Origin of the sequence: Clostridium sp. MCC344 (assembly GCF_018785365.1) — a bacterium.
Lineage (GTDB): Bacteria > Bacillota > Clostridia > Lachnospirales > Lachnospiraceae > Pilosibacter.
This window is the reverse complement of the sequence record NZ_WQPQ01000020.1, coordinates 238029-295699: the sequence shown is the minus strand read 5'-3', so window position 1 is coordinate 295699 and position 57671 is coordinate 238029. Positions and strand designations below refer to the sequence as shown.

Below are 57671 nucleotides of genomic sequence, written 5' to 3'. Positions count from 1 at the left end.
GTACGGCTTCGCAAGCTCCACATAGACCGTGTATCCCACGATCACATCGCAGGTGTTAAGCGCCTTTACGGCACGGAGCGTCATGGATTCATATTCTCCGGGGCCCATGCCGACGACAGTCAGTTTTTTCATTGGTCCGTCCCCTTTCTGAATTCTGTGGAGAAGTCCGGCGCATAAAGTCTCGACTCCTCATAACCATTGTGATCTCTTGTCCCGAATACATCACCGATGAAGATCATCGCCGTCTTCCGGATCCCGTTTTCCTCTGCAGACCGTGCCAGCGTGGAGACGGTGCAGCGGACGATCTTCTCATCCGGCCATGTCGCCTTGTAGATGATCGCCGCAGGGGTATCCGGCTCATATCCGGCTTCCGCCAGCTCTTTTTCCATCTGCGCGAGCAGACCCGTGCTGAGAAAGACCGCCATCGTCGCATGGTGGGCTGCCAGGGAACGGAAATTTTCTTTTTCCGGGACATCCGTCCGCCCTGCCATCCGTGTGATGATCACGGACTGGGACACGCCAGGCAGCGTGAGTTCCGCATGGAGACTCGATGCAGCGCCGCAGAAGGAGCTGACGCCCGGGCATACATCGTAGGCGATCTTTTTCTCATCCAGCCGGTCCATCTGCTCCCGGATCGCGCCGTAGATCGCCGGGTCTCCGGTGTGGAGACGCACGGTCACCTTTCCGGCTTCTTCCGCTTTCTCCATGGCATCGATCACCTCGTCGAGCGTCATATAGGCGCTGTTTAAGATCTCACAGCCCGGCTTCGTCTCTTTCAACAGTTCCGGATTCACAAGGGATCCCGCATAGATCACGACATCCGCTTCCCGAAGGAATCTCTGTCCCCGGACCGTGATCAGATCCGGCGCCCCGCTTCCGGCTCCAACAAAATGTATCATGCACATCTTCCTCCCGATTTTTTATCGATATTTAACATTCTTCATGCCCTGTCATCACATGTCCACACACCGGGCTTACCTAAGATGATCTTCCTCTTCGCATAACGACTGCATTTTCAGCTCCGACAGTGCCTCTTTCAGGATCTCTGCCGCATCATCCGTCTCACCAAGGTACTCCCCTTTTGTTCCGAAGACGATCATTCCCGTCTTCAGCTCGTCCCGGGATCTGTGGGCGAGGTGCCAGGCGGCACGTTTTAGAAATACGCGGATCGTATCTTCCAGGATGCCTGCCTGTTTTAAGTGGTCCATCGCTTCGTCCGTCGTGTTGGATCCCTGGATCTTTCTTAATAGCTCCAGATCTTCGGTGCCCGCGGAAAGCGCGCAGGATAAGAGCGTGTCCATCCGCCCGTCGGCTTCCCTTGAATGTGTGTTCATGATCCCGTTTCCGATCTTCACGAGTTTTCCCATATGACCGGCGATCACGATCCCGGAAAAGCCGAGTTCTGCAGCGATGTCGATCGTCTTTCCGACGAAGTTGCTCATCGTAACGAGTGATTTTTCCAGACTTTTTTTCTGCTCATCCTGTTCGGAAGAATTCACCGAAGAGTTTCGATCGGAACAGTCCGAGGACTGACGATCCAACGGTTCCGTTTGATCGCAGATTCCTGAAGCCTCATCCTTGGATTTGTATTTTCCCGGACAGCTTTTTAAATATGTTTGCAGAAATCCCGCTCCCATATTTCCCGGTACAGCAATGACCCAGCGGCGCCCTTCCGCCTTTAAAACATTCAGATGCGTCCGGATCGTCTCCACGAGTGCTTCCTCGCTCATCGGCTCCACGATCCCGCTGGTTCCGAGCACCGAGATCCCGCCCTCGATCCCGAGGACCGGATTGAAGGTCTTTTTCGCAGCTTCCACACCAGCCGGGATCTTGATCGTAACGAGAACAGACCGGAGTTCCCCGGCCTCTTCGAGAAGTGCATCCACGGCGTCCCGGATCATCTTTCTCGGCACCGAGTTGATCGCCGCAGCGCCGACCGGCTGGTCGAGTCCCGGCTTTGTGACACGGCCGATCCCGATGCCGCCGTCGATCACGATCTGCGGAAGGAAACTGCCGACTGCATGGTCTGCAGCTCCCGTCTCTGCATCCGGAAATTCCGCCCGCGCGTACACGAGGATCCCGTTCGTCACATCATAGTCATCCCCGGCGTCCTTCCGGACTGCGCACTCCGCCCAGCCATCCCCGGAAGTTTTCTCCTCCAGCGCCACGCGAACCGGGATGCCTTTCGGGGTCATGAGTTCCTCTGTTTCTCTCCAGGAACCAGTGAGAAGGAAACGCACTGCCCCCTGGGCCGCAATCGCCGCGCAGGTTCCCGTTGTGTAGCCGCATCTTAACTTTTTATGGTCCTTATATACAAACGTCTCCATTGTTTTCCTCTGCCCCTGCAGGCCCCGCAACTTTTGTTATCTCGCGATCTCATTCCGGTCCGCCAGCAGCACCTCCAGGATCCCGTCCGCAGTGTAATCGGAGGCTGTCAGGGCATTTGTCACTCCATACTCCGCGAGGACCGCCGCTGTCACTTTTCCGATGCAGACCGGGCGCGCCGTCCCAAACAGAGCTGCCGCATCTTTCTCCCGTCCTGCGAAAAATCCGCGGACGCCGGAACCACTTTCAAATGTGATGTAGTCGGCATGTTTCAGCCGCGAAAGATCTGTCTGCTCCGCCCGCACATCATAGATCGGGATGTCATCAAACAGATATCCCTGTTCTTCCAGCCGATCCGTGAGGATCTTTGATCCCTGTTTTGCCCGTGGGATCAGAAGTTTTCCACTCTCGGAAATCCCGGAAATTTCTCCTGCTTCTTTCAGATGCGCCGCAAGTCCGTCTGCCAGCGCCTTCGTCGTGTATTCTTTCGGGATAAAGTCCGGCGTGATCCCGATATTTGCGAGATACTCCCCGGTCCCGCGCCCGACAGCGGCAAACTTTAAGGAGCCGAGTTTTCTGAGATCCACATGCTTTTCATGCATCCGCTCGAAGAAGATCTTCACCGCATTCCGGCTTGTGAAGATCACCCAGCTGTACTGTGCAAGATCCGTGAATGCCTGATCCAGGCGATCCATCGGTTCTCTCACTACGACCGACTCCCCGGCGCGGATCGTCTTCGCCCCTTCGACTGCCAGCCGGTCCATGATCCGTCCTCCGACGGCTTCCGTTCCGGTGACTCCGACTGTAATTCCGGTGAGCGCGCCCGGGACCATGGATGTAAAGTGGAATGCGCAGACCTCACCGACCGCGATGATCCCCGGCGGTGTGAGTCCCGATTTTCTCACGGCTTCCGGTAGGTCTTTCAAGGATGCCCTCACTACACGCATTCTCGAAAGTGTTCCGTCCGTCACAACGGCAGCGGGCGTCTCCCCGTCTTTTCCGCCGTCCATGAGACGTTTCACGATCTCCTCAAGGTTGGATAATCCCATCAGAAAGATCAGGGTTCCCGGGAGTTTCGCATACAGGCTGTAATCCCCGTGGAGTCCTTCGCCGTCCTCATGGGAGATATGTCCTGTAAAGACATGGAAATCTCTTGCGATATTCCGGTGTGTGACCGGGATCCCGGCCGCTTCCAGTGCTCCGATCGCGGATGTGACGCCCGGGACGACCTCATAGGAGATTCCTGCCTCCGTGAGTGCCTGGATCTCCTCGCCGCCTCGCCCAAAGACGAAGGGATCTCCACCTTTTAAGCGGACTACACGTTTCCCCTCCAGTGCTTTCTCCACAAGGATCCGGTTGATCTCCGACTGTTTTTTGATGTGGTGACCCGCCTCTTTCCCGACATAGATCCGCTCGCAGGATTCCGGCACTAAAGACAATAATTCCTCGGAGCCAAGCCGGTCATATACGAGAACTTCCGCCGCTTTTAAGATCTGCTGCCCCTTTACAGTGAGCAGACCGCCATTTCCCGGACCTGCTCCGACGAGAAATGCCTTTCCTGCCGGCACATCCCCATCGGTTCCCTGTCTGACAAGAAGCTCCGCGAGTCTCATGGAATCCTCCGCTGCTCCTGAAACCTGAGTGCGGGTTACTCCGTTCTTTGTTTCCCTCATCAGATCCATCCGGAAGCTTCCATTCTCTTCCTTCGCGTACACACCAACTGCCGCGGTACAGCCTGCCCCAAGAAGACGCAGGACCTTCCGCTCCGCAAACAGGGCGCGCTCCGCCTCTCTGTCATTCAGTTTTTCCAGGATCTTTAAAACCTCGCTGCCTTTTTTTGCCTCAACAGCGATGATCCCCTGCCCGCCCGCCGGGATAAAGATTTCCGGTTCCAGGAATTCAAATGAAAATCTCGGATCATCCAGAAGTCCGAGGCGGGAGAGACCAGCAGCAGCAAGAATGATCCCGTCATACTCTCCCGCATATAGTTTTTCCAGCCGTGTATCGACATTTCCGCGAAGAAGTCTGCACTCCACGTCCCCGCGCTCCATGATCTGAACCTGGCGTCTCGGGCTTCCCGTTCCGATGATCCGCGGCATCCGCTCCGAAGTCCGGCCTTTTACCGTTACAAAGACGTCTCTCGGATCTTCCCGTTTTAAAACTGCCCCAATGCAGAGCCCGTCGCTCAGATCCATCGGCATGTCCTTCGCGCTGTGGACCGCAAGGTCGATCTCCCCGTTTAACAGTCCCTGCTCAAACTCCTCGACAAACGCGCCTTTTCCGCCGAACGCCACGAGGGATGTCTTTAAGATCTTATCGCCTTTTGTCATCAGCGGCACCAGCTCGCACACGACCTCCGGACATACTGCCTGGATCGCCTCCGCAACCATCTTTGTCTGAACGAGCGCCAGTCTGCTCTTGCGCGTTCCGATCCGGATCGTCCGCCATTTTTTTGTCTCCATGCGCTACTGTTCCTCCCTGTCCTTCGCGATAATAAGGGAATAATATCCCGCGTCCTCCGCAATCTCCGAAGCGCTCTCAAAAAGCCGTTCGCCGTCCATTCCGCAGTTTTCCACCATCCAGGCCGGAAGCTCTCTTTCCATGAGTTCCCGCTTCACGTCCCCGATCTTTTTTCCTGACTTCATTAAGATCTTTGTTCCCGGGAGCTCCAGTCCGTCTGCGACCGGATAGGATCCCGGCAGAATGTGGATCGCCTCCGCCTTTTCCCCGAGGGAAATCCCGAGTTTTGCCGCCGCCGCGCAGAAGGACGGGACCCCGTTTACCAGGATCGACTCATATCCGAGACTCAAAAGTTTCTGATGGACATAGCCGTAGGTCGAATAGATCGTCACGTCCCCCAGCGTCAGAAACGCGATGGTCTTTCCCTGGTCCATAAGCGCCGTAAGGCTCTGAACCGCCGCCTCATGGCTCTCCCTTAACACAGTCTCATTTTTTGTCATCGGAAACACCACAGGGATGATCTCCTTATCTTTGATCTCCGGAACTGCCCCGCTGGCGATCTGATATGCGGTGCAGGACTCCCGGTCTTTTCCCGGGATCGCGATCACATCTGCTTCTCGGATCAGGCGGACCGCCTTCAATGTCATAAGCTCCGGGTCACCCGGTCCCACTCCGATTCCATAGATCTTTCCCCGCATGATGGTTCTCCTTTATTCTCCAAGTTTTTGTTTCTTTCCGCATTGTGTCTGCAAAAATTACGCCGGTGTCTCCCCGTTAAAGTTTCCGTAAAACAGTTCCGGCATCGGTCCCTTTCCTCTCAGGTATGTAAACAGGTCGCTGAGAAGCTCCGCCCCGACCGGGACTGCCTCATGGAATTCGCTCTCCAGATGGTCTGTGATCGACTCACATCCCGGTGTCGGCTGTTTTCTCATGAACATGCCGTGGATCACCCCGTAGCAGCCCGTAAAGCGAAGCAGGAAGCAGCAGAACCGCTTCGTCCATTCGCTGGAGTTGATGAACAGCCGGTTCATGGTCCTAAAGCTCATAATGGCCTTTGCGACCTTGATCGGGTCCTCATCGAAAAGTCTTGAGGAGGCGCGGACAGTCTGGGCAGTAATCTTTAAATGGCAGGTGAGGTTTGAGTGGAGCGGCCGCATGTGTTCGCGCTCCAGAAGCCGTCTCTCCAGCTCCGTCTCGATCTCCGCGTGGGTGATCCCGGTCCGTTTCTCCTCCGCGTTCACATAGGCATGGACCCGGTTATCCAGACAGAAATGGCAGGCAACGCCCATGAGGTATGCGATCATCTCATCCCGCTCGTCCCGCGTCTCCGCTTCATGGACCAGCATCTTTCCCCGCTCAAAAAGCTTTGCAGCCGGTTCCCCGTGCATTCTCACGCCTTTCTGGTTCACCTTGTTCTTTCCGAGCGCTTTGTAAAAAAACAGGACATCCGGTCCATGCGCGCCAAGAAGAAAGCAGTACCGCTCTTTCTTTATGATCCGCTTGATGACCGGATCTGCCTCCATATATACTTTTCTCCCGTAAAGATCATGTGCAAATGCTGCCGGCATGAAACTCATCTCCTTTGTAATATAAAAAACAGAGTAACTGTTCCGTAGATCTGCGCACTTGCTGCGCTGACCGTAATATAACATAGGTTTGAAGGCAAAAATCCCATCGGCGAAGCCGGTTTGGAATGGATGTCTGCCCGCAATCGTGAGGGTATTGAACAGTTACAAAACGGAAAAAAGCTGTGACAAAATGACTCGCCACAGCTTTATGAAATTCCTTATTTATTTGATTTCGGACTTGCCGCCCATATACGGTCTTAAAACTTCCGGAATTCTTACGGAACCATCTGCCTGTAAGTTGTTCTCCAGGAAAGCGATCAGCATTCTCGGCGGAGCTACAACCGTGTTGTTTAAGGTGTGGGCGAAATATTTCTTTCCGTCCGCTCCGTTTACACGGATTCTTAAACGTCTTGCTTGAGCGTCGCCAAGGTTGGAGCAGCTTCCTACCTCGAAGTACTTCTTCTGTCTCGGGGACCATGCCTCAACATCGACAGATTTTACCTTCAGGTCAGCGAGGTCACCGGAGCAGCACTCTAAGGTACGAACCGGGATGTCCATGGAACGGAACAGGTCTACGGTGTTCTGCCATAACTTGTCGAACCACATCTTGGATTCTTCTGGCTTGCAGACAACGATCATCTCCTGTTTCTCGAACTGGTGGATACGATATACACCGCGCTCCTCGATGCCGTGTGCGCCTTTCTCTTTACGGAAGCACGGAGAATAGCTTGTTAAGGTCTTCGGAAGTTCCTCCTCCGGGATGATCTGGTCGATGAATTTACCGATCATGGAGTGCTCACTTGTACCGATGAGGTAGAGGTCCTCGCCCTCGATCTTGTACATCATAGCGTCCATCTCTGCGAAGCTCATAACGCCGGTAACAACATCGCTGCGGATCATGAACGGCGGTACGCAGTATGTGAATCCACGGTCGATCATGAAATCTCTTGCATATGCGATCACTGCAGAATGAAGTCTTGCGATATCGCCCATTAAGTAGTAGAAACCGTTTCCGGCAACTCTTCTTGCAGAGTCAAGGTCGATTCCGTTGAATCTCTCCATGATCTCTGTGTGGTACGGGATCTCGAAATCCGGAACGACCGGATCACCGAATTTCTGTACTTCCACGTTCTCGCTGTCATCTTTACCGATCGGAACGGACGGATCGATGATGTTCGGGATCGTCATCATGATCTTTTTGATGCGCTCCTCGAGGTCTTTTTCTTTCTCCTCAAGTTCAGCAAGGTGATCGGAAGCTGCGGTAACCTGTTTCTTTACCTCTTCTGCTTCTTCTCTCTTTCCCTGTCCCATTAACGCACCGATCTGTTTGGAGATCTTGTTTCTGTTTGCGCGGAGATCATCAGCCTCTTTCTTTACTTTTCTGTTCTCCTCGTCCAGCTCGATCACTTCGTCTACTAACGGAAGTTTCGCATCCTGGAATTTATTCCGGATGTTCTGCTTTACGACTTCCGGATTTTCTCTTACAAATCTTAAATCTAACATCGCTTTTCTCCTTATTTTTGCAGCAATTCCAACATTTCAGGATCAGGCCTGCTCATTTCCGGTCGATCTGCGGAAACGCCGCGTAAATTTTCTCTCTTCCGGCTTTATCAGATCCGGTGCCGTCCGTGGACCCGGAGTTTTCCTGATACACGTTCTCCGATATCTGACAGCTTTTCTACGTAAAACACGCTTTGGTAAAAATATATCATATTTCTTCGAGAAAAGGAAGGGGATTTCTCTTACTTTTTTATCAGTTTCCCCAGAATCTTCTCAAAGCAGACGCCGTTCGCGTGCGGGATCTGCTCCTCATCGGAGACTTTGATGCACTCTTTCACGAAACCTGCTGCCTGAGCGACTGCCTCGGGAAGGGACTTTCCATTTAGGAGCGCACCCGCCACAACGGAGGAGAAAACATCTCCGGTTCCCGGGCGCTCGCCGCCGGAAGATCTTGTCCTGATAAATTTTGCTTCCATCTGCCCGCGTTCCAGGACCACGTTCGTGTAATAGCTGCCTTCGCGGACTCCCGTGATGACCACTGACTTCGCACCCATGAGCCGAAGCATCATCGCCATATTTAAAAGCTCCCGCCGCGTCCAGTTTTCCTTTTTGTAGGGGGTATCCGTGAGGATGCAGCACTCCGTCACGTTCGGGAGGACGATATCCGCCATGCAGACGAGTTCCTTCATCTGCTCGCACATCTCCGGCGTGTAGGTCTCATAGGCATGTCCATGGTCTCCCATGACAGGATCGACGACGACAAACGTCTCCTCCGACTCCAGTTTCCGGATCATGTCCATGACGATCTCGATCTGTGCCTCCGAGCCGAGAAATCCTGTCGCCACCGCATCGAAGGAGAGACCGAGTTCCTTCCACTTGTCAGTGTAGGCTGTCATTTTTTCCGTGTAATCATCGAAGAAATACACCGGAAATTCCGTGTGGTTCGAGAGAATCGCTGTCGGTACCGGACAGCACTGATGGCCCATGACCGATAAAACAGGAATAGCCACTGTTAATGAACAGCGGCCATACCCGGAAAGATCATTGATCACAGCAATTTTTTTCTGCATAATTTTTCTTCCAGTCTTTCTGTGTTTCCGCAATCCCCCTCGTTTATACACTGCCGTTCCCGGGATTCCTATTCACACGGGCATCAGCACATAGACAAATAGAAATTCTGCGGAAAATAGTTTGATTCATATCTTTCAGTTATTTTCCCTGAATCCTGATCTTTTACACTCTCTCTGCAGCAATCAACCCCGCTTTTCTTAAAGCCGGGCGGAGCGCTGCGTAGAGGATCACGGCGATCACGGAATTGATCACTGCATTGATGATCGTCGTGTACGTTGTGATCGCAAGGAGCGCCTTGATCGCGGATGCGGCTTTGTCAGCATTCGGGAATAATAAGGTGTACCATACATACTTTAACGCCGGCTCGAAGAAGCAGTTGAAGCCGAGACCGCAGACTGCAGCGATCGCGGACCAGCGGATCACATACGCATGGTCATGTTCATCGGAAAGCTTCGCGATCTTATGAGCTACGAAGCCGACGATCAGGCCGATCACAAGCTTTGTGATAAAGGTTCTCGGTGCAGATGCCGCGTAACCGCCGACAATATCAGCGATCGATAAGCCGACCGCTCCGGAAAGACCTCCGTAGACACCTCCGAGGAGGTACGCGGAAAGGACGACGAACGCATTTCCGATGTGGATCTTGCTTCCGCTGGCTGAGATCGCCGGGAACACCGCATATCCGATATAGCAGAGCGCCGCCATCAGGCCCGCCTGCGCGATTTTCATTAACTGGTCATTCTTTTCTTTCATAATTAAGTCTCCCCTCGTGTGTTACTGACAGTCCATCCGGCAGTTCTCTTCAGATGTATGCCGTCCGGCATCAGGAATCGCTCTTCGTGAATATGAGCTTCCGAAGCCATTCCGACAGGTCATGCAGGAGCTGTCTCTTCTGTCTTGTCATCCATAGTAACACGCATGTGGATTGTGCAAAATGTCCAGTTTTGGTTTTTTTATGCAGTCCAGTAGATTCTTATTCCACTCTTCCGGTCCCGCCTTCTGCCTGTGTCCTGCGCTCAGTCTTTCATCTTTTTCATTCTGCAGCGTTTTCCTGATCCCGCATCTTAGTCTCCGGATTCCACACAGATCAGGATCCCCTCACGGAATGAGATCTTTGCAGACTCCCCGGGGACCTCGTTGCTGACGCAGAGACTCGGGTTTTCCAGGATCGAGATATCCTTATTATGGAGCGGATACTTAAATCCATCCAGCGTGATCCCGAGAACTTTCTCCGTGAGCGGCAGAAAGGAGACGTATTTTCCGTAGAGGTCTGTCTTTCGAAAGACGGAATGTTCTTCATCGTCCGGCGTCAGGAGAAAGATCCGGTTCTTTGCATCATAGATTTCCATAAAAAGTCCGGCGTCTTTCGCAGCTCTCATCAGGTGAATGTTGGAGAGCTCGTGGTCCAGTCTTCCGCCCGTAGCGCCGAGCACATGGGCTGTGCGGAAACCGGCGCGGAGAGCGGAGCGGACTGCGAGGTCTGTGTCCGTCTCATCCTTTTCCGGTTTGTGGACATCCGTTGCCCAGCCTTCCTTCTTCCTTAGCTCCTCCATCCGCTCCAGACCAAAGGTGTCAAAATCCCCCACCGCGAGATCCGGGACAAGTCCCAGGTCCTCACAGACAGCCAGTCCTGCGTCCACCGCGATCACATACGGGTACTTCCTCTCCTTCACAAATTTTGCCGCAAACTCCCGGTCTGTCGGCCCGCCGGACACGATCAGGCAAGTGTCCGCAGCTTCTTTCATATCTGAACTCATTTTCGTTGTCACACTCCTTTTGATCCGATCAGGTGGGATCTTATCTGACTGAGATAAAAATCCAGCCATGACGTTTCCTGTTCCATGATCTTCATGGCATACAGGAAACGCATGGCTGATGAAATGATTTCGTTACTCTTCGTATCCGGGAATTCTTGAAGCGGGAATTCCGTATGATACCACAGTGACCGCAGACTTTGCCGGTTCTATTTTGCAGAATACTCGTCAAAGATCTTTAAAAATTCCCGCGTATTCGCTGCCGCATCATTCTTAAATACCGCAGAACCGGCAACGATGACATTTGCACCGGCGTCGAGAACATCTCTCACATTTGCCGCATTGACGCCGCCGTCCACTTCGATATCCGTGGTAAGACCGGCCTCATTTAACATGGTGCGGAGCTTTTTGATCTTCTCTAAGGTGTACGGGATAAATTTCTGTCCGCCGAATCCCGGATTGACGGACATGATGAGGAACATATCGACCTCTTTTAAGATGCAGGAGAGAGTCTCCACAGGTGTCGCCGGGTTTAATGCGACAGCCGCTTTCGCGCCGGTCTCCTTGATCTGGTTGATCGTACGGTCAAGGTGAAGACAGGCTTCCTGGTGGACACAGATGAGGTCCGCGCCGGCCTTTCTCACATCATTTACATATCTTCCCGGCTCCTCCACCATCATGTGGACATCAAACACACGGTCTGTCGTCTTTCTGAGGGAAGAGATCACCGGCATACCGAAGGAAATGCTCGGAACAAACGCTCCGTCCATCACGTCGAGATGGATGTACTGCGCTCCGGCGTCGGAAACAGTCTTTACATCCTCTCCAAGTTTTGAAAAATCTGCTGAAAGAATCGATGGCGCTAAAATATACATGATCTTAATATCTCCTTTTATTCTTAAGTTCATCATAGATCAACCGGTAATTGTCATACCGGGATCCTGCGATCTTTCCTGCTTTTACGGCATCCTTGACACCGCATTCCCGCTCTCCTACATGGACGCAGCCAAGGAACCGGCATTCCGGCTCATAGGCTTCAAACTCCGGGAAATAGTCTTTTAATTCCTCCGGCTTCATATCGTCAACAAAGATCGAGCTGAATCCGGGCGTATCCATCACGAAGGTTTCCTTCTCGACGAAAAACAGCTCGGAATGTCTCGTTGTGTGGCGTCCTCTCCTGATCTTCTCGCTGACAGCACCCGTCTCCATCTCCGCCTCCGGCTGGATGCGGTTCGTCAGGGACGATTTCCCGACACCGGATGGACCGGCAAGAGCTGTCGTCTTTCCCCGGAGAAGATCGTGGATCGCCTCGATCCCATCTCCCTCAAGAGCGCAGGATAAGTGAACTTCATATCCTGCGTTCCGGTAGATTTCAGCGAGCCGGTCAGCCTCTCCCTCTTTTCCGAGGTCCGTCTTGTTAAAACAGATCACCACCGGCACATCCTGGGCTTCCATCGTGACAAGGAACCGGTCCAGAAGGTTTAAGTTCGGTTCCGGATCAGCGACCGCGAACACGATCATCGCCTGGTCAATGTTCGCGACGGCCGGGCGGATCAGGGAATTCTCTCTCGGGAGGATCTCCACGATGTTTCCGAGGCATTCCTCCTCTGAGAGTACATCGAATTCCACATTGTCACCCACAAGAGGTTTGATCTTCCTGTTCCGGAATACGCCCTTTGCCTTGCATTCATATACTTTGGAAACGCCGTCATGGACATAGTAAAATCCGGCGATCCCCTTAATGATTTTTCCAGTCATACACTCTCCCATATCTCATCCTGACTGCCCGTATGCTCCGCAGTCAGGTTTCGTATCCGCTCTCTGCCGCCTTTTATCAGCTGTCAACTTCCGTAAAGGTTACGTTGTACGAGGTCAGAACGACATTGTTCGTGAGATCCACGATCTCCACTTCACCGGTCTGCACGCCGTCTGCGCCGCGGATCTTGTCAAGCTTGATATTTAAGGTCGTGTCCGCGCTGTAGGACTTCGGCTCTGCAAGTTTCGTGTAGGTCACTTTTCCGTTTACCGTCTGTTTTAAACGGATCAGGATCTGGATCTCGGAGGACGCTGCCCCCGGTCCGTAGGAGACCTGAAGAGGATAACTTGCATCCAGGGAGGCGATAAACTGTTTTTTCGGTGCTTCCGGCCCGAGACTCACGGTATAATCCACGGTCTCTCCGGGTGCGACCTGGGTTCCTGCCTCAACGCCCTGGCTGATGACATGACCGGCCGAGATCGTACTGTCGTACTCTTTTGAGATCTCGCCCGCAACGAGTCCTGCCGCAGAAAGAAGTGCGGATGCCTCCGCGTCTGTCTTTCCGTAGAGATTCGGAACAGAGACAAATTCTTCCTCCGGCCCCGTGCTCACATACAGAGTCACAGTACTTCCGAGTGCCACTTTGTCCTCCGGCTCATAGCGGATGATGGTTCCGGACGGGACATCCTCGCTGGATTCTTCCTGCACATCTGCTTTCAGGTTCTTTCCCTCTAAGAGGCGCACTGCCGTCTCAAGAGTCATTCCGGAAAGTCCGAGTTCCGCGAGATCCACCTTGTCAGATCCGGCGCTGATGACGACAGTCACCTTGGAAAAGCGCGGGATCACGGTATCCGGTTCCTCTTTCTGGGAAATGACCATGCCTTTTTCCACACCGTCGGAATTTTCCTGCTCCACCTGCATGGAAAGGTCGAGTCCCTGCAGAATCTTCTCAGCTTCATCCTGTGAATGTCCCACAAGATTCGGCATGTAGACCTCTTTCTGGCTGATCGTTGTCTCCGATACCGCTGTGGTCTTTGCCTCCTCCGTGGTCGCCTCCTGGGAGACCTGCTCCGTCGGATCTTCCGGCGTGCTGCTCCTGAAGAGGCCGCCGAGTTTCAGGATAAATACGATCACGACCGCCACGATGATCACGGCTGCCGCAACACCCAGGCCGGTCAGGATCTTTTCCAGCCCGGTCGCTTCGTCGTTCTCTTTGCTCTTTTTCTGGTCTTTCTTTGCGCCCTCCGGCTGCTCATAACGTTTTTCCAGATCACGCCGTTCCCTGCGCTCACGGATCTCCTTCACCGGCTTTGACTCCCGGATCCGCTCTCCACTCCTGGTCTTGATCATATTCAGCTCATTCGGGCTGATCACGATCGTATCGGAGCTGTGGTCTTCCTCCTCGATCACACCGACATTCGGATCATCGTCGTTTAAGAGCGCTCTTCTCAGGTCGCTGATCACGGCTGCCGCGCTCGGATAGCGGCGTTCCGGTCTCTTTTCCGTACATTTTAAGATGATGCGGGCAAGACTCGGGGAAACCTCCGGATTCAGTGTTCTCGGATCCGGCATCGGATCTTCCAGATGTGCCAGCGCAACTGTCACGGTGTTGTCTCCCGCAAACGGGACATGACCGGTGACCATCTCGAACATCGTGATACCGAGAGAATACAGATCACTCCGCTCATCGCTGTATCCGCCCCGCGCCTGCTCCGGGGAAATGTAGTGGACGGATCCCACTACCGTTGCCGCATTCATGGTCTGGGAGGAGACGGCTCTCGCGATCCCGAAATCCGCGACCTTCACCTTGCCGTCCATGGAAATCAGCATATTTTGCGGTTTGATGTCCCGGTGGATGATATGCTGCTCGTGGGCAGCCTCGATCCCGGAGGCAACCTGGATCGCGATCCCGATCGCTTCTTTCACTTCAAGATGACCTTTTTTCGTGATATAGCTCTTTAAAGTAATTCCCTCTACGAGCTCCATAACGATGAAGTGGATGTCTCCTTCATCCACAACGTCGTAGATATTGACAATATTCGGGTGGGAAAGTCCGGCTGCCGCCTGGGCTTCCATCTTAAATTTGCTGACAAAAGTGGCGTCGGAAGTAAACTCCGATTTCAGAACCTTGATCGCGACAAGGCGGTTCAGCTTATGGCATTTTGCCTTATACACATCTGACATTCCGCCAGATCCGATCTTTTCCAGGATCTCATACCGATCCTGGAGCATCGTTCCAGGATATAGAATCATACATTCACCTCACTTATCTGAGGTTCTACAAGGACGATCGCAATGTTGTCCTTTCCTCCGTTCCGGTTTGCCTCATCGATCAGGGCGTCCGTCTTCTCTTTCAGTGTATCCGTCGTCTTTAAGACGCGGCTGATCTCTGCGTCATCCACCATGTTTGTCAGTCCGTCGGAGCAGAGCAGAACGCAGTCGCTTTCGAGAAGCGGCACCTCGAAGAAGTCCGCCTCCACACGCTTTCCGATCCCTACAGCACGCGTGATGATATTCTTCTGGTTCCGGTAGGATTCACTATCCCGCTCCATCTTCCCTCTCGCGACCATCTCCTCCACAAGGGAGTGATCCCGCGTGATCTGGGCCAGGCTGTCCCGCAGAAGGTAGAGTCTGCTGTCCCCCACGTTTGCCACATACATCATATCGTCCTCGATGGTGGCCGCCACCAGGGTGGATCCCATTCCTTCCCGCTCCGGATCTTCCATGGACTCCTCATAAAGGCCGAGATTCGTCTTTTCAAGCGCTTTTCTCAGGACCATCACTGGACTCACAGCGTCAGAATTTTCGATATTTTCTTTCATATGTTCCACGACATACCGGGATGCGAAATCCCCTGCTTTATGTCCGCCCATTCCGTCTGCAACGATGAACAGGTTCGGGAGCGGTCCCACCGGCTGATCCGATGCAAACAGGAAATCCTGATTGGATCTTCTCACGATTCCGGTATCTGTCTTCGCGTAAGAGATCATGACAGTCCCTCCTCACTCAGGTAACTCTTTCTAAGCTGCCCGCAGGCGCCGCCGATGTCGCGGCCCATCTCCCGGCGGATCGTAACGTTGATCCCGTGTTTTTCAAGGTAGCCTTTGAACGCGTCGATCGCGTCCCGGTTGGACTGTTTAAAGTCACGCTCCTTGATCGGGTTGACCGGGATCAGGTTCACATGACCCTGCATATCCTTTAAGAGCGCTGTCAGGCGCTTTGCCTCATCGAGGTTGTCGTTGACTCCCTGGACCAGGCTGTACTCAAAGGTCAGGCGTCTTCCTGTCTTTTTATAATATTCCTTACATGCCGGAAGCACCTCCGACAGGGAGTAGCTGTTGGCGATCGGCATCAGGGTCTTTCTCGTCTCATCGTCCGGCGCATGAAGAGAAAGTGCCAGGGTGATCGAAAGACCTTCATCCGCGAGCTTTAAGATCTTCGGGACGATCCCGCAGGTGGAGACCGTGATGTTTCTCTGGCTGATGTTCAGGCCGTTTTCGTCGGAGAGGAGCCGGATGAAGCGGACCAGGTTGTCATAATTGTCCATCGGCTCTCCGCTTCCCATGACCACCACATTGGAAACGCGCTCTCCCGTGGATCTCTGGATCCGGTAGATCTGATCCAGCATCTCTGAAGGACGTAAGTTTCTCGTAAGTCCGTCCAGAGTCGACGCACAGAACCGGCAGCCCATGCGGCAGCCGACCTGGGATGAGATGCATACGGAATTTCCGTGATGGTATTTCATCAGGACGCTCTCGATCACGTTTCCGTCATCGAGACCAAACAGATATTTTCTCGTCCCGTCGATCCCGGATTCCAGCATTTTTACGGTCCGTAAAGACGTATATGTACTGTTCTCCGCGAGTTTTTCCCTAAACGCTTTCGGCAGGTTTGTGCACTCGTCCAGGGATGCGGCCAATTTTTCATGCATCCACTGGTACAGCTGTTTCGCACGGAACGGCTTTTCGCCGAGTTCCTTCACAAACTCTGTCAGCTCCTCCAACGTCATTGATTTCAGGTCTTTCTTTTCCATTCTCCACTCTCCAAAACAGCAGTTCTGTTATTTTTTCTGTAACTGTCCGGTATATCTGCACAGTTATTTTCTTCTGAATGCCGAGATAAAGAATCCGTCGCACGGATGGACTCCCGGTAAAAGCTGGATCCTGTTCTCCTCGCAGGAAGCTTTTAACGCCTCTGGCAGAAGGTCACGGATCTCTTTTTTCTCAAACGGCAGATTTTTTTCAATCCAGTCCGCGTTCTCTGCATTCTCTTCTTTTGTGATCGTGCAGGTGCTGTAAACAAGCGTTCCACCCGGTTTCACATACTGGGACACCACAGAGAGGATCTCCCTCTGAAGTCCAGCCAGTTTCACGATCTCATCTTTCGTCATCCGCTCCTTGATATCCGGCTTTTTGCCGATGATCCCGAGCCCGGAGCACGGAAGATCCGCGAGGACAACATCTGCCTGTCCGATCATGGACGGATCCAGGAACGTCGCATCCCAGACCATTGTCCGGATATTGGGAAATCCGCAGCGCATGATATTTTCCTCGATGAGGTCCGTCTTTCTCTCACTCACATCCCGCGCTTCCACCATTCCAGTCCCCCTCAGGAGATCTGCCGCGTGCATGGCCTTTCCTCCGGGGGCGCTGCACACGTCAAGGACGAAGTCTCCCGGCTTGATGGATGCCATCCGGGCTGCCAGAGAGGAGCTCGGATCCTGGACCGTGATCTTTCCCTCCGCGAACGCGGTGACTCGGTCTAAGTAGTCAAATCCGCGGATCGAAGCGATCCCAGGGAATACATCTGACAGATCCACCGTGATGTTCTGGGCTCTCAGTTCTTCGACGGTCTCCGCCGCAGGGGCAATACTCTCGTTAAACCGCACCGTGAGCGGACGTTCCTCCAGGAACGATGCCGCGATCGTCTCCGCGGTCTCTTTTCCAAACATCTCCTCCCACATGGACAGCATCCACTGCGGGATCGAATACCGGATGGATGCATCCTTCCAGGACAGATTTTCTTTTTCTCTTGAGACGGTCCTCAGCACACCGTTTACAAAGCCGGAAAGTCCCTGGAATTTTCTCTTTTTTGCAAGCTTTACCGCCTCATTGCAGACAGCGGAATCCGGGACACGTTCCATATAGAGGATCTGGTAGACCGACATCCGGAGGATCTCGCGGATCACCGGTTTCATCTTCGCAGTCTTTACCTTTGAGAAGCGGTCGATCACCGCATCGATCTGGATCCTGTATTCCAGCGTTCCCTCCACGCATCTTGTGATAAATGCGCGGTCCTGGCGTTCCAGAAACAGGTACTTTTCCAGCGCCTGTTTTAAGACGAGGTGGCTTAAATTGTGGTTTTCAAGGACTTCCAGGAGGACGTCAAGGACGACCTCCCGGATATTTGTCGTATTAGTTGTCACGTCTGTTTCTTCCTCCAAAGAGAATAATGAGACGAAGAAGCTGCAGGATCGAGGTCGCCGCCGCTGCCACGTAAGTGAGGGCTGCCGCATTCAGAACTTTTCTCGTTCCGCTTACTTCCTCGCCCGCAAGGATCCCCTGGGAATCCAGGAGTCTCACTGCTCTGGCGGACGCATTGTACTCCACCGGAAGCGTCACGAGCTGGAACAGCACCGCAAGGGAGAACATCAGGATCCCGATCTCAACGAGCGGGGAGCCAAGTCCGCCGAACACAAGTCCTAAAAGGATCAGCGGCCAGGAAAGTTTAGAGCCGAAGTTTGCCGCCGGGACCAGAGCACTCCGGAAGCGCAGCGGAGCGTATCCTTCATTGTCCTGCATCGCGTGTCCGCACTCGTGGGCAGCGACACCGATCGCTGCGACGGAAGTTGCCCCGTATACGGACTGGGACAGATTTACGGTCTTCGTCCGCGGATCATAGTGGTCCGTCAGCTCTCCTGCGATCGGCTGGACCGTCACATCATAGATTCCCTGGGCATTCAGAAGGCGTCTCGCCGCCTCAGCACCCGTCATCCCGGTCATGCTGCGGACTCTCGAGTATCTGGAGAACGTGGAATTCACACGTCCCTGCGCCCAGAGTGAGAGGGCAACTCCGATCAGTACAAGGATGATCGTCGGGTCAAACCCGTATCCATAACCGTAACCATACATTCCGTACATAAACATCTCTCCTTTCGATGTCGTTTCTGCCGTTCCCGTGTTGACTTCACAGTCACTTTTCTGCCTGAGCGCTGCAGTGTGATCCTGCCACAGGCCTTATTCGCAGAAACTTCCGTCTTCCATCTGGAAGCCGCGCAGGAAGGAAGCCGTATCCATCCGCTTCTTTCCCTCAAGCTGAAGCTCTTTTACATCAAGGACGCCGTCACCGGTCTCCACAAAGAGCTGATTTTTTGTCACATGGATCTTTCCCGGAGTCCTCTCGCCCGGAAGGTCAGCCACATCCGCTGCCCAGATCTTCATGGTTTTTCCTGCGTAGGAAGTATAGGCACTCGGCCACGGATTCAAGCCGCGGACAAGGCGTTCGATGGACGCCGCATCCTTTGTCCAGTCGATATGTCCCATCTCTTTCGTGAGCATCTTCGCATAGGAAGTCTCCGATTCTCCCTGGGGAGTTCTCGTGATCGTTCCGTCCTCGAGTCCTTTTAACGTCGATAAGATCATTGATCCGCCAAGGGCAGAGAGCTTGTCAAACAGGCTTCCGCCCGTCTCTTTTTCATCGAGCGGGATCGCTTTCTGCTCGAGCATATCTCCGGTGTCGAGTCCCACATCCATCATCATCGTGGTCACACCGCTCTCCTTCTCGCCGTCGATGACTGCCCACTGGATCGGGGCAGCTCCGCGGTATTTCGGGAGCAGGGACGCATGAACATTCACACAGCCGTATTTCGGCAGATCCAGGATCACTTTCGGCAGGATCTGTCCGAAGGCAACAACGACGATCGCGTCCGGTGCCATCACTTTTAAGAGATCCACAAATTCCGGATCCCGCACTTTCACCGGCTGGTATACCGGAATCTGATACTCGATCGCTTTTTCCTTTACAGGCGTCATAAGAACGGATTTTCCGCGTCCTTTCGGTTTATCCGGCTGCGTCACCGCAGCGATCACTTCATGTCCGCCCTCCACAAGAGCGGTCAGCGTCGGAACTGCGAAGTCCGGCGTTCCCATAAATACGATACGCATATTATTCCTCTTCCTCTCCGACTGTGTCCTGAAGTTCGCCCTCTACAAGGTCCACATAAAGTTTTCCGTCCAGGTGGTCGCACTCATGGAGAATGCATCTGGCAAGAAGTCCGTCCGCCTCGATCTCGTATTCCTCCATATTTTCATTGAGCGCTTTTGCCTTTACATGCTCCGCGCGGGTCACCTGTCCGCATTTTCCCGGAACGCTTAAGCAACCTTCCTGTCCTGTCTGGCTGCCGCTCGTCTCAAGGATCTCCGGGTTGATCAGTACATACTGGTTTCCGTCATCCACATCGATGACCACGATGCGCTTGCGAACACCTACCTGCGGAGCCGCAAGACCGCAGCCGTTGCTCTCGTACATTGTCTCAAACATATCCTCAATGAGTTCGATCGTTCTCTCATTCATTTCTTTTACCGGTTTGCACGGTTTTGTAAGGATCTCATCTCCGATGGTTCTAATCTGTCTGATTGCCATTTTATCTTATTTCCTCTCATATTTATGATACCGGGGCCAGAAAGGCTCCCGCATTGTTTTTGCCGAAACATGATGTCACGTCAGATCGTACTGCACAAACACATTCCGGAAGAGATCCGGGATGGTCTCCCGTTTCCGGGCAGAATTTCTGATTTTTAATAGTATATCATAACTTTCATGTTTCATATATAAAATTTTTCTGTAATTATCATTAAGTTTATACGGGGAATCCTCCACAGGGCCGATGACTTTCAGCCCGTCCAGAGCGTATTCCCGCAGGATAACGCGTTTTAAGTCCTCCGACGCCCGGACAACATCTGCCTCCCTCTTTGAAGAAAGACCGATCGTCAGGAGTCCCACGAGCGGCGGATATCCCATCATCTTCCGGTAGAGAAGTTCCTGCCGGTAGAACTGCAGATAATCCTGTTCGGCTGCCGAGGAGACCGCATAGTGGTCAGGCGCGTAGGTCTGGATCACCACATCCCCCGAAAGATCCCCGCGGCCCGCACGGCCAGACGCCTGGGTCAGGAGTTCAAAGGTCCGCTCCGCGCTCTTAAAATCAGGCGCATAGAGGGAGAGGTCCGCCGCCATGACACCCACAAGCGTCACATTTTCGAAATCGTGTCCCTTTACGATCATCTGGGTCCCGATCAGGATGTCCGCGCCCCCCTCCGCGAAGGTGGCGAGGATCTCCTCATGAGCCCCTTTTTTTGCAGTCGTGTCCGCGTCCATCCGAAGCACGCGGGCAGTCGGGAACTCCCGCTTTGTGAACTCTTCCAGCTTCTGAGTCCCGGTCCCGAACGGCGCGATAAACGGGGATCCGCAGGACGGGCATCGATCCGGGAGCGGGCGTTCAAATCCGCAGTAGTGACACTTTAACCGGCCATTTCTGTGGTAGGTAAGACTCACGTCACAGTGCGGGCATTTCATCGCTTTTCCGCAGGAACGGCAGGACACAAAGCCCGCATATCCTCGCCGGTTCATGAACAGCATCACCTGCTGTTTTTTCTCCAGCCGGTCTTCGATCAGTTTCTTTAACTTCTGGCTGAAGATCGAGCGGTTTCCCTCTGCGAGTTCTTCCCTGAGATCCACGATGTGGACTCCCGCCAGGCGGCTGTTCTCCTTCGCTCTCTTTGTGAGTGTCAGAAGCCGGTACTCCCCCCGTTCCGCCCGGTAGTAGCTCTCCACGGACGGAGTCGCAGATCCGAGAACAAGGACCGCCCCGCTCATATCTGCCCGGACGCGCGCCACCTCTCTCGCATCGTACCTCGGCGCCGTCTCACTCTTATATGCGCCTTCATGTTCCTCATCGATGATGATGAGGCCGAGATCCGGGAACGGTGTAAAAAGAGCGGAACGAGGACCGATCATGATGTCGATCTCCCCGTTTGCCGCCCGTTCCGACTGTTCATAGCGCTCACCGGCCGAAAGCCTGGAATTCATGATCCCGACCCGGTTTCCGAATCTCCGGTAAAAGCGCATCACGGTCTGGTAAGTCAGGGAGATCTCCGGGATCAGAACGATCGCCTGTCTGCCCTCCCGCAGGACATGATCGATGAGTTCCATATAGACTTCCGTCTTTCCGCTTCCCGTGATCCCGTAGAGCAGATAGGTATTTCTCAGTCCGGAATCATAGTCCCGGATCACAGTCTCTGCTGCCCGTCTCTGTTCCTCATTCAGGGAAATATTCCGCGCGGATGAAAAGCTTCCCAGGTGTCCCGGTTCCTTCGGCGCCGCTTTTAATTCGACGATCTCTTTTTCCACCAGCGGTTTTAATGTAGCGGATGTGACGCCGAGTTTCTCCGATGTGAGCTTTAACGGCAGTTCATCGTTTTCCAGGAGCGCCCGGTAAAGCCGGACTCTTGCCCGGAATTTCTTCTTTTCCGCTTCTATGAGCAGCGTCTCGATCTCCTCCCGGGGTTTTAAGGAAACGATCACCCGCTCCTCCCTGGGCGTCACTTTCACCTTCACGGGGAGGACCGTCTTTAACGCCTGGTTCATCGTGGTCGCATAGCGGTCCTTCATCCAGAACGCCAGACAGATCATCTGGGTACGGATCGGGACCGCACCTTCCTCCACCGACATGAGCTCTTTCATCTTTTCCGGGTCGTAGTCCGTCTCCGTCGAGAGCCCGACGACGATGCCCTTCCGCACCGTGTCACCCTTTCCGAACGGGACATTTACCTGTACCCCCGGTTTTACAGCTTCTCTCAGATGGGCCGGGATCCGGTACTGGAAGATCCGGTCCACATTTTTTACAGAAAGATCAATGATAATGTCCGCGTACTGTTCCAATCCGGGTCCCTCCTTTCTTTGAGAAGCTTTATAGCAGTTTTTATGTTACTTCTCTTCCAGTTCCGCAAATTTGTCCGCGACAGCGGAAAGTCCCATGGAGTTGGATCCTTTAAAGAGGATACAGTCTCCGTCTTTTACTTCCTGCTCCAGATACTTCACCATCTCGTCGCGGTCTAAAAACTCCACGACCGGGATCTCCTTCACCGCACGGACGCCTTCCGCAAGACACTTGCTCGCCTCTCCGAGTGTCACAACGAGATCCACCCCGGAATTTGCCGCGTATTCACCGACCTCCCTGTGGTAGGCCAGATAATTTTCTCCGAGCTCCTTCATATCCGCAAGGACAGCGATGTGGCGCTTTCCGGTGAGTCCCTTAAATACATCGAGCGCCGCTTTCATGGATGCCGGGCTTGCATTATAGGAATCGTCCATCACCGTGAAGCGTCCGTCCGCATAGACCTGCTGGCGGTGTTTGAAGCCGTGGAACGTCAAAAGTCCCTCCGCTGCCTCCGCCATCGTCATGCCGCGCTCACAGCAGACCGCGATGGCCGCCATGGCATTCATCACATTGTGCATGCCCATGACATTCAGGCGGATCTTCTGTGTCTTTCCGCCGTGGAGCGCCGTAAATTCAGCTTTTCCGTCCGTGAGGACGAGATCCACCGCGCGGTAATCACAGTTTTCACCGGTTCCGTAGTAGACGGTCTTCACGCCGTCCTTTCCTTTTGTCTTCTGCAGCATATCGTCATCGCCGTTTAAGACGAGAACGCCGCCGTCGGAAAGTCCGTCCTGGATCGTCATCTTTTCTTTATAGATATTCTCGCGCGATCCAAGCTGCTCGATGTGGGTGATCCCGATATTTGTGATCACTGCGATATCCGGCTTTGCGATCTGCGCGATCACGGTGAGCTCGCCCGGCTCGCTCATTCCAAGCTCCAGGACACCGACTTCATCCGCCTTTGTGATCTCGGACACAGTGATCGGGACGCCGACCTGGCTGTTGCTGTTTCCCGGAGTCTTGTATACATGGTAACGGGCAGAGAGGGCCGCTGCGATCATCTCTCTCGTCGTAGTCTTTCCGACACTTCCTGTAACGCCGACGATTGGCAATGTCAGGCGCTTTCTGAGATAACGTCCCACTGCCTGGAGCGCTTTCTTCGTGTCATCCACAGCGATCCATGCGCAGGAAGTCTTTTCCATCTCCTCTGTCTTCGCGTTCTGTTCACTCGTGAGGACAGCGCCGGCGCCGTTTTCAGCCACCTGCGGTAAAAAACGGTGCGCATCGACCTTCTCACCGATGATCGGCACAAAGAGGTCTCCCGCCTCCACCTGTCTGGAATCCAGACGGATCTTATTTAACAGGGCATCGCTGTTTCCGGAGAGCAGCATGCCCCCGGTGGCACGAACGATATCCTGAACACTTACGTTCTCCATTACTTTCCAATCTCCTTTACTGCCTCTTCCACAACTTCCCGGTCAAGGAAATGGTGCTTTACTCCCTCGATCTCCTGGTAGTCTTCATGGCCTTTTCCGATGATCGCGATCATGTCGCCTTCCTCAGCGTTGTGGATCGCGTAAAAGATCGCTTCCCGTCTGTCCGGGATCACGATATACTTTCCGTCCGTCTTTGCAAGACCAACTTCGATATCTTTGATAATGTCCTCATTCTTCTCAAACCGCGGGTTGTCGGCTGTGATGATGCAGAGATCCGCCATCTTTCCGCCGATCTCGCCCATGGAATATCTGCGGTCCCTCGCACGGTTTCCGCCGCAGCCGAAGACGCAGACGAGACGCTTCGGATGATAATCCCGGAGTGTCGAGAGCAGGCTTTCCATGCTGACCGCATTGTGCGCGTAATCGACGATCACGCTGCACGTTTTTGACACATAGGCGATCTCCATGCGGCCGTCCACGCGGACATTTTCAAGGGAAGTAAGGACTGCTTTCTGCGTTTTTTCATCCAGGTTTCCGCTTCCGCCGGAGAGCGCAAGAGAGCACACTGCGAGAGCCGCAAGAGCGTTGTCCGCATTGAATTTTCCCGGCATTCCCACACGGACTCTGTCGTTGAGCGGTCCGTGGACGGAGAATTCGATCCCCACGAAATCATGGTCTGACGCATAGTGAATGTCATCACCTGTAAAATCTGCATTCCCGCCCAGCGCGTATGTCACCAGTCTGCAGGATGCATCACGGGTGATCTCCTCATAGTGGTCGGTCAGACGGTTCACGACACCTGTTTTGCAAGCAGTCAGAAGTCTTGATTTATAGAAAAGATATTCCTCGAAGCTCTTATGCTCCTTCGGCCCGATATGGTCCGGGGAAATATTTGTGAACAGGCCGTAATCAAACATGATCCCGCCGACTCTGTGCAGCATCAGTGCCTGGGAGGAAACCTCCATCACGCAGCACTCGCAGCCGGCCTCCACCATCTTGTGGAAATACTCCTGCACCACATAGGATTCCGGAGTCGTATTGGAGGTCGGGAATTTCTCATCCCCGATGACAGCTCCGTTCGTTCCGATAAGCCCGGTCTTCTTTCCGGCGGCTTCCAGGACCGCCTTGATCATGTAGCTCGTCGTGGTCTTTCCCTTTGTCCCGGTGATCCCGATCGTGATCAGCTTCTCCGCCGGATAGCCGAATCTCGCCGCGGAGAGTTCCGCCAGTGCAAGTCTTCCGTTTTCTACCCGGATCACCGTCACATCTGCCGGGACTTCCACTTCTTTTTCTATCACGAGGACCTTGCAGCCCGCCTTTAACACATCCGGGATAAACTCATGGGAATCCCTGGTGCTGCCCTGAATGCACACGAACACAGAATCCGGTCTCGCCTTTCTTGAATCATAGATCACTTCATCCACGTTCTGATCCAGACTGCCGGAAACCAGAACATATTTCATGCGTTTTAACCAATCTCCAATTACCACTGTCGTCATCCTTTCCCATAACCCGCACAGGCGGGAACAAAAAGCGCCCGCCTGCAAGTTTTCTTTCACTTTTATAATTTAGAACAGTCCTGTGATCTTTCCGTTCTCATCCACGTCGATATTGTCCGCCGCCGGTTTTTTCGGAAGTCCCGGCATTGTCATGATCGCACCTGTGAGCGCAACCACAAAGCCGGCACCCGCGCACACATAGACGTCGCGCACAGTCAGATCAAATCCCTCCGGACGTCCCAGCTTCTTCTGGTCGTCAGATAAGGAATACTGGGTCTTCGCCATGCAGACCGGAAGATCGCCGAATCCCATCTCTGTGATCTTTGCGATTGCCTTCTTCGCCGCCGGGGAATAGCTTACGCTTCCGGCTCCGTAGATCTCCTTCGCGATCGTCTCGATTTTGTTGGAGATTCCCATCTCATCCGGATATAACGGAGCGAAATCGCTCTTCTTTGTCTCCAGAGTATTTAATACCTTCTTTGCGAGCTCGATACCGCCGTCGCCGCCTTTTGCCCATACTTCGGACAGAGCGAACTCACATCCTCTCTCCTCGCAGAAATTCCGGATAAACTCGTACTCCGCCTCGGTGTCTGTGAGGAAGGAGTTCAAGGTAACTACGACCGGAACGTGGTATTTCTGGATATTCTCGATATGTTTCTCCAGGTTTACGATTCCCTTCTTTAACGCGTCAAGGTTCTCCTCGGAGAGCTGGTCCTTCGGAACACCGCCATTATACTTTAACGCGCGCACGGTCGCAACGAGAACGACTGCGTCCGGATGGATGCCGGCCTTGCGGCATTTGATATCGAAGAACTTCTCAGCTCCGAGATCCGCGCCGAATCCTGCCTCCGTGATCGCAACGTCAGCAAGTTTTAATGCGGTTCTTGTTGCCATAACGCTGTTGCATCCGTGGGCGATGTTCGCGAACGGTCCGCCATGTACAAGGGCGCCTGTGTGCTCCAGGGTCTGGACCATATTCGGCTTGATAGCGTCTTTTAAGAGCGCTGCCATGGAGCCGACTGCGTTGAGGTCCTTCGCTGTCACCGGTTCTCCCGCGAAATTATATGCTACGATGATCTTTCCGAGACGTTCCTTTAAGTCCTTCATATCCGTCGCCAGACAGAGGATCGCCATGATCTCGGAGGCAACCGTGATCACAAAGTGGTCTTCACGGACAAAGCCGTCCGCCTTTGCACCGAGGCCGACAACGATATTTCTGAGCACACGGTCATTCATGTCCAGGCATCTCTTCCAGAGGATCTGTCTCGGGTCGATCCCAAGTGCATTTCCCTGCTGGATGTGGTTGTCCAGGAGAGCAGCCAGAAGGTTGTTTGCCGTTGTGATCGCATGGAAATCACCGGTAAAATGAAGGTTTAAGTCCTCCATCGGAACAACCTGGGCATACCCGCCGCCGGCAGCTCCGCCTTTGATCCCAAAGCACGGTCCGAGGGACGGTTCACGGAGGGCAAGCATTGCTTTCTTTCCGCATTTTGCCATCGCCTGGGCAAGTCCGATACTGGTGGTCGTCTTTCCCTCTCCTGCCGGAGTCGGGTTGATCGCTGTCACCAGAACGAGTTTTCCGTCCGGTCTGTCTTTGATCTCCTGCCAGAGCTCATTGGAGATCTTTGCCTTGTACTTTCCATAAAGTTCCAGGTCATCCTCAGTGATTCCATACTGGGATGCAACGGTAGTGATCGGGAGCATCTTTGTCTCCTGTGCAATCTCGATATCGGTCTTCATAATCGGTATCCTCCTTTTGTAGTAGCATAACTTTTCAGTGGACCTGCGCAGTTCGCGTCCGGCAGCCGTCTGATATCCACACAGCTGCCGCAGTTCCTAGTATCCTGCTTCCAGGAATTCTTCGAACTCTTCCATGGACATTAAGATTTTCCTTGGCTTCGTTCCTTCTTCCTCACCTACAACACCGGCCTCGGCAAGCTGATCCATGATCCGGGCAGCGCGGTTAAAGCCGATCTTGAACATTCTCTGCAGCATACCGATCGACGCTTTATCCTTTTCGATAATGAACTTGCCCGCGTCCGTAAAGAGCGCGTCCCGTTCATTCTGTCCGCCCGCTCCTCCTCCGAAGGAGGACTGGCTCAGTTTCTTTTCGATTTCCGTGTTATATCCTGCATCCGTGTTCTGTTCTTTTAAGAACTCGGTTACATTTGATACCTCGCCGTCCGAGACGAAAGCGCCCTGAACACGGAGCGGTTTCGGATAGCCGGACGGGTAAAACAGCATATCGCCGTTTCCTAACAGTTTCTCCGCGCCATTCATATCGAGGATCGTTCTCGAATCCACGCCGGATGCGACAGAAAAGGCAATTCGTGACGGCACGTTCGCCTTGATCACGCCTGTGATGACGTTGACGGACGGACGCTGGGTCGCGATCACAAGATGGATCCCCGCAGCGCGGGCGAGCTGTGCCAGACGGCAGATCGCGTCCTCCACCTCATTGGAAGCGACCATCATAAGATCCGCCAGCTCATCGATAATGATGACGAGCTGCGGCAGTTTCTTCGGGATCTGATCAGCAGGGATATCCCCGCTCTCCGCCAGAGTCTGAACCTTCGCGTTATATCCCTTCAGATCACGGACATTTGAGGCCGCAAATTTGTTGTAGCGGTCCATCATCTCCGCAACTGCCCAGTTGAGCGCGCCGGCCGCCTTTTTCGGGTCGGTCACGACCGGGATCAGAAGATGCGGGATCCCGTTATATACAGAAAGTTCCACCACCTTCGGGTCGATCATGATGAGTTTTACGTCATCCGGTGACGACCGGTAGATGAGGCTCATGATCATTGTATTGATCCCCACGGATTTACCGGAACCTGTCTGTCCTGCGATCAGAAGATGCGGCATCTTCGCGAGATCCGCAACGACGACCTGGCCGCCGATATCCTTTCCGACGGCGAACGCCAGCGTTGACTTATGGTTTTTAAATTCCGGGCTCTCCAGAAGATCACGCAGATATACGATGCTGTTGACCTTGTTCGGGACCTCGATCCCGACGGCCGCCTTTCCTGGGATCGGCGCCTCGATACGGATATCCGCCGCCGCGAGATTCAGCTTGATATCGTCCGCTAAAGACAGGATCCTGCTCACCTTCACGCCCTGTTCCGGGTGAAGCTCATACCGGGTGACCGTCGGGCCGCAGCTGATATTCGTCACAGTGACCCCAACGCCGAAGTTCCGGAGTGTCTGCTGAAGTTTGATCGCGGTATCCTTAAATTCCTGCCCCGACTGTCCCGTCACAGGAACACCTTTCTTTAAGAGATCAAGCGGAGGGATCACATACGGTTTCTTCGGTTTTTCCTCCGTCTGTTTGATCTCCTTTAAGACTTCGTTTCCTGCCTCTTCTCTCTCGGCAGCTTCCCGCTTTCTCGCTTCCGCTTTTTTCTTTATGATCTCTTCTGTGTCCGTTTCGATCACCTTGCCGGAAGCGGTCACGACCCTGCGCCTGTCGTCTGCAGATTCGCGGGCTGCCGGACGGTCCGGTGAACGATCTTCCTGGTACGTCGGCTGTTCCATGTCTGACTGTCCGGATGCAGCCGGCGCCGGTTCCACGATCGGATCCGCCGGTCCTGGTCCGGGCTCCGGGATCTCCTGTACTTTTGACGGACTGGTTTCCTCAGCCCATTCGTCCGTTTCGCTGTCGTCATGGAACTCTGTCACAGGACCATCGTGCTCCGCACTCTCCGGATGGGCCGCTCTGTAAGCGCGGCTTCCCGGCTCCGCAGCCGCCTGGATCCAGTAATCGTCATTTTCCACATACGGCTCCGTATCGAGAAGTTCATCATCTGTCAGATCCATCACGGACTTTTCTTCTGAAATCCGGGACGTTTTCGGAGTTTCCGCGGTTTCAGATACGGATACAGGTTCGCTTTCAGCAGCGGCAGCGGTCATTTCCCCGCTCTTTGCTCCTGTCTCCGCTTCTATTTTCTGTCCGCCCTCTGCGGATACCGTCTCCGGCATCTCTGAAGGTTCCCGGTTCTCTGCGCTCTCATTCTGCTCCGGAGTCTCTGAGCGGAAGATCTTTGCTTTCCTCTCTGCGTCTCTTCTCATCGCGGCGAGGATCTCACCGTCCTCCCCAGACTCCCCGACAGGGATATCCGGAATGTTGGATAAGACAGACACCTTCGGTTTTCTCTCCCAGGCTTCCGTCTCCCTCTTCTTTTCATCCGGGAAAAGATCCGGATCATCAAAGGCATTCTCCCCATGACGGATAAACACGTCCTCGTCCTCACGGGTTCCGGCCGATGCCGGAGCTTCCGCAAACGGAACTCGTTCTGTATTCTTTGCAGTCTCTTCCGCCGGACGGGATTCCGCCGTTCTCTCTTCCCGGGAGACATCCGCCTCCTCAAGAGGACATCCGCCCATCGTGATCTTTCCTTTGAAGATATCGGCCGGATCCGGCTGCATCTGCTTCGCCTCTGATCTTTGACCCTGTTTTTCCTCATGATATGTACCGGAGGCTGCTTGTTTCTCCTCCGTCACGTCCGTTTCAGAAACCGCCTCGGCATCCACAACCCCCATATATCCGCCGGCGATCCCGCCGAAATCCGGATTTTTCGAGAAATCCGTCGCCGCAAGGTTTACACCCTGGACGCGCTGTTCTTCCCGCAGTCTGCGCTTTTCAGCCTGGCGCTCCTCATGGATCTCTTTTCTTCTGCTGTAATCTTCCTTCGCGTACTGGTAGGCTTTTCCGCTTCCGCTCTTCACCGCGGACACGAACGATCTCTCCGTGATGCATACCAGGGAGATGATCATGAACACGATGAGGACCACATAGGCTCCGATCGTTCCGACCGCTGTGTGAAGGATCATGACGAGGACGCCGCCGATCACACCGCCGCCGAGCCCGCTCGCGCCGGCAGACTGGTAGATATCGAGGATCGTCTGCCCTTCCTGGTATCCGCCTCCAAAGATCAGCTGCGCAAGTCCGCAGAGCACGATCAGCAGGACCTCCACCGCGATCATCTTGTAGACCGCGCGGATATTTCCCTTATTTGAGGCGTAAAATAACAGCTCCGCGAAAAGCAGGAGCGGTGCAAGATAGCCGATACAGCCAAATACACCCAGCATGATCTGGCTGAAGAAATTCCCGAGAAATCCGCAGATATGGAAGTTGCTTAAAAATAACAGCACACATACCGCGAATGTTCCGAGGATCACCGCTTCGGATTGTAAAAATCCAGTGTCCTCCTCGTACTCCGGTTCCGGCTCTCTCTTCTTTGCCGTGGATCTTGTCTGATTTTTTGCTGTCTTATTTTTAGACGCCTGTGCGGATCTTCCTGTTGTCTTCGCTGTTGATGATGATCTCGTTCTCGCGGACGTCTGTGATTGTTTTGTCGTTTCTTTTTGTTTCCTGGTTCCAGCCAAGTGCTTTTCCCCCTTTTATTTTACAGGTCAAGTACCCCAAAGTATAGTATACAAAAAAAATTTTCAAAATGCAACCGTAAGAAGTCACAAATCGAACATATTTTCGGTTTCGAAAATTCTACCTGCGAAAAGTAACAGTCTCTTCCATCATCCTGTTTAATTTCCCGATCGCGTCCCGGATCCCGCCTTCCCCGTCGATAAGGCCGCACTCCACCGCCTCTTTTCCGACAAGTACGGTCCCGAGATCCTTTGTCAGCATTTTTGTATTGTGCATGAGCTTTTTCAGTCTTTCCCTGTCGATCCGGCTGTGCTCCGACACAAAACTTATGATCCGCTCCTCGATCATCTCAAAATATTCATACGTCTGTGCCGTTCCGATCACCATCCCGCTCATGCGCACCGGATGCACCAGCATCGTTCCGGTCGGCACAATAAAAGAATAATCCGATGCCACTGCAAGCGGAACTCCGATCGAATGGCTGTCCCCGATGACAAGAGACACCGTCGGCTTGCTTAAGGAGGCGATCATCTCCGCCAGTGCCAGTCCGCAGCTCACATCCCCGCCGATCGTGTTGACAAGGATCAGGACACCGCCAATCGTCTCATCGCTCTCCACCTTGGCGAGCTCCGGCAGGATATGTTCATATTTCGTCGTCTTTGTGCTTCCCGACAGGTTCTCATGTCCCTCAATCTCCCCGATGATCGACAAAAGATGGATCCGCTTTCCGTTCTCCTCAAGCGTCGCCTGACCGTTCTCCCGGATCCGTTCCTCCTCCGCCTTTATCTCCTTCTGTTCCTTTTCATTCATATCAAAAAACTCCTTTCCGACATACCAGGTATCCCCAGTATGCACAGAAAGGAGTTTTCCTATCCATTCCATTTCAGGAAATCATATTCTGTTTTGAGTCATTCTCCGTTTTAAGAACGGTTTCCGATCACATCCACGATACAGATCGGTGTGCGGTAATTCCAGGTCGAGATCTTGATCCCGCTCCGGCGGCTCGCCGCATTGATGACCTGCCCGTTTCCGATATACATTGCAACATGATTGATCTTTCCACGGCTGTTTCCGTAGAATACCAGATCACCCGGACGCATCTCGCTCGACTTGATCCGTTTTCCGCTCTTTGCCTGGGATCCGGAATAATGCGGGAGGGAGATTCCGAAGTTCTTCATGACGGACATCGTAAATCCGGAGCAGTCCGCTCCCTTTGTGAGGCTCGTTCCGCCCCATACATACGGATTTCCAAGGAATTTCATCGCGTAGTTTACGATCCGGCTCCTTAAGGACGCGCTCTCCTCCGTCGGGGAGAACTTGATCGCCTCGGAAAGGGCGTACCGTACCTCCACGAACTCGGAAGATACATAGGCCGCCGAGATCTCATCATCTCCGTCTCCCTCGCCGCTCTCATCAAATTCGATCTTTACCCAGCCGTCAAGCTGTTCTGCGACATGGTAGCGCTCGTTCTCAGAGATCTGTGTCCAGATCTTCGCATCGGTGGACGGCTCCGTTCTCGCATTCAGTCGGTCCGCATGGACGATCGCCATTAACTCCGCATGGTTCATCGCCGCCTGCTTAGCCTCGTCTCCGGTGAGGATATAATCGCTCTTTACATATCCGGTGATCCCGCCCGAACTGATCTTGTACCAGCCGTTCGCATCCTCCAGGATCTCGCATCCGGCATAGCTCGGGAGTTTTCCGATGATCTTCTCATTTTCCCCGGCACCAGCACGGATATTCAGATAGTTTGAGACATTGGAAACACCGGGACGGTCATAGAAATTTAAGACCATCGCCTTCATATCCAGCTTGTTCGCCTCATTCATACAGAAGCGTTTCTCCGCATAATCCGCAGAGATGTAACCGCCGGAGATCTTATACCAGCCATTCTCTTCCCCGACGATCTCGTGAAGCTCTCCCTGCAGGCATTTTCCGACGATCTGTCCGTCTGTGGACGGAGTCTCACGGATATTCAGGTTATCCGCCGTAATATAGGCGCGCTCCTTCACGAGGTCCTTCGCAGCCTCTTTCGCCTCATCCCCGGTGAGGATGTATTCGGAGCTTGCATATCCCTCAACTTCCCCGGAGCTGATCTTTACCCAGCCATCCAGAGTCTCTAAAATCTCACAGGCACTTCCGTCCGAGAGCGTTCCGACGACATTCGCCGCTCCGTCCGGGTCTTTTCTGATATTCAGGTATCCTGTCACCTTCGCGATCCCGAGATTTGAATAGGAATCGATCACTTCCTGGATCTTCGCATCTCTCGCCTCAGACTCTGATTCGATCTCAGCGCGGCTCTCCTCTTCCGCCGCAAGGGAAGACTCCTCCGCACTCTCGCTCTCCGCCGCCGACTCGGAAGCCGCCTGTGCTGCCGCCATCTTTGAGCGGACCGCAGTCACAGCCTTTCCTCCGAACAATACCGCCAGAGCGATCACCGCAAGAACTGCTGCGCCGATCACCAGGATCCCGTAGCGTTCCCAGAAAGACGGTTTTCTTCTCCGCTTTCTGCTCGCTTTATTGATTGAATCCATATAGTTTACCGTATCTTTATCATCATTCATATGTTTCTCTCCATGCTGTTTCCGATTTCCGCTCCCCGTCTGTCACGTTCCGATCAGACGAAGCAGCGCGTTTTGTGGGCAGGGACAATTGTCCCTGTCATGCACATACAAACATTAGTGTAACATATCTGTAATCAAAAAGCAAAAAATTTTCTATTAAAAAATTGTGAACATGGCGTCACCCGGTGACTGTACACGGTGCTCCTTCCCCGGGCACTGTCGTCAGCCGGAAAACAGATCCTGTATTTTTTCTTGCACAAGCGACATTTATAATTGAAAACATTGCTAAATTTTTGTATAATATTCTTAATTATTTGTCCATATTGTCTAAAGTTACAAAAGTCATGACTTTTCCGGCATATGGAATCGGATCTTCTGAACGCTTTCACGTTGTATATAAGTCTGATGCTTTTTACCGGCCGGACGCAGCCGGGATCTTATCAGACTGAGATAAATTCACCCAGGAGGTACCCCACATGAAACATTACACCAGCCCACGGATCCAGCGGGCACAGCTTTTTCTCATGAAAGTCTCCTCTTATCTTGAGATCGCCTGTGCCCTGATCCTGATCGTCGCGATCTGTATCGCGTTCATACCGGTCCCGCAAAACCTGTACAGTCTGTATCTTGACAACGGCTTTGATCTCTCAGACTTTATGAAGAAAAGTTTTGATCTCGTCATCGGTGTCGAGCTTCTGAAGATGTTCTGCCGCCATGATATCGACTCTATCGTCGAAGTTCTTCTCTTCTCTGTCGCAAGACAGATGGTCATCGATCACCTTGCCATAAAAGAGGCGCTCATCGGCTGTATTGCCGTCGCGATCCTCTTTGCTGTCCGCAGATTTCTCTTTGTGCCGATCCTCGACAATCCGGACGAAGCGGAACGAAAACTAGAAAAGGATCAGTACATTAAAGAACGGATCGCTGAGGCCATCTCCGCTTACAAAAAAGAAAATGCCTCAGTAAGTCTCAGGGAACGCGCGGAAGCATCCGTCAATACAGCCTCTGCAGATCCGCTCAGTGATAAGAGCGGAAACGAATAACAGGGTCTTTTGCGTCACAGGATTTCAACAAGTGAAAACAAAATGGAGCAGATCTTCTCTGCTCCATTTTTTCGTCTGATTCTTTTTACATCAGCGGTGCAATGAGCCGCATCGCCTTTCCGCAGAATTTATGGAGTGTCGGAAGTGCATCCACACTCTCCTTCGTCATCCGGACACATTTCTTTAATGTCTCATCAAAATCATACCGGATATCCTTCACGACCGGATTCTCATAGATATAAACACCGCATTCAAAATTCAGGTACTGGCTCCTGAAGTCCATGTTTACAGATCCGACGACTGCCTTCTCCCCATCACTGACGAATGTCTTGGAATGGACAAAGCCCGGAAGATACTCATATACCTTTACACCGGCCTCAATCAGCTCCGTATAGTAGGAATGTGCCAGCATGAACGCCGATTTCTTGTCCGGGATATGCGGCATGATGATCACTGTATCCACACCGCGCTTTGCCGCATAGGTGAGCGCCGTGATCATATCGTCATCCAGAACCAGATACGGAGTCATGATGTACACATATTTTCTCGCCTGGTAGATGATGTCCAAGTAGAGCTGGTGTCCGACCGGCTCCCCGTCGATCGGGCTGTCGGAAAACGGAATGGAAAAGCCGTCCATGTTGAGCTCCGGGGCGTGGAAATAATCGCCGGTGTCCAGATATCTGCTGTAATCGAAATCGGAGTCCAGCTTTTTCACACAGACGTCCCACATCTGGAGAAACATCACGGTAAAATTATTCACCGCATCGCCCTTTAAGCGGATCGCATTGTCCTTCCAGTGTCCGAAGCGGACTTTCCGGTTGATATACTCATCCGCAAGATTCACTCCTCCGGTATATGCCGTATGGCCGTCGATCACGAGGATCTTTCTGTGATCGCGGTTATTCTGGCTTGTCGAGATCGCCGGGCGGATCGGATTAAAGATCTGGCAGTGGATCCCCTTTGCCTCCAGCTCCTTCGGATAGTCATGAGGCAGATTTGAGAAGGAGTTCATTCCGTCGTAGAGGATCCGCACCTCGACACCTTCCTTCACCTTCTGCTCCAGGATCTTCACGATGGAGTCCCACATAACTCCTTTTGCGATAATAAAATACTCGATAAAAATATAGCGCTTCGCCTTCTGAAGCTCCCGGAGAACATCTTCATAGAAGTCATCTCCCAGCGGGAAATACTTGAAATTCGTCCGGTCCCAGGTAGGATAGCCGCCGCTCTCCTTCATATAATGGCTGAGATTAGAATTGCTCCGGCTCCTGAGTTCCAGTCTCTTACAGACATCCGGGTCCTGATCAAGGTAATGATCCGTCTTCTTTTTCACCTGTTCGATCCGTCTCGCAAAGATCTTCGTCTCTGTCTGGAGCTGGACAAACACATAAAACAGGGTTCCGAATACCGGGAACAGGAGGACCGGGACCAGCCAGGCCATCTTAAAGCTCGCGTTCTGCTTTTCATTCAGGATATGGATCGTGAGGATCGCGCTGATCACAGCAAAGGAACCATATCCCCATGCCTGGTATCGCTTGTCCAGCCACACATAGACCCAGTACAGCACTGCCAGCTGCAGCGCGATAAATAAGAGGAAGAACGCAGTTCGTCCGAATACGACTCTCAAAAGTCCGCGTTTTCCCTTTCCCTTCATTTCATCCATTTCCATCATATATTATGCCTCAACTTATCTCGTCCATATCAGTCTCCGATCAGTCGGCTGATCTGCAAAACTGTTTTTAATCTTCCAGTGCCTGTCTTAAATCTTCGATAATGTCATCCACATCCTCGATCCCGACGCTCAAGCGGATCAGGGACGGATCAACTCCGGCCTCCACAAGCTGCTCATCGGTCAGCTGGCGGTGGGTATGGCTCGCCGGATGAAGGATGCACGTTCTCGCGTCAGCGACATGGGTAACGATCGCAACGAATTTCAGTTTGTCCATAAATTCGCCTGCTGCCTGTCTTCCGCCCTTTAAGCCGAAGGAGATCACGCCGCAGCTTCCGTTCGGCATATATTTCTCCGCGAGCGCATGGTACTTGTTGTCTTTGAGTCCCGGATAGTTGACCCAGGCAACATCCTCTCTCGCGAGCAGCCACTCTGCTACCTTCTGTGCATTCTCACAGTGTCTCGGCATTCTGAGGTGTAAAGTCTCCAGTCCGACATTTAAGAGGAAGGAATTCATCGGGGACGGAATCGATCCGAGGTCACGCATCAGCTGGGCTGTCGCCTTTGTGATGTACGCTTTCTTTCCAAAACGCTCTGTATACACGATTCCATGGTAAGACTCATCCGGTGTCGTAAGTCCCGGAAATTTGTCCGCATGGGCATTCCAGTCGAAGTTTCCGCTGTCAACGATACAGCCGCCGACAGTCATCGCATGGCCATCCATATATTTTGTCGTGGAGTGTGTCACGATATCTGCTCCCCACTCGAACGGGCGGCAGTTAATCGGAGTTGCGAACGTGTTGTCCACGATCAGCGGTACGCCGTGTTTATGCGCAAGGCGGGCAAACTTCTCGATATCGAGAACAACTAACGCCGGGTTTGCGATCGTCTCGCCGAATACCATCTTTGTGTTCGGGCGGAACGCCTTCTCGATCTCCTCCTCCGGTGCATCCGGATCAACGAGCGTCACATCGATCCCCTGTTTTTTCATCGTAACGGTAAACAGGTTGGAGGTTCCTCCGTAGATCGTTGCCGCGCTGATGATATGGTCACCTGCGTTGCAGATATTGAAGGCTGCGTAGTAGTTTGCAGCCTGTCCAGAGGAAGTCAGCATCGCAGCGACACCGCCTTCCAGCTCGCAGATCTTTTCTGCGACTGCGTCGTTCGTCGGGTTTGCGAGTCTTGTATAGAAATATCCGTCCTCTTCCAGATCGAACAAACGCCCCATCTGCTCGCTCGTCTCATATTTAAAGGTTGTGCTCTGATAGATCGGGAGAACTCTCGGCTCCCCGTTCTTCGGCTTCCAGCCGCTCTGGATACAGATCGTTGCTGGTTTTCTCTTCTCTCCCATAATAGTTCCTCTCTTTCCCCCGGACTGTGGTCCGATGTGTAAACTGACTATTATCATAGCACACTTTCTCTTCCGCTTCAACCTACCAAAGTCGTTACGCTGCCAGCATAATGATTGACTTCTCCCACAAAAAAGACTAAAATAAAGATAATATCCAGCGTCTGTTCTCACACAGCCGCTCACGATCCATATTCAGAAAGGAGTCTATTGCATATGGCATTTTTTACAGATATGAAGCGCAGTCTCACGGAGGCCGGAAAACAGGTCGCTCAGAAAACGAAGGAAGTTTCCGACACCGTTCAGTTAAAAACACAGATCTCCAGAGAAAAAGAGGCGGTGAACCGCCAGTACGCCCAGATCGGCAAGAGAGTCTTCGAAGCCGCAAACGCAGTCGACGAGGAAGCTTACTCTGCTGAGTTTGCCCTGATCCGTGAAAGCTTAAAGACGATCGACGAACTCCAGGACAAGCTCTCCACCCTGGAAGGATTCATCCACTGTCCGGAATGCGGTGCAAGGATCGAGAAGACCGCCGCTTTCTGCAGCAAGTGCGGTGCTAAGATCGCGGAAGTGATGCCGGAGGATGCTCCTGTCGACGTTGTCGATACTGCTGAAACAGCTGAGACAGCCGAAAACGAAACATCCGATGATACCTGCGCCTGCGAAGCGGTTCCGGATGAGAAATTCGAAGACGGATCCGCCGAGACTACGGCAAATGTGACCGAAGATCACGAATAAACCATCTGACAGAAAGAAAACCGGCGATGTCTGCAGGAATCCCTTTCCACGAATCCCAGCAGCAGCGCCGGTTTTCTTTTATTATTTTTCTCCCACAAACACCGTCACAAACGCACCCGCGCCCATGAGAACGATCCCGAATAAGATCTCCCAGATGGACAGGGAACCAAGCTTCGATACGAGACCCGTGTTGATAAAAATCGCGATCGGGGATGAGATCACAAGTCCCAGGATCGCACAGAATGTCTGAACCCCGTATTTTTCAAAGAGGAACGTGATCAGCTTTGCGATCAGGAAAATCCCGAGGATCACGCCGATCCCGAACGGAGCCAGAAGCAGGATCCCATCCTTCATTCCCATGAGATCAAACGCACGGAGATTGTCGAGGAATGTCTTGATCGTATTGATGATCGCGTAATAATATCCGAAGATCATGAGCATCATGGATCCGGATACGCCCGGGATCACCATCGTCGCAGAAGCCACAACTCCGAGAATAAATAAGATCACCATATTCACCGGAGTCACTGCGATCACGGTCAGAGCGTCCTTGCTCTCCTTTAAGAGCGGCATTCCACCGGAGATCACGAAGGCGATCACAAACGCCAGGATCCCGAACACGCCGATCCCGCCGGAAGTCATCTTTGACTTCATGGAGGAAATGATCGCAGGAAGTCCGCCGAGGATCAGACCCACGAACGCCATACATGTCACAAATGTGTGCTTGTCGAGCAGATATTCGATCGCATAGGTAAATCCCACGATCCCGATCCCGCAGCCGATGATGATCGGGATCAGGAATGCGATGTTCTTCTTAAACTCCTTAAACAGACCTGAAACCGCACCGATCAGCCGATCGTAGATGCCAAGGGAAACCGCCATCGTTCCTCCGGAAACGCCGGGAATGATGTTTGCGATCCCGATCATGACTCCCTTTATGATATTGCCAAAAAATTCCATGATAAACCTCCATAAATCTTTTGTCCGGATGATCCCATTCTCCATTTCCACACAGCGCAGCGATCTGCCGGGAACGTTCGGGTGTCTCATGCGCCCGACAGACCAGGCAGCTGCCGGTGTATCCGGCGTCTCTGCCTGGTCTGTGGTAAATCCTGTTTCATTCAGACGATCTGATTATACACGATACGTTCCATTCCATCAATCACTTTCGCTGACTCCGATCCCCTGGTTTACAGATTTATTCACGATCTGATCGTAATTTAACGTCTGATCCAGGAATTCCGGGATTGTCGTTCCAACGAACCGGTACAGGCGTTCTTCCGGAGTTCCGGTCAGAACCTCATCTCCCGACGGTTTCAGTTCCACATAGATCTCGATCCCGCTCTCATATGTGCAGAGGCGGTTTCTCTGGAGAAGGTTATCCGAGGCACTCGCCGAAAGGACCTCTCCGATCTTCTTTCTGTTTTCCTCCGCTCCATCGTTTACGATCGTGATCGCCCGGTAATTGTCATCGTACGTTCTCGTCGCGATCGCCATTTCTTCATCCGAAGAAGCTTCCGCCTGCACCGTGCTCTCGTCAGCCACCATATCTGCCGCTAAGACAGACTCTCCTGTCTGAGGATCTGTCCCGGTCTGCTCCGTCTCATAGTCCACCGGATACAGGATCTTTACAGCAGCCACTTCATCCACGGAGATTCTCTGCTCCACATCGAGACCCGCCTGTTTTAAAAGGGCGATCGTCTTTGTAAAGGACGGATAGACCGGGAAGAAGTTTACATTATTCATATCATCAAGGCGGAATCCAGAGGAAGTATTTCCGCGCTGTTTGCTGATCACGGTGAGGTATTCCTGCTCAGCCGTGGTGAGGAAGCGCAGCGCAGCCACCGGTGCATTTACCGCTCTCTCATTTAACGTCAGACCTGCAAGCTCATCCTGGTAGGCGGATAAGATCTCCGCCTTCATGGAATCGTCCGTCCTGAGCTCCGAGATGTCTCCATCCGTCATCCAGTAGATCCCCGTGATATTCTCCGGTGTGTAGGACATTACCGGATAAGTGCCCTCTTTGTACTCTCTCGATGCGTAGAGTTCATCGAGACTGCTTCCGAGTACCGAGCGCGGGATCATGTAGGAGCGGTAAACGGTTTTTCCGTTTTTCATATGGAAACCAACCTGCGCATAGATCATTCTCTCGCTGTCATCATAAATGGAAGTCGAATTTCCTTTGATCTTCGCCTCCCTCTGCAGCTTCGCCTCTTCCACACCGTGCTCCGCGAAGGCGAGGACTTTTGCGTAATCGGTAAGTTTCATGTTCTCATCCGCATAATTTCCGTAATCCAGATACTTCCATCCGTAGGAGGTTCCGTTCCGGTACGGAAGCCCATAATCGAGATCGTCGAGATAGGCATTGATCGATGCATAGTTAAAGTTCTTCTCGTTCGGAAGATACGAATCATAACTGATCGCATCCGTCCAGAAGATCCCGATCAGCAGAATGGCAAGGACTCCCCCTGCTGCTGTCTGGGCAGGATTCGAAAAGAGCTTCGAGAAATCGAAATGATAGATGATCTCGATCATGCAGCTCATGAGGACAAGTCCCAGGATAAAGCCGATAGCTGCCCAGGACAGGCTGTAGTAAATACTCCACAGCAGGATCGTCGCTGCCGTTGTGACCGGCACAAGGAGCAGGACTTTGATCGGGGCCTGCGTCTTTTTGAAGGCCATCGCTTTTCCGGCAGACTCTGAGGGGCGGAGCTTATAGAGAATTAGCGCCAGGACGGTGAGGAGCACTGCAGCAAGGAGGCCGATCACACAGAGCTTATAGAGTCCCATGCCCGTTCCCGTGCTTCCGATACTCATCTGGATCCTGGAATATCCATAATCGATATCATCAAAAAACTGATCTGAATGGAAGATCCGGAGTCCCGCTTCCATCAGTTTTGCATAATATCCGATCGGGGATCCGTACTCCGCAATCCATCCCATATCGCTGTTTCTTCCGGTCGTCACAAAGAAAAATTCCTTCAGGACACTGAGCAAAAGGGAAATGGCCGGAGCATAGCCGTACAGAACACCTGCACCGAGGATCGAGATGAACAGGTTTCCCGTGAGCAGGACCGCGATCACCATCACAGCATAGATCAGTAAAAATCCTACCATATGAGTGGCGAACGCAGAGAGCATCATCTTCACGATGCTGCCTCCCTGGATCCCGTTTCCGCAGAAGATCGCAAATGCAGCGATCATGTTGATCAAATATGCCGCAAAGAGGATCAGGAAGCCGTCCAAAAACTTCACAGCAAACAGCTGCTCTCTTTTGACCGGGAGACAGTTGTAAAAGTCAACCTGCTTTTTGGAATGCAGATACAGAAATCCGGTCAGCCCGAGGATCATAGCCGCTGCCGCCACTAAAACGCACAGGAACGCATTCTCAAATCCAAGAACTTCTCCGACGAGGCGCAGGATCTTCGTGTGTTTCAGGGCATCTGCCCCGATCTCCGCATATCCGGTCCCGTTCACGAGCCAGTTTTCATACTCTTTTCCGATGCTCGCGATCCCCATGGCCGCCGCCATCGGCATTGCAAAGAAGAATGTGAGCAGGGAAAAAGCGACCGCCCAGAGTCTTCGTTTCATGTCCTCTTTCATAAGTTTAAAAAATAAGCTTTTTGATGTCATATCCTGCCACCTCCGTTTCACTGATAAAGATCTCTTCCAGTGAGAGCGGGATCAGTTCAAAGAACAGCGGTTCACACGCCGCCATCTGCTGCTCCACATTCTCTCTCGTCCCGCGCACCGTGATCGTCGCCAGGCTGCCCCGGTACTCTGTCTTTAAGATATCGAGACTGGTAAGGTCCTCCACCTTCACTCCCGGTTTTAAGACGCACTGGATCTTATGGATATTCAGTTTCATGTCATCGAGATCCTTTGAGAGCAGGATCCCGCCCTTGTGGAGAAGTCCGACATGGTCACAGATATCTTCCAGCTCCCTCAGGTTGTGGGAAGCGATGATCGGTGTCAGGTTCCGCTCCGCCATATCGTTCGCGAACAGGCTCTTTACCGCCTGGCGCATCACCGGATCAAGACCGTCGAAGGTCTCGTCACAGAAAATATAGTCCGTTCCCGCGCAGATCCCGTAGATGATCGAGAGCTGCTTTTTCATCCCTTTTGAGAACGTGGAGATCTTTCTCTTCTTTCCAAGGTCGAAGGACTCCAGAAGATGGAAAAATCTCGGCTCATCAAACGCCGGGTAGATCGTCTTGTAGAACTTCATGAGTTCCACCGGGGTTCCGTTCGCGAAAAAATACTGGTCGTCGGAGATATAGAAAAACTTCGACTTTACCTTCGGATTCTCATAGACGTTCTCCCCGTCGATCAGAACGGTTCCCTCGTCCGGTTTTAAGATCCCGCTGACCATCCTGAGAAATGTGCTCTTTCCGGCGCCATTCGTCCCGATCAGCCCGAACACGCTGCCCTCTTTGATCTTCGCATCGATATGGTCCACCGCTGTGATGTCATCAAATCGTTTGGTCAGTCCGCTTGTCTCGATCATTCGTCTCCACCTCCGTTCTTTCTTGCCGCCTCATACTGGATCTCCACCATGTTTTTGATCTCCTCTCCCGGGATCCCGACACGGATCGCCTCATCGATCATATCGCTCACCTTCAGGAGAACCTCTTTCTTCTTATTCTCTTTCATTGCCTGATTGTCTACCACAAAACTTCCCTTTCCCTTCACTGTATAGATGTATCCCTGCCGTTCCAGCTCCACATACGCGCGCTGGATCGTATTCGGATTGATCGAAAGTTCCATCGCAAGGCTGCGCACGGACGGCAGCGGTTCATTCTCTTTCATCACGCCGAGCAGCATCAGCTCCTCGAGTTTCGCGACCACCTGTTCATAGATCGGCCGCCGGTCTTTGTAGTCTAACAGGATCATAAGCCTCCTCCTTTCCCGATTCTCTGCGTGATACACTCCTGATTTCCGGGCCCTGGGGCAGAAAAATTTCTGTCTGTTTATTCTTTCTAAGTGTATCAACACTCTTAATACAGTTAGTATAGAGAAAAAGACCTGTGAAATCAAGGAATATCACAGGTCTTTTTTCTTACGATTTATTTACGATGAAGCGGAAGCCGCTGCAAATGCAGCGCACTGCAAAAAGATCCCGGGAAACAGCCAAAGCTGTTCCCGGGATCTCAATACGATCTGATTCAATTTTGCAGATTACTGCTCGTTGCCATCGTAAAGCTTTACTAACTTCTCAAGGTAAGCGTACTTATCTTTCGCGTTCTGCTCAGCCTTAGCAAACAGCTTCTCAGCTCTTGCCGGGTTCTTAAGTGCGAGAGATGTGTAACGAACCTCACCCTTGATGAACTCCTGGTAGTCAACAGTAGCCGGCTTGCAGTCAAGGCTGAACTTCTTGCCCTCAGCTGCCGGGTTGAATCTGAAGAGATTCCAGTAACCGGACTGAACAGCAAGCTTCTCCTCTGTCTGAGCCTTTGCCATACCTTTCTTGATACCGTGGTTGATACACGGAGCGTAAGCGATGATCAGGGACGGTCCCGGATATGCCTCAGCCTCAGCGATTGCCTTGATGGTCTGGTTCATATCAGCACCCATGGAGATCTGTGCAACGTATACATAGCCGTAGCTCATAGCGATTGCAGCAAGGTCCTTCTGCTTAACTTCTTTACCACCTGCAGCGAACTGAGCAACAGCACCTGTCGGAGTAGCCTTGGAGGACTGTCCGCCTGTGTTGGAGTAAACCTCAGTGTTGAATACCATGATGTTGATATCCTTGCCGCTTGCAAGTACGTGGTCAACGCCGTTGAATCCGATATCGTAAGCCCAACCGTCACCACCGAAGATCCACTGGGACTTCTTAGCCAGGAAATCTTTGTTCTTGACGATGTCCTTGCATGTCGGGCAGTCAACGTTCTCAAGAGCAGCTACGAGTTTGTCAGTTGCAGCACCGTTTGTAGCACCAACACTGAATGTGTCTAACCACTCCTGGCATGCAGCTTTTACTTCTGCTGTTGCGTTCTCGTTTGCAGCAACTTCCTCAACTTTAGCCTTTAAGCCATCGCGGATTGCCTGCTGAGCGAGTAACATACCATAACCGAACTCAGCGTTATCCTCGAACAGGGAGTTAGACCAAGCCGGTCCTTTGCCTGCCTTGTTTGCTGTGTAAGGTGTGGACGGTGAAGAGTTACCCCAGATAGAAGTACATCCTGTTGCGTTTGCGATGTACATTCTGTCACCGAATAACTGTGTGATCAGTTTTGCGTACGGCGGCTCACCACAACCAGCACATGCGCCGGAGAACTCAAGGAGCGGCTGTTTGAACTGGCTGCCCTTTACAGTTGTCTCTTTGAATTTATCGATTACATCCTGCTTGATGTCAAGTTTCTGACCGTAGTTGAATACTTCCTGCTCTGCTGCGTTGCCTTCAAGCGGAACCATGGTAAGAGCCTTCTCACCCTTCTTGCCCGGGCAGACATTAGCACAGGAACCACAACCGGTACAGTCAAGTGCGGAGATCGTCATAGCGAACTTGTACTCCGGCATACCTGTCATCGGGATTGTCTTTGTACCAGCCGGTGCATTAGCAGCCTCAGCCTCTGTCATAGCTACCGGACGGATTACTGCGTGCGGGCAGACATAAGAACAGAAGTTACACTGGATACAGTTGTCCGGATTCCAAACCGGTACGTTTACTGCGATACCACGTTTCTCGTATGCAGCAGAACCGGACGGAGTTGTACCGTCAACATACTCTTTGAATGCGGATACCGGGAGGTTGTTACCTTCCTGAGCGTTTACAGCAGCCTGGATGTTGTTTACGAAGTTGATAACATCCTCGCGGCCCTCTGTAGCGTGAACCATGTCAAGGCCTTCGTCTTCACAGTTCTTCCAGCTCTCCGGAACCTGAACCTCTACGAGTCCCTTAGCGCCGGCATCGATCGCTGCCCAGTTCTTCATAACAACGTCTTCACCCTTACGGCCGTAAGTAGCTTTTGCAGCTGCTTTCATAAGCTCGTTAGCCTTATCAGCCGGGATGATCTTTGTTAACTCGAAGAATGCGGACTGAAGGATCGTGTTGATACGGGTCGGGCCCATGCCTGTCTCGATACCAAGTTTAACACCGTCGATGGTGTAGAATTTGATGTTGTGGTCAGCGATGAACTTCTTAACCTGTCCCGGTAAGTGTTTCTCAAGACCCTCAGCATCCCACGGGCAGTTGAGGAGGAATGTACCGCCGTCAACAAGCTCCTGAACCATGTTGTACTTGCGGATGTATGCCGGATTGTGGCATGCAACGAAGTTTGCTTTGTGGATCAGGTATGTGGACTTGATCGGAGTATGTCCGAAACGTAAGTGGGACATTGTAACACCGCCGGACTTCTTGGAGTCATAATCGAAGTAAGCCTGAGCGTACATGTCTGTGTTGTCGCCAATAATCTTGATGGAGTTCTTGTTGGCACCTACAGTACCGTCAGCGCCAAGACCCCAGAACTTACAGTTTGTTGTTCCTTCCGGAGTTGTAACGAGCGGAGCACCTAACTTTAAGGAAAGGTGTGTCACATCATCGTTGATACCGATCGTGAATCTCTGCTTCTCTGTGTTCTCGTATACAGCAACGATCTGTGCCGGTGTTGTATCCTTGGAACCGAGACCGTAACGGCCTGTGAATACCGGAACCTTATCGAACTTGGAGCCCTTTAATGCTGCAACAACATCAAGGTATAACGGCTCGCCGATGGAACCCGGCTCTTTTGTTCTGTCGAGTACGGAGATCTGCTTAACTGTATCCGGGATTGTGTTGATAAGAGCCTCTGTGCAGAACGGTCTGTACAGACGAACCTTAACAACACCGACCTTCTTGCCCTGTTTTGCAAGGTAGTCGATCGTCTCTTCGATTGTATCGTTTACGGAACCCATAGCGATGATAACGTGCTCAGCATCAGCAGCTCCGTAGTAGTTGAACAGTTTGTAATCTGTACCGATCTTAGCGTTTACTTTGTCCATGTACTCCTGTACGATTGCCGGAAGAGCATCGTAGTACGGGTTACATGCCTCTCTTGCCTGGAAGAAGATATCCGGGTTCTGAGCGGAACCTCTCTGTACCGGATGGTTCGGGTTCAGAGCGTTCTTACGGAATGCATCAATGGCGTCCATATCAGCCATTTCTTTTAAATCTTCGTAATCCCATGTCTCGATCTTCTGGATCTCGTGGGAAGTACGGAAACCGTCGAAGAAGTTGATGAACGGAACTTTACCCTTTAATGCTGCAAGGTGTGCAACCGGTGTTAAATCCATAACTTCCTGTACGCTGGATTCGCAGAGCATTGCGCATCCGGTCTGACGACAGGCATAAACGTCGGAGTGGTCACCGAAAATATTTAATGCGTGAGTTGCTACACAACGAGCGGATACGTTGAATACGCCCGGAAGCTGCTCACCAGCGATCTTATAGAGATCCGGGATCATAAGAAGAAGACCCTGAGAAGCTGTATAAGTTGTTGTTAATGCACCTGCTGCAAGGGAGCCATGTACGGCACCGGCAGCACCTGCCTCGGACTGCATCTCGGTGATCTGTACCGGCTGTCCGAACATGTTTGTTCTTCCATCGGTTGCCCATTCATCGGTAGCTTCCGCCATCGGAGAAGAAGGGGTAATCGGGTAGATGGCTGCTACATCCGTAAATGCATAGGAAGCATGAGCGGCTGCATGGTTACCATCCATGGTTTTCATTTTTCTTGCCATAGTTGATTTCCTCCTGTAAAGTGTATAAATATGTAAATATTTATTAAACTTATGTGTTCCGCGTTTATCAGAACATCTATAAATTATTATAGCAATTTTTCCCTAAAATGCAAATCAAAAACGGCAGAATCATGTACCAAATCATAAACAATATTAAAATTTTTGCATTATCTTTTCATATTATGGAATGTTATCCGCATTGTGAGAATGTGCATTTGGTTAGTTTTGACAAACTCCCGTTCCGGAGCACTTCTCTCTTTTACAGATAATGATTTCTTTTAAATAAAAAGCGGTGAGGCAGGAAATCATTTTGATTCCTGTTCACCGCTTTTTTATATAAAGTATTCTTTTTATTGGTCCGACCATTCCCCGCTCTCAGGCGGGACCTCCGCTACTGTCCGTTCGGAGCGATCAGCCCCATATCGGACGGAGCCTGGTTCGTCTCCGCAGGCGCTGCCGTTGTCTCCGGCGTATACCCCGGTCCGTAGTTGGATCCGGCGGACGGTGCTGCCGTTGTCGGTGCTGCCGTTGTCGGTGCTGCTGTTGTCTCTGCAGCCGTCGTCTCCGCCGCCGTTGACTCCGCAGCAGATTCAGACGGTGCTGCCGCTGACTCTGTGGACTGCGTTTCCGTCGCCGCAACCGTTCCGGAAGTATTTCTCTTGATCGTAGCCGCCTTTCCTTTATAAGTGCTGTTGTGGAGAAGGACATCGCTCACGACCTGCCCGTTCTTTTTCGTGATCAGGTTCGTCTGCCATCTGCTTCCCGGTGTTGCCGCCTTTGCGACAACTTCGGTACCCGGCTGGAGAGTCGGGTCTTCGACATAAGTCGGTGCCGGCGCGTCGAGTTCCTTGATCTTTTCGGAATGCATCGACACGGTCACGCCGTCCTCTAAGATCGGGTTTCCGTAAATGGAAACCGTCAGGGTCTGACCGGAGATGGACGCTTTGATGCCGATCGCTGTCTTTCCGTTATTCACAAACCGCAGATCCGGACCCGCATATCCGTCATAGCTTACCATCGCATCCTCGCCCGGTGTGACATAGGAAGGTTCATATGTGTGTGCATGGCGTTCCGTCGTCTTGAGTCCGGCAAATACGACCGCATTGTAGAGAGTTGAGGATACCTGGCAGACACCGCCGCCCGGCTCCTGAACCACAACGCCGTTGGAGTACGCACCCGCTGGTTTGTATCCTTTTTCTGTGGTACGGTTGCCTGTCATCTTATTAAAGGAGAATTCTTCTCCCGGCTGAAGGATCGTGCCGTTGATCGCCGCGCAGGCGAGACGGATATTTTCGTTTCTGTCCTTATTTGTTGTTGTCGTCGTCGTATATGTTCCGATCTTTTTGAAATTGTCGCGGGCCTGAGCTTCCGTGATCTCCGGCTGTACCTCGTTCGCCGTCGCCGTGATCGTCTTGTCGTACTCTCCCGCTTTCATCGCCGCCGTGATATCGGAGGCAAGTTTTTCCTGATCGATCTTCTTTCCGGTCTGGGCTCCTGCAAATGTAAATTTGCCGGTCGATTTATCATAGGAAGCGATCGAACCATTCTTCGGCTCAACATCCCACTTTGCGGCCAGCGCTTTTACCTCGACCTGGACCGCGTCATCAAGGTCATCCGTCTGAACAGTATAGTCGCCGGATTCCTTCTTTGCGAGTGCCTCTTCGATCACCGCATCTACATTTGCTTCCATAAGGTTCGGAAGTTCTTCCGTGCTGTCACCGAAGGTCACCCTCATCTTCCATCCCATATCTGCAAGGACCTTCTCCATCGCCTCGGATTTTGTGAGACCGTGGATCTGGATCCCGTTTACCGTGATCTCCGCTTCGATCTCTGTCTCCGGCTCCGTCGTTGTCTCCTCCGTGGATGTTTCGGATCCCGCGTCCTGTTTCCCGGACCTTGCACAGCTCTGGAGTCCGACTGCCACGCAGATCAGAAAGATCACGACGCCGATCGCGATCAGGACGATCTTTGCCATATCCGGTCCCTGACCTCTTCCTCTTCCCCGGCCCCGTCTTCTTCCGGAGCCTCCTCTTCTTGCCCCGGTTCCCTTATTCCGGGCATTCTGTACCGCCATGATGCGGTCTGCCGCGCTGGACTGGCGGGATCTTCCGCCCGCTCTGCCGTTTCTGAATGTGTCACTCATTGCTCTCACCTTTTATTTTTGTTTTCAGGACGGATCTTCTCTCTATCCATCCGTTTTTCTGAATCCGAATCCGCGCGAAGCTTCCGGCTCTTACAGGCAGCCGATCCCGGTACAGAAAATGTATCGGGACATCGTTTCCGCAAAACGCGCAGATATACAGGTAGTAGTATAGCATAATTTAAGAAAAATGGTATAACAGAAATCTTAAATTTTATTCACAATTTTGTCTCAGATATGTTAAAATAAGGTAACAGTCTGCTGTTCGTCATTGATGTACAGCATCGCAATTACAGATCAAGAAAGGAACTTCTGATATATGAAACTCATCGACCTTCACGTTCACTCTACCGCCTCCGACGGCTCCTTGACTCCCACCGAGGTCGTAAACCGTGCAGCCGGTCTCGGGCTCACCGCCATGGCTCTCACGGACCACGATACGGTCTCCGGGATCGACGAGGCGTTAAAAGCCGCAAAGGACCTCGATATGGAGGTCATTCCCGGGATCGAGGTCTCCTGTATCTATAAAGAAAAAGAGATCCATATCCTGGGTCTCTACATTGATCATACGAACCCGGAGCTTCTCTCCTTTTTAAAAGAAGCTTCCCGGAAACGATATGACCGCAATATGGAAATGCTCGCCGCCTTCAATAAAGATGGATTTGAGATCACTGTGGAAGATCTCCACTGCGGGAATCCGAAAACCGTGATCACTCGTGCCCACTTTGCGAGAGCGCTTTTAAAGCGGGGATATGTGTCCTCCGTCGATCAGGCGTTCCGGAAATACTTAAACCCGGACCGACCGTACTACCGCTCCAGAGAGCTCATCACGCCGGAGGAAGTCCTTAACGCTCTCCAGGCCGCAGGCGGTTTCCCGGTCCTCGCCCATCCGCTCCAGTATAAGCTCGGCTGGGCAGGCACAGAAGAGCTTGTCTCCATGTTAAAAGAGCATGGTCTTTGCGGTCTCGAATGTTTTCACTCCTCCAACAATCAGGATGAAAGCGGAAAGCTCCGGAAGCTTGCAAAAAAATACGCTCTTGCACCCACAGGCGGCTCCGACTTCCACGGTGCCGCAAAGCCCGATATCGAGATCGGATCCGGACGCGGCGGGCTGCGGGTCTCGGCGCTTTACCTGGACGACATCAAGCTTTCTATGTTTATGGCCGGAATCGGAAGATCTTAGACATGTAACACGTTCCGCACAGCCTGCGAGATCTTCGCCGCCAGCTTATGATCTCTCCCACCGGATGTGATTCCGATGACCGTGTCGCCATCCTTCGCAATCCCCGGAAAATAAAAATCACATTGATCCCGGTCCGACGCATTGTTGACCGGGATATTTTTTTTGCGGCATTCCCGGACGACCTGTGCGTTTACCTCCGGGGTGGCGGCGGCAAGAACGAATGTGAATTTATCTGTCTCCATGGGATCTGCTGAAATTGCTTCCGGCTCTTTGATCTCATACTTTTTCCTTTTCCAGATGATCCGGCAACTCCCCGGGGTCACCTTTCCTGATTTTCCTTCCTCTTCCGCATACACGGTCCCGGCATCCAGCTCCAGCATTTCCAGAAGCTCCTCACCCACCTCCGGTGCCACAACAGTGATCTCACATCCGAACTCCAACAGCGTCCGGATCCGCCTTGCAGCGATCTTTCCGCCGCCGACTACGAGGACACGACGCCCTTCCAGGTTCACAAACAATGGAAAATATGCCATTTTTCCTGATCCTTTCCCTGTTTTTGGTGCATTTTCGACAGTCCGTCCAGCTTCCGCCCGATGTTCCCCATAAATTCCATAAAAATCCAGTTTAGATTGTTAAATTTTTATCTATTCCGTCGATTGTTTTTTCCCTACTCATCTGGTAGAATTCAAATCGTTAAAAGAAAAACGAAGTGACAAAGTAAAACATGAGTAACTGTGGCAGTTACAAGCAACCTTTAAGGAGGTAATCATTATGAAATTAAAAATGAGAAATATTTCCAATCTTGATACATTTTTCAAAGTCATCAATCAGTGTGACGGTGCTGTTGAGTTAAGTCTTCCGGAAGGCGGAAGCGTAAACTTAAAGTCCAAACTCAGCCAGTACTTCTCCATGGCTACCGTTTTTTCCAACGGAAACATCAAGGAGTTAAGCCTTACCACACACAACGATGAGGATTCCAAGCGTCTGATCCAGTACATGGTTCAGGGCTGCTGATCCATTTAAGCCATAACAAACCCTTTACCGGCCAGATTGGAGAGCAGTTCTTCCTTCTTTGCGAAGAAGGTTCCCTGTGCCATCTGGCTGCTTCCCCCGCCTCTCCCGGAGAGTTCCCCATTTAATTCCTTCGAGAGAGCGCGCATGTCCTCGCTCTGGCTCCCCAGAACATAAGAGAATCCCCCATTCACACTTTCTGACAGGGCGAGGACAATTTCCCCCTTCTTTCCTTCGAGCGCGAAGTTCACAAAGTGACGGAGTTCCGTCATATCGAGATCATTTCCGAGGTAACAGATCTTCTCATTTCCCTCTTTTAACTGATCCGCCTGGAATTTCATAAGTTTTCTTGAAGTCTCAGACAATTTTGCCTGAGTCTGCATCAGCTCATTTTTCAGTTTTTCCACGGCATCCGCAGTCTTTCCGGCTTTTGCGGACAGGAATACAGAAATTTTCTGAAGTTCTTCCCTTTTCTTCTCATAATCCATCACAGCCTCTTCCCCGCAGAGCAGAGAGATCCTGACACCGCCCTTATAGTGGATCATGGTTAAAAATTTCACGAGCCCGATCTCACCGGTTTTCGCCACATGTGTCCCGCAGCAGGCGCAGGTATCACCGTTCGGGATGCTGACGATCCGGATGTCCCCGGTCAGCTCCTTTTTGCTCCGGTAGTCCATCTTTGCAAGCTCTTCCTGGGACGGAAATCCCGCGTAGATCTCCAGGTTCTCCCAGATCATCCGGTTCGCTTTCTTTTCGATCTCCAGAAGCTCGTCCCATGTGAGCGTTCCGTTCAGATCGATCGTGATCTCCTCCGATCCCATATGGAATCCCACATTGTCATATCCGTATTTCGCGTGGATCAGGCCGGAGACCAGATGTTCACCGGAATGTCCCTGCATGTTGCGGAAACGTCTGTCCCAGTCGATCTGGCCAGTCACGGTCTCGCCGACGGTAAGCGGTGCGTCCGTATAGTGGACGATCTCCCCTTTCACATCATGGACCGCCGTCACATGCGCTCCGCCGAGGATTCCCGTATCATACGGCTGTCCGCCGCCCTCCGGGTAAAATGCCGTCTGGTCAAGGACCACCTCGTATCCCTTTTTTCCCTCCGCACAGGAAAGGACTTTCGCCTCGAATGTGCGGATATATGCTGAATCATAATATAATTTTTTCATTACTGTCTTTCTCCTCTTTGTCTCTCAATTTCCCCGGATCTTCCGGAAATCATCAAGCCTGACTGACAGTTTTTTCCGTCCTGTCATATCCTGTCTCCTCTCCGGAGCCGTACTCCCGGAACCATCTGCTGCGATCCCTGCTGCCGGACGTCCCAGTGTATCTTGATTTTACCATCTCGCTTCCCATATGACAAGATGGGGATTTCGCCGATGTTTCTCACTCGAAATCGCCAAAATCCCCATCTATTACTGTGTCATATAAACTTTCAGTTCAAAAAATCTCTGTCTGCGAAAAGGGATGTTATGACACCCATGCACCGTCCCCGTTCACATGATACCCGTCCGGAGTAACTGTGTTGACATAGAGCGTGCCGGTCTTGTCTGCGCAGTACCAGGTCCCGCCGACCTCAAACCAGCCGGTCTTTGCATAACCGTCGGCATCCAGATAACTCCAGCTGCCATCGGTCTGTTTCCATTCGTTCGTATGCCACTTGCCGTCATCCTCAAGGTACCACCAGCCATTCGCATCCTGATACCAGCCGCTTGCGACAGAAGTATCGCGCAGCCGCTTTGCTTTCTTCTTTGACTTTTTCTCAAGCTCCGCTGCTTTCGCCTCGATCACCTCCTGTTTCGCCTTCGCACTTTCTCCCGGTGTACTGAATGCCGGGAATTTCAGATAGATCCGCACCCCCCGGACTCCGTCTTCTTCGAGATCATCTTTTCTCAGCCATTCGTACTTTTCGTAGGTGCACTCCAGACCGCGCAGCTGGATCTTCTCGACGGTCTCTTTCGAGAGCTTGTAACCGCTGTCATAATAAAGATCGATCCTGAGCTCCGGTGTGTCCATCCGGTCCCATCTGACCCGGTCATTTACATAATCATAAGAATGGATCGTATATTTTTCCGCAGACGTAGTGATCTCCGGAAGCGTATCATCCAGAAACTGTCCCGGCTTTGCCGCCTCCCCATCAAGATAAAGGGAAATTTTCTGGATCCGCCCGGCTGCCGATGCAGGGAAAACGTTGATCCCTGCGCAGAGGAGTATCCCCGCAATAAAACCTACCTGTCTGAGCTTTCGCTGATTCTTTTTCATACTGACCTGTTCCTCCTTAATTTTATCTCGATCAGATAAATCCCACAGCCCTTTAAGGCGGCGAGAATTCATATATTGTGAGTTCGATCCGGACCATGGTCCTGAATTTTCGCCGCATTCGGAAATGTCCCTTGCACGGCAATAGAAAATTTCTGCTGATATTCGTTAAATCCTGACATGCCCTCCTGCATATACTGAAAGTGTAAAGATATTTCCGGAGGAAATAACATGAGTGATTTAGCTGCTACAAACTGTGGATGTGGATGTGACAGCCCGGCACCGGGCTGCGGCGGATGCGGATGCGGAAACAACTCTCTTTGGATCATCCTGCTTCTCTGCTGCTGCGGCGGTTGGGGACATAACGGCTGCGGAAATAGCTGTGGAAATGGATGCGGATGTGACAACAGCTGTCTCTGGATCATCCTGCTTCTCTGCTGCTGCGGCGGTTGGGGCAATGGAAACGGATGCGGCTTTGGCTGCTGATTCTTTTGCAGTCTCATCTCTTTCACGGGGCGGGAGATCTTCCCGCCCTCCTGTTAAGATTCGCCCAATATTTCCTAACCACGCCTCCGCGGCACCTTCACTCCATCTCTGTTCCATCCGCTTTTTCCCGTCGGATGGTTTTCCTCCGCACGTTTCTGCTCATCCATCATCTTCTTTCTCTCACATTCCTCATCGATCTCATACACACTGTTTCCATCTATGACAAGTCTTCCCATTTTCTTCCATCCGGATTCCGTCCGCAGCTGCGCCATTTCTTTCCATCTGCGTCTTTTTACTGTTATTTTATTCCGGAACTTCTTTCACTGTGAACCCGGAGAAGCAGTGCTTTCGCAGTTACTTTTCACGGGTAGGAATTTTCTGAACTGAAAATTCCGTATGATACCGTTGTGGTCGCGGATTTTCCCGTCATGAGCCGGAACTTCCTCTCATATATTTTCACATACAGGAGGTCCACAAGTATGAGTGAAAAAGAATTAAAACTGACCGATCTCGACTACGCTACCGGTGATCATCATCTCCAGATGGTGAAAGCCGCACTCCCCTACCTCGACATCGGCAGGCAGAGAAATCTTTCCATGTTCGTAAAAGTCGAAGAGCTTCTGCGGACCATGGAATTTTTCCGGGACAACGAAGACGGCATGATGAAGATCTGTGCGCTCGATGCGGAACACACTTCTCCGCGATCCATGCTCTCAGCCGTCCGCCCCTACGCAAACCATCAGGAGCAGGAGATGATCGATATGATGACCCGGTTCTTAGAGACCCGGAAAGGCGCCGCAAATGCCGGAGTCACACCGGATCAGCTTCTCGCGCTTCTGCCGCCGGATGTAAAAAATCAGTTTGAGACCCTGCAGATGGTGATCCAGAGCTTCGCGCCGGGAGGTTCTGCATGAACAACTCCACATGGAAATCCGACCCGAGACTTCACGCCATGGACGCCTCGAAGATCGCGCTTCTCGCATCCTTTGCGGATGAACTTGCAAACACCCCCGAAAATGAGAGAATGCGTGCGTTTCTCAACCTGAATCAGAAGCTGCAGAAAGAGTCCATCTCCTTTTCGGCAGACGAAAAAGAACTTCTCTTTGATGTCCTGTGTGAATCCCTCTCCCCGCCGGAGCGTCAGAAAGCCGAAATGATCCGCCGCCTCGCCGGGCGGCTGAGGTAACAAGTGAACAAAAGCGGCTGGGACGACATGTCATATGAGCATGTCTTCCCAGCCGCCATTTTCTCTGCTGCCGCACATCCGTGAAAAAATTTCATGCCGCTCTGAAACCGGTCATGAGTCTTCCCGGATCACATGCTCAGGAGATCCAGACTCCGGCTTCCCGGTCGGAACCATTTCCAAAACGATACGTCTTTCCGTCGATCGTTCTCTCTCCGGTTACCATCGCACCGGATTCATCGAGATAATACCAGGTTCCATCCGGAGACTGGTACCAGCCGGTCACCATGTAGCCGTCCGCATCAAACCGGTACCAGCTTCCGCCGATCTCCTTCCACTGGTTCTGACACCAAGAAGTCCCTCTGGCATTCATCACATAACGCCACTTTCCGGTTTTGTCTTCCTCGATCCACGCACCTGAAAATGCCTGATCTTTCGGAGTACCTCCATCTTGTGATGTGAATCTGGTTCCGGTATAGACGATCCCGGGTCCGGCAACCGCTTTACTCTTCTTTCCATCGCTGTTTTCTGCTGTCACAAAGAAGGTGTAGAGCTTTCCTTCCTTCATCTGACCGGAAAAATCGATCGTATTTCCACGTTTTACCGTCTCACTCGTTCTCTTTTTTCCATTCTCATAAAGGGTTACATGATAGGAAACCGCCTTATATGCCTGACTCCACTTTGCTGTCCCGGTACCACTCCAGTCCGGATCCAGAGGAACCCCGATCTTTTTATTCATCGGGATCATGTCCACATAGAGCCAGACCTCTTCATTCCCCTCGTATTCTCTCGATACAAAGCGATAGACATCGGACCCTTTGAGGTCGAAATAGGAGCTTCCCTTTTTCCGGAACTCATACCCGCTGTCTGCAACAAGCCCGATCTGGACACGTGCGCAGTAGGAAGAATTCCAGTTGTCAACATCCGCACCGTTGATGACCTCGCAGCCGGTAACTGTGTAGCCTTTTCCCATATTTGTGACCTTGACCTCCCCGGTCTTTGTCAGTTGGGATTCCAGCTTCAGTTTCACCCGCTCGATCTTCACGGGATCTCCCTCTGCCGCCCACGCGCCTGACGAAAACGTCAGGCACATGAGGAGCGACAGAAAGAATACTTTCCAGCCTTTTTTTTGTTTCATGGAATCTTATTTCCTCCCCTCTCTCTTTCTGAACAGAAGACCAAGGGATAAGAGGACTCCCATCGCAGAGAACGCACCGAAGATCATGATTCCGTATTTCTTGTCTTTCACGAAATCGTTGCTCTTTAACTGTGCCTGATCGGCGATCAGTCCCTGAGATGCCATCTCCTTCACCTTGTCGTCCACACTTGTAAGATCACTGCTCTTTTGAGACAGGTAATCTTTCGCTGTGTAGACCTTGTAAGATCCGTCTGCCGGATTATAGACAGTGATCAGTTTCCTTTCCGTCACAGAGCCGGATGTCGGATCGGTGGTCATTCCATCGGCTGCTTCCGCAGATGTTCCGTCGAAGGAGGCCTCAGAAGCCTGTTGTCCGGAAGCTTCAGAAGAATTTCCAGCGGACTCTCCGGCCTGTTCTCCGTCAGTCTGAGCTGCCGCGTCTGCTGCCTTTCCGGCTTCATCCGCGGAACCTTCTGCAGATGTTCCGGAGGTCGTATCCTCAGAGGCAGCATTCGAAGCTGCATCTTCAAAATCATTCTCCGATCCTGCAGAGTCGGAAGCTGCTGCACCGGAATTGTCCGTATTGCCGGTCTCTGCGTCATCTGCACGGTTCTCCGGCAGCGCGTTCTGTGCTTTGTCTGATCCGTCTGCAGTCTTCTCTGCGTCTTCCTTCTGCACTGCCAGGGATTCTGCATTCTGAGCTGCATTCTTCATCTGAGTATCGGCTGCACCGGATTGCTTCGCTGCATCCGTGCTCTCTGATGCATCTTTGCTCTTCGCATCGGCCGCATCGGCTTTCACATCGTCCTTCGCCTTTCCGAAGAGACTCCTGATCTTATCCACGATACTGCTGTTTCCGGATTTCTCCTTCTCAGCCGCGCTCTCAGATACAGCGGCTTTCTCTTTTCCGCCATCCTTTTTGTCAGTCGTCTTCTTCTCGGAATCCGGCTTTTCGGAAGCTTTTACATCCTTTTCAGAAGTATCCGCCTCACGATCCTTCACCGATGTTCCGGAAACAGTATTTTTCTCCGTATTGTCGGAGGTCCTTCCGTTTCCGTCTGTCGTTTCCGTCTTGTCAGCCGTTCTGTCGTTTTCTCCGTTCTTTTCGGTCTTGTCAGGATCACCGGATGAGGATCCGTCTCCTCCTGCCTTTCCGGAAGAAACAGCCGCATCCCCGTCTCCGGAGGCGGTTCCCTTGTAGGAAAGGATATCGTCAAGACTTCCAAGTTTTCCGTTGCTTAAGTTCGTCATGAGGTTCACGGATGCCTGATATCCGGAATTGTTGATTCCGAACCAGCTTCCTAAGTAACTCTCGATATACTGACCCGCGTAATCCGCAAGTGTCAGATCCTCGCCGTTCTCCCAGGAATCCGCCTCCTCAAGCGTAAGCTCCGTTCCGGTCAGGAAGTTGAAGGCAAATACCTTTCCGTCCTCAAACCGGCCGATCGCGACATGGCTGCTGTCGTTCATATTATCAGCCAGCTCCACGATCCCGC

47 protein-coding genes (2 of these 47 cut by a window edge) are annotated in these 57671 nt (G+C 52.3%); 7 read left to right on the top strand and 40 right to left on the bottom strand.

Annotated elements, in window-relative coordinates:
• From cobJ to GPK90_RS05985, 26 genes are all read right to left on the bottom strand, one after another.
• A protein-coding gene (gene cobJ, locus GPK90_RS06110) for a precorrin-3B C(17)-methyltransferase (protein ID WP_118321017.1) crosses the window boundary here: on the bottom strand, nucleotides 1-132 show its beginning. 609 nt of this gene lie to the left of the window's left edge; the window shows 132 of its 741 coding nt (coding positions 1-132); it begins with the start codon at nucleotides 130-132; the stop codon falls past the left edge of the window.
• Nucleotides 129-899, bottom strand: coding sequence for a precorrin-4 C(11)-methyltransferase (gene cobM / locus GPK90_RS06105; protein WP_118532078.1), 771 nt, complete (start codon nucleotides 897-899; stop codon nucleotides 129-131). Before cobM ends, cobJ begins: the two co-directional genes overlap by 4 nt.
• A 75-nt stretch (nucleotides 900-974) precedes the next feature.
• Entirely contained in the window at nucleotides 975-2327 is a 1353-nt protein-coding gene (gene cbiD, locus GPK90_RS06100; protein WP_215702513.1) for a cobalt-precorrin-5B (C(1))-methyltransferase CbiD, read from the bottom strand.
• A 36-nt stretch (nucleotides 2328-2363) separates the two neighbouring features.
• Entirely contained in the window at nucleotides 2364-4787 is a 2424-nt protein-coding gene (gene cobA, locus GPK90_RS06095) for a uroporphyrinogen-III C-methyltransferase (RefSeq protein ID WP_215702512.1), read from the bottom strand.
• A 3-nt stretch (nucleotides 4788-4790) separates the two neighbouring features.
• A complete protein-coding gene (gene cobI / locus GPK90_RS06090) occupies nucleotides 4791-5483 on the bottom strand; it encodes a precorrin-2 C(20)-methyltransferase (protein ID WP_118298110.1) in 693 nt (230 codons plus the stop codon).
• A 57-nt stretch (nucleotides 5484-5540) separates the two neighbouring features.
• Nucleotides 5541-6353: a zinc dependent phospholipase C family protein gene (locus GPK90_RS06085; RefSeq protein WP_182426816.1), complete on the bottom strand. Its 813-nt coding sequence runs from the start codon at nucleotides 6351-6353 to the stop codon at nucleotides 5541-5543.
• A gap of 222 nt (nucleotides 6354-6575) precedes the next feature.
• Nucleotides 6576-7856, bottom strand: a complete 1281-nt coding sequence (gene serS, locus GPK90_RS06080; protein ID WP_118298108.1) for a serine--tRNA ligase — start codon at nucleotides 7854-7856, stop codon at nucleotides 6576-6578.
• A gap of 239 nt (nucleotides 7857-8095) precedes the next feature.
• Nucleotides 8096-8923, bottom strand: a complete 828-nt coding sequence (locus GPK90_RS06075; protein ID WP_118321011.1) for a pyridoxamine kinase — start codon at nucleotides 8921-8923, stop codon at nucleotides 8096-8098.
• A 163-nt stretch (nucleotides 8924-9086) separates the two neighbouring features.
• Nucleotides 9087-9677, bottom strand: a complete 591-nt coding sequence (locus GPK90_RS06070) for an ECF transporter S component (RefSeq protein ID WP_118532068.1) — start codon at nucleotides 9675-9677, stop codon at nucleotides 9087-9089.
• 311 nt (nucleotides 9678-9988) lie between these two features.
• On the bottom strand, nucleotides 9989-10681 hold the full coding sequence (locus tag GPK90_RS06065) for a thiamine diphosphokinase (RefSeq protein WP_252197354.1): 693 nt from the start codon (nucleotides 10679-10681) through the stop codon (nucleotides 9989-9991).
• 206 nt (nucleotides 10682-10887) lie between these two features.
• Nucleotides 10888-11553 carry a ribulose-phosphate 3-epimerase gene (gene rpe / locus GPK90_RS06060; RefSeq protein ID WP_118298105.1) on the bottom strand — a complete coding sequence of 222 codons (666 nt, stop codon included), beginning with the start codon at nucleotides 11551-11553 and terminating at the stop codon, nucleotides 10888-10890.
• Between the two features lie 4 nt (nucleotides 11554-11557).
• Entirely contained in the window at nucleotides 11558-12436 is an 879-nt protein-coding gene (gene rsgA / locus GPK90_RS06055; protein WP_118298104.1) for a ribosome small subunit-dependent GTPase A, read from the bottom strand.
• A gap of 76 nt (nucleotides 12437-12512) precedes the next feature.
• Complete coding sequence (pknB, locus tag GPK90_RS06050; RefSeq protein ID WP_215702511.1) at nucleotides 12513-14687, bottom strand: Stk1 family PASTA domain-containing Ser/Thr kinase; 2175 nt, start codon at nucleotides 14685-14687, stop codon at nucleotides 12513-12515.
• Complete coding sequence (locus tag GPK90_RS06045; RefSeq protein WP_118298102.1) at nucleotides 14684-15424, bottom strand: Stp1/IreP family PP2C-type Ser/Thr phosphatase; 741 nt, start codon at nucleotides 15422-15424, stop codon at nucleotides 14684-14686. The genes pknB and GPK90_RS06045 overlap by 4 nt, the downstream gene beginning before the upstream one ends.
• A complete protein-coding gene (gene rlmN, locus GPK90_RS06040; protein ID WP_118650133.1) occupies nucleotides 15421-16467 on the bottom strand; it encodes a dual-specificity RNA methyltransferase RlmN in 1047 nt (348 codons plus the stop codon). The genes GPK90_RS06045 and rlmN overlap by 4 nt, the downstream gene beginning before the upstream one ends.
• A 63-nt stretch (nucleotides 16468-16530) precedes the next feature.
• Nucleotides 16531-17859: a 16S rRNA (cytosine(967)-C(5))-methyltransferase RsmB gene (gene rsmB / locus GPK90_RS06035; RefSeq protein ID WP_346011212.1), complete on the bottom strand. Its 1329-nt coding sequence runs from the start codon at nucleotides 17857-17859 to the stop codon at nucleotides 16531-16533.
• Nucleotides 17849-18574, bottom strand: coding sequence for a zinc metallopeptidase (locus tag GPK90_RS06030; RefSeq protein ID WP_118298099.1), 726 nt, complete (start codon nucleotides 18572-18574; stop codon nucleotides 17849-17851). The genes rsmB and GPK90_RS06030 overlap by 11 nt, the downstream gene beginning before the upstream one ends.
• Nucleotides 18575-18670: 96 nt before the next feature.
• Nucleotides 18671-19597 carry a methionyl-tRNA formyltransferase gene (gene fmt / locus GPK90_RS06025; RefSeq protein WP_118298098.1) on the bottom strand — a complete coding sequence of 309 codons (927 nt, stop codon included), beginning with the start codon at nucleotides 19595-19597 and terminating at the stop codon, nucleotides 18671-18673.
• Nucleotide 19598: 1 nt separating this feature from the next.
• A complete protein-coding gene (gene def, locus GPK90_RS06020; protein ID WP_118298097.1) occupies nucleotides 19599-20075 on the bottom strand; it encodes a peptide deformylase in 477 nt (158 codons plus the stop codon).
• A gap of 75 nt (nucleotides 20076-20150) precedes the next feature.
• Nucleotides 20151-22370, bottom strand: coding sequence for a replication restart helicase PriA (gene priA / locus GPK90_RS06015; RefSeq protein WP_215702509.1), 2220 nt, complete (start codon nucleotides 22368-22370; stop codon nucleotides 20151-20153).
• Nucleotides 22371-22415: 45 nt separating this feature from the next.
• Nucleotides 22416-23804, bottom strand: a complete 1389-nt coding sequence (locus GPK90_RS06010) for a UDP-N-acetylmuramoyl-tripeptide--D-alanyl-D-alanine ligase (protein WP_215702508.1) — start codon at nucleotides 23802-23804, stop codon at nucleotides 22416-22418.
• Complete coding sequence (locus GPK90_RS06005) at nucleotides 23804-25303, bottom strand: UDP-N-acetylmuramoyl-L-alanyl-D-glutamate--2,6-diaminopimelate ligase (protein ID WP_486463663.1); 1500 nt, start codon at nucleotides 25301-25303, stop codon at nucleotides 23804-23806. Before GPK90_RS06005 ends, GPK90_RS06010 begins: the two co-directional genes overlap by 1 nt.
• Nucleotides 25304-25372: 69 nt before the next feature.
• Nucleotides 25373-27043: a formate--tetrahydrofolate ligase gene (locus GPK90_RS06000; protein WP_215702506.1), complete on the bottom strand. Its 1671-nt coding sequence runs from the start codon at nucleotides 27041-27043 to the stop codon at nucleotides 25373-25375.
• 96 nt (nucleotides 27044-27139) lie between these two features.
• Entirely contained in the window at nucleotides 27140-30688 is a 3549-nt protein-coding gene (locus GPK90_RS05995) for a DNA translocase FtsK (RefSeq protein WP_486463662.1), read from the bottom strand.
• Between the two features lie 118 nt (nucleotides 30689-30806).
• Complete coding sequence (locus GPK90_RS05990; protein WP_215702505.1) at nucleotides 30807-31496, bottom strand: ClpP family protease; 690 nt, start codon at nucleotides 31494-31496, stop codon at nucleotides 30807-30809.
• A 110-nt stretch (nucleotides 31497-31606) separates the two neighbouring features.
• Nucleotides 31607-33250: a C40 family peptidase gene (locus GPK90_RS05985; RefSeq protein ID WP_215702504.1), complete on the bottom strand. Its 1644-nt coding sequence runs from the start codon at nucleotides 33248-33250 to the stop codon at nucleotides 31607-31609.
• A gap of 476 nt (nucleotides 33251-33726) precedes the next feature.
• On the opposite strand from GPK90_RS05985, the gene GPK90_RS05980 reads away from it, so the two are divergent.
• Nucleotides 33727-34293 carry a hypothetical protein gene (locus GPK90_RS05980; RefSeq protein WP_118532044.1) on the top strand — a complete coding sequence of 189 codons (567 nt, stop codon included), beginning with the start codon at nucleotides 33727-33729 and terminating at the stop codon, nucleotides 34291-34293.
• Between the two features lie 85 nt (nucleotides 34294-34378).
• Here GPK90_RS05980 and cls read toward each other — a convergent pair whose 3' ends face one another.
• Together cls and GPK90_RS05970 are read right to left on the bottom strand one after the other, a co-directional pair.
• The gene (gene cls, locus GPK90_RS05975) at nucleotides 34379-35965 is read right to left on the bottom strand and encodes a cardiolipin synthase (RefSeq protein WP_215702503.1); all 1587 of its coding nucleotides are present in this window, start codon (nucleotides 35963-35965) and stop codon (nucleotides 34379-34381) included.
• A 67-nt stretch (nucleotides 35966-36032) separates the two neighbouring features.
• Nucleotides 36033-37313 (bottom strand): O-acetylhomoserine aminocarboxypropyltransferase/cysteine synthase family protein, encoded by a 1281-nt coding sequence (locus GPK90_RS05970; protein ID WP_118298090.1) that lies wholly within the window; start codon nucleotides 37311-37313, stop codon nucleotides 36033-36035.
• 213 nt (nucleotides 37314-37526) lie between these two features.
• Here GPK90_RS05970 and GPK90_RS05965 point away from each other — a divergent pair, with 213 nt between their 5' ends.
• Entirely contained in the window at nucleotides 37527-38048 is a 522-nt protein-coding gene (locus GPK90_RS05965) for a zinc ribbon domain-containing protein (protein ID WP_215702502.1), read from the top strand.
• 81 nt (nucleotides 38049-38129) lie between these two features.
• On the opposite strand, the gene GPK90_RS05960 is transcribed toward GPK90_RS05965, so the two are convergent.
• From GPK90_RS05960 to GPK90_RS05935, 6 genes are all read right to left on the bottom strand, one after another.
• The gene (locus GPK90_RS05960; RefSeq protein WP_118532036.1) at nucleotides 38130-39008 is read right to left on the bottom strand and encodes a DUF368 domain-containing protein; all 879 of its coding nucleotides are present in this window, start codon (nucleotides 39006-39008) and stop codon (nucleotides 38130-38132) included.
• 198 nt (nucleotides 39009-39206) lie between these two features.
• Entirely contained in the window at nucleotides 39207-41681 is a 2475-nt protein-coding gene (locus GPK90_RS05955) for a DUF6449 domain-containing protein (protein WP_215702501.1), read from the bottom strand.
• A complete protein-coding gene (locus GPK90_RS05950; protein WP_118650316.1) occupies nucleotides 41656-42555 on the bottom strand; it encodes an ABC transporter ATP-binding protein in 900 nt (299 codons plus the stop codon). The genes GPK90_RS05955 and GPK90_RS05950 overlap by 26 nt, the downstream gene beginning before the upstream one ends.
• Nucleotides 42552-42941: a GntR family transcriptional regulator gene (locus GPK90_RS05945; protein ID WP_215702500.1), complete on the bottom strand. Its 390-nt coding sequence runs from the start codon at nucleotides 42939-42941 to the stop codon at nucleotides 42552-42554. The genes GPK90_RS05950 and GPK90_RS05945 overlap by 4 nt, the downstream gene beginning before the upstream one ends.
• Nucleotides 42942-43226: 285 nt before the next feature.
• The gene (gene nifJ, locus GPK90_RS05940) at nucleotides 43227-46769 is read right to left on the bottom strand and encodes a pyruvate:ferredoxin (flavodoxin) oxidoreductase (protein WP_215702499.1); all 3543 of its coding nucleotides are present in this window, start codon (nucleotides 46767-46769) and stop codon (nucleotides 43227-43229) included.
• A 391-nt stretch (nucleotides 46770-47160) separates the two neighbouring features.
• Complete coding sequence (locus tag GPK90_RS05935; protein ID WP_215702498.1) at nucleotides 47161-48912, bottom strand: VanW family protein; 1752 nt, start codon at nucleotides 48910-48912, stop codon at nucleotides 47161-47163.
• 316 nt (nucleotides 48913-49228) lie between these two features.
• Here GPK90_RS05935 and GPK90_RS05930 point away from each other — a divergent pair, with 316 nt between their 5' ends.
• Nucleotides 49229-50092 carry a PHP domain-containing protein gene (locus tag GPK90_RS05930; protein ID WP_118532024.1) on the top strand — a complete coding sequence of 288 codons (864 nt, stop codon included), beginning with the start codon at nucleotides 49229-49231 and terminating at the stop codon, nucleotides 50090-50092.
• On the opposite strand, the gene GPK90_RS05925 is transcribed toward GPK90_RS05930, so the two are convergent.
• Entirely contained in the window at nucleotides 50089-50625 is a 537-nt protein-coding gene (locus GPK90_RS05925; RefSeq protein WP_215702497.1) for a precorrin-2 dehydrogenase/sirohydrochlorin ferrochelatase family protein, read from the bottom strand. The two genes, GPK90_RS05930 and GPK90_RS05925, sit on opposite strands and share 4 nt — an antisense overlap.
• A gap of 238 nt (nucleotides 50626-50863) precedes the next feature.
• Here GPK90_RS05925 and GPK90_RS05920 point away from each other — a divergent pair, with 238 nt between their 5' ends.
• Nucleotides 50864-51106 (top strand): polya polymerase, encoded by a 243-nt coding sequence (locus tag GPK90_RS05920; RefSeq protein ID WP_118532019.1) that lies wholly within the window; start codon nucleotides 50864-50866, stop codon nucleotides 51104-51106.
• A 5-nt stretch (nucleotides 51107-51111) separates the two neighbouring features.
• Here the strand turns inward: GPK90_RS05920 and GPK90_RS05915 are convergent, their stop codons facing one another.
• Nucleotides 51112-52278: an alanine--tRNA ligase-related protein gene (locus GPK90_RS05915; protein ID WP_215702496.1), complete on the bottom strand. Its 1167-nt coding sequence runs from the start codon at nucleotides 52276-52278 to the stop codon at nucleotides 51112-51114.
• Nucleotides 52279-52579: 301 nt separating this feature from the next.
• Complete coding sequence (locus GPK90_RS05910) at nucleotides 52580-53371, bottom strand: hypothetical protein (RefSeq protein ID WP_215702495.1); 792 nt, start codon at nucleotides 53369-53371, stop codon at nucleotides 52580-52582.
• Nucleotides 53372-53599: 228 nt separating this feature from the next.
• Here GPK90_RS05910 and GPK90_RS05905 point away from each other — a divergent pair, with 228 nt between their 5' ends.
• Nucleotides 53600-53854: a chorion class high-cysteine HCB protein 13 gene (locus tag GPK90_RS05905; protein ID WP_118735500.1), complete on the top strand. Its 255-nt coding sequence runs from the start codon at nucleotides 53600-53602 to the stop codon at nucleotides 53852-53854.
• A 74-nt stretch (nucleotides 53855-53928) separates the two neighbouring features.
• On the opposite strand, the gene GPK90_RS05900 is transcribed toward GPK90_RS05905, so the two are convergent.
• Nucleotides 53929-54090 carry a hypothetical protein gene (locus GPK90_RS05900; RefSeq protein ID WP_215702494.1) on the bottom strand — a complete coding sequence of 54 codons (162 nt, stop codon included), beginning with the start codon at nucleotides 54088-54090 and terminating at the stop codon, nucleotides 53929-53931.
• 243 nt (nucleotides 54091-54333) lie between these two features.
• Here GPK90_RS05900 and GPK90_RS05895 point away from each other — a divergent pair, with 243 nt between their 5' ends.
• Both GPK90_RS05895 and GPK90_RS05890 read left to right on the top strand, forming a co-directional pair.
• Entirely contained in the window at nucleotides 54334-54768 is a 435-nt protein-coding gene (locus GPK90_RS05895) for a hypothetical protein (protein ID WP_215702493.1), read from the top strand.
• Nucleotides 54765-55040 (top strand): hypothetical protein, encoded by a 276-nt coding sequence (locus GPK90_RS05890; RefSeq protein WP_215702492.1) that lies wholly within the window; start codon nucleotides 54765-54767, stop codon nucleotides 55038-55040. Before GPK90_RS05895 ends, GPK90_RS05890 begins: the two co-directional genes overlap by 4 nt.
• Before the next feature lie 136 nt (nucleotides 55041-55176).
• Here GPK90_RS05890 and GPK90_RS05885 read toward each other — a convergent pair whose 3' ends face one another.
• Both GPK90_RS05885 and GPK90_RS05880 read right to left on the bottom strand, forming a co-directional pair.
• A complete protein-coding gene (locus GPK90_RS05885; RefSeq protein WP_215702491.1) occupies nucleotides 55177-56175 on the bottom strand; it encodes an N-acetylmuramoyl-L-alanine amidase family protein in 999 nt (332 codons plus the stop codon).
• Between the two features lie 6 nt (nucleotides 56176-56181).
• Nucleotides 56182-57671, bottom strand: the final stretch of a protein-coding gene (locus GPK90_RS05880) for a GLUG motif-containing protein (protein ID WP_215702490.1). 9211 nt of this gene lie beyond the right edge of the window; 1490 of the gene's 10701 nt are visible here — the last part of the coding sequence; its start codon lies beyond the right edge, outside the window; it ends in the stop codon at nucleotides 56182-56184.

Coding starts and splice junctions, on each gene's coding strand:
- cobM (WP_118532078.1), bottom strand. CDS start 899: ATGATACATTTTGTTGGAGCCGGAAGCGGGGCGCCGGATCTGATCACG.
- cbiD (WP_215702513.1), bottom strand. CDS start 2,327: ATGGAGACGTTTGTATATAAGGACCATAAAAAGTTAAGATGCGGCTAC.
- cobA (WP_215702512.1), bottom strand. CDS start 4,787: ATGGAGACAAAAAAATGGCGGACGATCCGGATCGGAACGCGCAAGAGC.
- cobI (WP_118298110.1), bottom strand. CDS start 5,483: ATGCGGGGAAAGATCTATGGAATCGGAGTGGGACCGGGTGACCCGGAG.
- GPK90_RS06085 (WP_182426816.1), bottom strand. CDS start 6,353: ATGCCGGCAGCATTTGCACATGATCTTTACGGGAGAAAAGTATATATG.
- serS (WP_118298108.1), bottom strand. CDS start 7,856: ATGTTAGATTTAAGATTTGTAAGAGAAAATCCGGAAGTCGTAAAGCAG.
- GPK90_RS06075 (WP_118321011.1), bottom strand. CDS start 8,923: ATGCAGAAAAAAATTGCTGTGATCAATGATCTTTCCGGGTATGGCCGC.
- GPK90_RS06070 (WP_118532068.1), bottom strand. CDS start 9,677: ATGAAAGAAAAGAATGACCAGTTAATGAAAATCGCGCAGGCGGGCCTG.
- GPK90_RS06065 (WP_252197354.1), bottom strand. CDS start 10,681: ATGAGTTCAGATATGAAAGAAGCTGCGGACACTTGCCTGATCGTGTCC.
- rpe (WP_118298105.1), bottom strand. CDS start 11,553: ATGTATATTTTAGCGCCATCGATTCTTTCAGCAGATTTTTCAAAACTT.
- rsgA (WP_118298104.1), bottom strand. CDS start 12,436: ATGACTGGAAAAATCATTAAGGGGATCGCCGGATTTTACTATGTCCAT.
- pknB (WP_215702511.1), bottom strand. CDS start 14,687: ATGATTCTATATCCTGGAACGATGCTCCAGGATCGGTATGAGATCCTG.
- GPK90_RS06045 (WP_118298102.1), bottom strand. CDS start 15,424: ATGATCTCTTACGCGAAGACAGATACCGGAATCGTGAGAAGATCCAAT.
- rlmN (WP_118650133.1), bottom strand. CDS start 16,467: ATGGAAAAGAAAGACCTGAAATCAATGACGTTGGAGGAGCTGACAGAG.
- GPK90_RS06030 (WP_118298099.1), bottom strand. CDS start 18,574: ATGTACGGAATGTATGGTTACGGTTATGGATACGGGTTTGACCCGACG.
- fmt (WP_118298098.1), bottom strand. CDS start 19,597: ATGCGTATCGTATTTATGGGAACGCCGGACTTCGCAGTTCCGACGCTG.
- def (WP_118298097.1), bottom strand. CDS start 20,075: ATGGCAATCAGACAGATTAGAACCATCGGAGATGAGATCCTTACAAAA.
- GPK90_RS06010 (WP_215702508.1), bottom strand. CDS start 23,804: ATGGAGAACGTAAGTGTTCAGGATATCGTTCGTGCCACCGGGGGCATG.
- GPK90_RS06005 (WP_486463663.1), bottom strand. CDS start 25,303: ATGACGACAGTGGTAATTGGAGATTGGTTAAAACGCATGAAATATGTT.
- GPK90_RS06000 (WP_215702506.1), bottom strand. CDS start 27,043: ATGAAGACCGATATCGAGATTGCACAGGAGACAAAGATGCTCCCGATC.
- GPK90_RS05990 (WP_215702505.1), bottom strand. CDS start 31,496: ATGAATGAAAAGGAACAGAAGGAGATAAAGGCGGAGGAGGAACGGATC.
- GPK90_RS05985 (WP_215702504.1), bottom strand. CDS start 33,250: ATGAATGATGATAAAGATACGGTAAACTATATGGATTCAATCAATAAA.
- GPK90_RS05980 (WP_118532044.1), top strand. CDS start 33,727: ATGAAACATTACACCAGCCCACGGATCCAGCGGGCACAGCTTTTTCTC.
- cls (WP_215702503.1), bottom strand. CDS start 35,965: ATGATGGAAATGGATGAAATGAAGGGAAAGGGAAAACGCGGACTTTTG.
- GPK90_RS05970 (WP_118298090.1), bottom strand. CDS start 37,313: ATGGGAGAGAAGAGAAAACCAGCAACGATCTGTATCCAGAGCGGCTGG.
- GPK90_RS05965 (WP_215702502.1), top strand. CDS start 37,527: ATGGCATTTTTTACAGATATGAAGCGCAGTCTCACGGAGGCCGGAAAA.
- GPK90_RS05960 (WP_118532036.1), bottom strand. CDS start 39,008: ATGGAATTTTTTGGCAATATCATAAAGGGAGTCATGATCGGGATCGCA.
- GPK90_RS05955 (WP_215702501.1), bottom strand. CDS start 41,681: ATGACATCAAAAAGCTTATTTTTTAAACTTATGAAAGAGGACATGAAA.
- GPK90_RS05950 (WP_118650316.1), bottom strand. CDS start 42,555: ATGATCGAGACAAGCGGACTGACCAAACGATTTGATGACATCACAGCG.
- GPK90_RS05945 (WP_215702500.1), bottom strand. CDS start 42,941: ATGATCCTGTTAGACTACAAAGACCGGCGGCCGATCTATGAACAGGTG.
- nifJ (WP_215702499.1), bottom strand. CDS start 46,769: ATGGCAAGAAAAATGAAAACCATGGATGGTAACCATGCAGCCGCTCAT.
- GPK90_RS05935 (WP_215702498.1), bottom strand. CDS start 48,912: ATGAGTGACACATTCAGAAACGGCAGAGCGGGCGGAAGATCCCGCCAG.
- GPK90_RS05930 (WP_118532024.1), top strand. CDS start 49,229: ATGAAACTCATCGACCTTCACGTTCACTCTACCGCCTCCGACGGCTCC.
- GPK90_RS05925 (WP_215702497.1), bottom strand. CDS start 50,625: ATGGCATATTTTCCATTGTTTGTGAACCTGGAAGGGCGTCGTGTCCTC.
- GPK90_RS05920 (WP_118532019.1), top strand. CDS start 50,864: ATGAAATTAAAAATGAGAAATATTTCCAATCTTGATACATTTTTCAAA.
- GPK90_RS05915 (WP_215702496.1), bottom strand. CDS start 52,278: ATGAAAAAATTATATTATGATTCAGCATATATCCGCACATTCGAGGCG.
- GPK90_RS05910 (WP_215702495.1), bottom strand. CDS start 53,371: ATGAAAAAGAATCAGCGAAAGCTCAGACAGGTAGGTTTTATTGCGGGG.
- GPK90_RS05905 (WP_118735500.1), top strand. CDS start 53,600: ATGAGTGATTTAGCTGCTACAAACTGTGGATGTGGATGTGACAGCCCG.
- GPK90_RS05900 (WP_215702494.1), bottom strand. CDS start 54,090: ATGGGAAGACTTGTCATAGATGGAAACAGTGTGTATGAGATCGATGAG.
- GPK90_RS05895 (WP_215702493.1), top strand. CDS start 54,334: ATGAGTGAAAAAGAATTAAAACTGACCGATCTCGACTACGCTACCGGT.
- GPK90_RS05890 (WP_215702492.1), top strand. CDS start 54,765: ATGAACAACTCCACATGGAAATCCGACCCGAGACTTCACGCCATGGAC.
- GPK90_RS05885 (WP_215702491.1), bottom strand. CDS start 56,175: ATGAAACAAAAAAAAGGCTGGAAAGTATTCTTTCTGTCGCTCCTCATG.